31 protein-coding genes, 7 tRNA genes, 6 rRNA genes, 8 pseudogenes and 1 riboswitch (2 of these 53 running past the window's edge) are annotated in these 57,671 nt (G+C 53.6%); of the genes and pseudogenes, 39 read left to right on the top strand and 13 right to left on the bottom strand.

Annotation, left to right across the window (positions count from 1 at the left end):
• A pseudogene (rfaH, locus tag O1V66_RS16005) lies at positions 1-343 on the bottom strand (transcription/translation regulatory transformer protein RfaH) (it extends 145 nt beyond the left edge of the window).
• Between the two features lie 148 nt (positions 344-491).
• Between rfaH and pepE the strand changes: the two are divergent.
• The 3 genes from pepE (at position 492) to fre (ending at position 3,628) form a co-directional block, all read left to right on the top strand.
• Positions 492-1,217, top strand: coding sequence for a dipeptidase PepE (gene pepE, locus O1V66_RS16000; RefSeq protein ID WP_045049724.1), 726 nt, complete (start codon positions 492-494; stop codon positions 1,215-1,217).
• A gap of 121 nt (positions 1,218-1,338) precedes the next feature.
• The gene (gene ubiD / locus O1V66_RS15995) at positions 1,339-2,841 is read left to right on the top strand and encodes a 4-hydroxy-3-polyprenylbenzoate decarboxylase (protein ID WP_045049723.1); all 1,503 of its coding nucleotides are present in this window, start codon (positions 1,339-1,341) and stop codon (positions 2,839-2,841) included.
• A gap of 85 nt (positions 2,842-2,926) precedes the next feature.
• A complete protein-coding gene (fre, locus tag O1V66_RS15990; RefSeq protein WP_045049722.1) occupies positions 2,927-3,628 on the top strand; it encodes an NAD(P)H-flavin reductase in 702 nt (233 codons plus the stop codon).
• A gap of 60 nt (positions 3,629-3,688) precedes the next feature.
• Here the strand turns inward: fre and fadA are convergent, their stop codons facing one another.
• Entirely contained in the window at positions 3,689-4,852 is a 1,164-nt protein-coding gene (gene fadA / locus O1V66_RS15985; protein ID WP_045049721.1) for an acetyl-CoA C-acyltransferase FadA, read from the bottom strand.
• 11 nt (positions 4,853-4,863) lie between these two features.
• Positions 4,864-7,050 (bottom strand): fatty acid oxidation complex subunit alpha FadB, encoded by a 2,187-nt coding sequence (gene fadB, locus O1V66_RS15980; RefSeq protein ID WP_045049720.1) that lies wholly within the window; start codon positions 7,048-7,050, stop codon positions 4,864-4,866.
• 200 nt (positions 7,051-7,250) lie between these two features.
• On the opposite strand from fadB, the gene pepQ reads away from it, so the two are divergent.
• The 10 genes from pepQ (at position 7,251) to birA (ending at position 19,045) form a co-directional block, all read left to right on the top strand.
• Positions 7,251-8,582 (top strand): Xaa-Pro dipeptidase, encoded by a 1,332-nt coding sequence (gene pepQ / locus O1V66_RS15975; protein WP_045049719.1) that lies wholly within the window; start codon positions 7,251-7,253, stop codon positions 8,580-8,582.
• Entirely contained in the window at positions 8,582-9,190 is a 609-nt protein-coding gene (locus O1V66_RS15970; RefSeq protein ID WP_045049718.1) for an IMPACT family protein, read from the top strand. The genes pepQ and O1V66_RS15970 overlap by 1 nt, the downstream gene beginning before the upstream one ends.
• Before the next feature lie 40 nt (positions 9,191-9,230).
• Positions 9,231-10,682: a Trk system potassium transporter TrkH gene (gene trkH / locus O1V66_RS15965; RefSeq protein ID WP_045049717.1), complete on the top strand. Its 1,452-nt coding sequence runs from the start codon at positions 9,231-9,233 to the stop codon at positions 10,680-10,682.
• A gap of 36 nt (positions 10,683-10,718) precedes the next feature.
• Positions 10,719-11,252 carry a menaquinone-dependent protoporphyrinogen IX dehydrogenase gene (hemG, locus tag O1V66_RS15960; RefSeq protein WP_045049716.1) on the top strand — a complete coding sequence of 178 codons (534 nt, stop codon included), beginning with the start codon at positions 10,719-10,721 and terminating at the stop codon, positions 11,250-11,252.
• A 423-nt stretch (positions 11,253-11,675) separates the two neighbouring features.
• Positions 11,676-13,217: ribosomal RNA gene (locus O1V66_RS15955) — 16S ribosomal RNA — on the top strand.
• Between the two features lie 173 nt (positions 13,218-13,390).
• Positions 13,391-13,466: transfer RNA gene (locus tag O1V66_RS15950), tRNA-Glu, on the top strand.
• A 236-nt stretch (positions 13,467-13,702) separates the two neighbouring features.
• Positions 13,703-16,607 (top strand): 23S ribosomal RNA (locus O1V66_RS15945).
• A gap of 112 nt (positions 16,608-16,719) precedes the next feature.
• A 5S ribosomal RNA gene (gene rrf, locus O1V66_RS15940) occupies positions 16,720-16,835 on the top strand.
• The 16S, 23S and 5S rRNA genes sit together here with 1 tRNA gene alongside, the layout of an rRNA operon.
• 216 nt (positions 16,836-17,051) lie before the next feature.
• Positions 17,052-18,089 (top strand): UDP-N-acetylmuramate dehydrogenase, encoded by a 1,038-nt coding sequence (murB, locus tag O1V66_RS15935; protein ID WP_045049873.1) that lies wholly within the window; start codon positions 17,052-17,054, stop codon positions 18,087-18,089.
• Positions 18,086-19,045 (top strand): bifunctional biotin--[acetyl-CoA-carboxylase] ligase/biotin operon repressor BirA, encoded by a 960-nt coding sequence (birA, locus tag O1V66_RS15930; RefSeq protein ID WP_045049874.1) that lies wholly within the window; start codon positions 18,086-18,088, stop codon positions 19,043-19,045. Before murB ends, birA begins: the two co-directional genes overlap by 4 nt.
• A gap of 61 nt (positions 19,046-19,106) precedes the next feature.
• On the opposite strand, the gene coaA is transcribed toward birA, so the two are convergent.
• Positions 19,107-20,057 carry a type I pantothenate kinase gene (gene coaA, locus O1V66_RS15925; RefSeq protein WP_045049875.1) on the bottom strand — a complete coding sequence of 317 codons (951 nt, stop codon included), beginning with the start codon at positions 20,055-20,057 and terminating at the stop codon, positions 19,107-19,109.
• Between the two features lie 454 nt (positions 20,058-20,511).
• Between coaA and O1V66_RS15920 the strand changes: the two genes are divergently transcribed.
• The 13 genes and pseudogenes from O1V66_RS15920 (at position 20,512) to rpoC (ending at position 34,969) form a co-directional block, all read left to right on the top strand.
• Positions 20,512-20,587, top strand: a tRNA-Thr gene (locus O1V66_RS15920).
• A gap of 23 nt (positions 20,588-20,610) precedes the next feature.
• Positions 20,611-20,695: transfer RNA gene (locus tag O1V66_RS15915), tRNA-Tyr, on the top strand.
• A gap of 203 nt (positions 20,696-20,898) precedes the next feature.
• Positions 20,899-20,973 (top strand) — tRNA-Gly (locus O1V66_RS15910).
• Positions 20,974-20,986: 13 nt separating this feature from the next.
• Positions 20,987-21,062, top strand: a tRNA-Thr gene (locus O1V66_RS15905).
• A 109-nt stretch (positions 21,063-21,171) separates the two neighbouring features.
• Positions 21,172-22,356, top strand: a complete 1,185-nt coding sequence (tuf, locus tag O1V66_RS15900) for an elongation factor Tu (protein WP_269127902.1) — start codon at positions 21,172-21,174, stop codon at positions 22,354-22,356.
• A gap of 249 nt (positions 22,357-22,605) precedes the next feature.
• A complete protein-coding gene (gene secE / locus O1V66_RS15895; protein ID WP_045049841.1) occupies positions 22,606-22,989 on the top strand; it encodes a preprotein translocase subunit SecE in 384 nt (127 codons plus the stop codon).
• Position 22,990: 1 nt separating this feature from the next.
• Entirely contained in the window at positions 22,991-23,536 is a 546-nt protein-coding gene (nusG, locus tag O1V66_RS15890; protein WP_045049840.1) for a transcription termination/antitermination protein NusG, read from the top strand.
• A 259-nt stretch (positions 23,537-23,795) separates the two neighbouring features.
• Positions 23,796-24,224, top strand: a complete 429-nt coding sequence (gene rplK, locus O1V66_RS15885) for a 50S ribosomal protein L11 (RefSeq protein WP_045049839.1) — start codon at positions 23,796-23,798, stop codon at positions 24,222-24,224.
• Between the two features lie 3 nt (positions 24,225-24,227).
• Complete coding sequence (gene rplA / locus O1V66_RS15880; RefSeq protein ID WP_045049838.1) at positions 24,228-24,932, top strand: 50S ribosomal protein L1; 705 nt, start codon at positions 24,228-24,230, stop codon at positions 24,930-24,932.
• 354 nt (positions 24,933-25,286) lie between these two features.
• A pseudogene (gene rplJ / locus O1V66_RS15875) lies at positions 25,287-25,794 on the top strand (50S ribosomal protein L10).
• Between the two features lie 70 nt (positions 25,795-25,864).
• Positions 25,865-26,230: a 50S ribosomal protein L7/L12 gene (rplL, locus tag O1V66_RS15870; RefSeq protein ID WP_012004743.1), complete on the top strand. Its 366-nt coding sequence runs from the start codon at positions 25,865-25,867 to the stop codon at positions 26,228-26,230.
• Between the two features lie 333 nt (positions 26,231-26,563).
• Positions 26,564-30,592 carry a DNA-directed RNA polymerase subunit beta gene (rpoB, locus tag O1V66_RS15865; RefSeq protein ID WP_045049836.1) on the top strand — a complete coding sequence of 1,343 codons (4,029 nt, stop codon included), beginning with the start codon at positions 26,564-26,566 and terminating at the stop codon, positions 30,590-30,592.
• Between the two features lie 157 nt (positions 30,593-30,749).
• Positions 30,750-34,969, top strand: a pseudogene (rpoC, locus tag O1V66_RS15860) (DNA-directed RNA polymerase subunit beta').
• Positions 34,970-35,130: 161 nt separating this feature from the next.
• Here the strand turns inward: rpoC and thiH are convergent.
• From thiH to O1V66_RS15825, 7 genes and pseudogenes are all read right to left on the bottom strand, one after another.
• Positions 35,131-36,274 (bottom strand): annotated as a pseudogene (gene thiH, locus O1V66_RS15855) (2-iminoacetate synthase ThiH).
• Positions 36,271-37,044, bottom strand: coding sequence for a thiazole synthase (locus O1V66_RS15850; protein ID WP_045049833.1), 774 nt, complete (start codon positions 37,042-37,044; stop codon positions 36,271-36,273). Before O1V66_RS15850 ends, thiH begins: the two are co-directional and overlap by 4 nt.
• 3 nt (positions 37,045-37,047) lie before the next feature.
• Positions 37,048-37,248, bottom strand: a complete 201-nt coding sequence (gene thiS / locus O1V66_RS15845; RefSeq protein ID WP_045049832.1) for a sulfur carrier protein ThiS — start codon at positions 37,246-37,248, stop codon at positions 37,048-37,050.
• A pseudogene (locus O1V66_RS15840) lies at positions 37,245-37,995 on the bottom strand (HesA/MoeB/ThiF family protein). Before O1V66_RS15840 ends, thiS begins: the two are co-directional and overlap by 4 nt.
• Entirely contained in the window at positions 37,985-38,641 is a 657-nt protein-coding gene (gene thiE / locus O1V66_RS15835; RefSeq protein ID WP_045049830.1) for a thiamine phosphate synthase, read from the bottom strand. Before thiE ends, O1V66_RS15840 begins: the two are co-directional and overlap by 11 nt.
• Entirely contained in the window at positions 38,638-40,521 is a 1,884-nt protein-coding gene (gene thiC, locus O1V66_RS15830; protein WP_187329844.1) for a phosphomethylpyrimidine synthase ThiC, read from the bottom strand. The genes thiE and thiC overlap by 4 nt, the downstream gene beginning before the upstream one ends.
• 206 nt (positions 40,522-40,727) lie before the next feature.
• Positions 40,728-40,855, bottom strand: a riboswitch (TPP riboswitch).
• A gap of 87 nt (positions 40,856-40,942) precedes the next feature.
• Positions 40,943-41,461: an Rsd/AlgQ family anti-sigma factor gene (locus O1V66_RS15825; protein WP_045049828.1), complete on the bottom strand. Its 519-nt coding sequence runs from the start codon at positions 41,459-41,461 to the stop codon at positions 40,943-40,945.
• A 104-nt stretch (positions 41,462-41,565) separates the two neighbouring features.
• Here O1V66_RS15825 and nudC point away from each other — a divergent pair, with 104 nt between their 5' ends.
• The 6 genes and pseudogenes from nudC (at position 41,566) to O1V66_RS15795 (ending at position 46,065) form a co-directional block, all read left to right on the top strand.
• Entirely contained in the window at positions 41,566-42,342 is a 777-nt protein-coding gene (gene nudC / locus O1V66_RS15820) for an NAD(+) diphosphatase (RefSeq protein ID WP_045049827.1), read from the top strand.
• A 124-nt stretch (positions 42,343-42,466) separates the two neighbouring features.
• Positions 42,467-43,534 carry a uroporphyrinogen decarboxylase gene (hemE, locus tag O1V66_RS15815; protein WP_045049826.1) on the top strand — a complete coding sequence of 356 codons (1,068 nt, stop codon included), beginning with the start codon at positions 42,467-42,469 and terminating at the stop codon, positions 43,532-43,534.
• A 17-nt stretch (positions 43,535-43,551) separates the two neighbouring features.
• Positions 43,552-44,233 (top strand): annotated as a pseudogene (nfi, locus tag O1V66_RS15810) (deoxyribonuclease V).
• Positions 44,234-44,302: 69 nt separating this feature from the next.
• A complete protein-coding gene (locus O1V66_RS15805; RefSeq protein ID WP_045049824.1) occupies positions 44,303-44,893 on the top strand; it encodes a YjaG family protein in 591 nt (196 codons plus the stop codon).
• Between the two features lie 191 nt (positions 44,894-45,084).
• Positions 45,085-45,357: a nucleoid-associated protein HU-alpha gene (hupA, locus tag O1V66_RS15800; protein WP_045049823.1), complete on the top strand. Its 273-nt coding sequence runs from the start codon at positions 45,085-45,087 to the stop codon at positions 45,355-45,357.
• Between the two features lie 18 nt (positions 45,358-45,375).
• Positions 45,376-46,065: a DUF1481 domain-containing protein gene (locus O1V66_RS15795; protein WP_414058486.1), complete on the top strand. Its 690-nt coding sequence runs from the start codon at positions 45,376-45,378 to the stop codon at positions 46,063-46,065.
• Between the two features lie 71 nt (positions 46,066-46,136).
• Here the strand turns inward: O1V66_RS15795 and purD are convergent, their stop codons facing one another.
• Both purD and purH read right to left on the bottom strand, forming a co-directional pair.
• Positions 46,137-47,426, bottom strand: a complete 1,290-nt coding sequence (purD, locus tag O1V66_RS15790; RefSeq protein ID WP_045049822.1) for a phosphoribosylamine--glycine ligase — start codon at positions 47,424-47,426, stop codon at positions 46,137-46,139.
• A gap of 62 nt (positions 47,427-47,488) precedes the next feature.
• Positions 47,489-49,079: pseudogene (purH, locus tag O1V66_RS15785) on the bottom strand (bifunctional phosphoribosylaminoimidazolecarboxamide formyltransferase/IMP cyclohydrolase).
• Positions 49,080-49,754: 675 nt separating this feature from the next.
• Between purH and O1V66_RS15780 the strand changes: the two are divergent.
• From O1V66_RS15780 to metH, 7 genes and pseudogenes are all read left to right on the top strand, one after another.
• A 16S ribosomal RNA gene (locus tag O1V66_RS15780) occupies positions 49,755-51,296 on the top strand.
• Between the two features lie 72 nt (positions 51,297-51,368).
• Positions 51,369-51,445 (top strand) — tRNA-Ile (locus tag O1V66_RS15775).
• A gap of 133 nt (positions 51,446-51,578) precedes the next feature.
• Positions 51,579-51,654 (top strand) — tRNA-Ala (locus tag O1V66_RS15770).
• Positions 51,655-51,867: 213 nt separating this feature from the next.
• Positions 51,868-54,773, top strand: a 23S ribosomal RNA gene (locus O1V66_RS15765).
• Positions 54,774-54,888: 115 nt separating this feature from the next.
• Positions 54,889-55,004, top strand: a 5S ribosomal RNA gene (gene rrf, locus O1V66_RS15760).
• 377 nt (positions 55,005-55,381) lie between these two features.
• On the top strand, positions 55,382-56,311 hold the full coding sequence (gene metA, locus O1V66_RS15755; protein WP_045048243.1) for a homoserine O-acetyltransferase MetA: 930 nt from the start codon (positions 55,382-55,384) through the stop codon (positions 56,309-56,311).
• Positions 56,312-56,534: 223 nt separating this feature from the next.
• Positions 56,535-57,671, top strand: a pseudogene (gene metH / locus O1V66_RS15750) (methionine synthase) (it continues 2,558 nt past the right edge of the window).

Here is a 57,671-nt window from a genome sequence, read left to right as displayed (position 1 = left end):
AGGTCTCCTTCGTGCGGCGTTTCAGGATCACGAACATCGGTAGGCGGTTGATGAATCAGTTGTTCGATGACATTGGCATTGACCGTGGCGAGCTGGTGTCCAAAACGGACAAAATGGCTAACGCCGCGGGTCGCGCTAATGGTGGTCGTGTGAATTTTTCTGGATCGAATGCGATAAACATATAATTTGGAAACAGAGGTTCATCCGCCATCGTGCGGCGGCCGCGGACCACTTTTTCCAGTTTGATCGTTGGAACCAGACATTGAACGTGTTGACGCTCAAGGTGCTCCTGGGCACGAAGATGTTGACCTCGTTTACAATAGAGTAGATACCAGCTTTCCATATTTTGTTTTCCTCGTGTCTAACTCATTGAGAATAACAAAAGCTTTAAGGGATAAATAGCCACCCGTGAAGCTCGGTCCCCCACTGGGAGGCAAGATTCGGATTAAGCGCTATCTTTCAGCCCGCTAATGTATCACGGAGATAAAGTCATGGAGTTGTTCTTACTGAGTAACGGCAAGCTTTCAAGCGACAGTCAACCACTGGGTTATGCTCACGAGCAGATCAAGGCAATGCTCAAGGCGCGTAACATCGACTCTGCGGTACTCATTCCCTATGCGCTGGTGCGCAGTGACTATGATGAAAAAGCGGCAGAGCTGGCGCAGTCTCTCGGCATCAAGGTCGGCAGCATTCATCATGCAGGCAATCCGGCGGAAGCGGTCGAACAGGCGCAATGCATTCTGGTCAGCGGCGGTAATACCTGGATGCTGAACCAGATGCTGCATGAGAAAAGCCTGATCGTACCGATTCAGCGCGCAGTACGCGAACGTGAAATTCCCTACATCGGCTGGAGCGCGGGCTGCAACGTGGCCACACCAAGCATTCGCACCACTAATGATATGCCGGTGCGCAATTCCGTCGTGCTGCCTGCGCTGGGTCTGTTTCCGGTGCAGATCAATCCGCACTACATCGACGCACACATCAGTGGCCATATGGGTGAGACACGCGACGAACGTATCGCCGAATTCTGTGCGGTGAATCCGAGCGAATCGGTTGTCGCGCTGCGTGAAGGCAGTCTGCTGCATGTTTCCGGCAACGATTTGCGCTATTTCAGCGCCCGAAATGAAGGCTTCAAGGTGTTTCGCCATGCGCATAAAACGCAGGAATATCTTGATACCCAAGCACTTTCTGACCTTGTTCCCTTTAACTGCCTTTAATAAAGTACAAAGTTCGCGCGGCCATTTGGGTTAACATTTTTGAAAAAAGCAGCCATGACGCGCGACAGGCTTTATACTGCCCCCTACATTTGGTGATAAAACTTATAATGACGTGCCTCGTATGAAATATCGTGACCTGCGTGACTTCCTTGCTCTTCTCGAAAAGCAGGGAGACCTCAAGCGTATCAGCCAGCCCGTTGATCCCTATCTTGAAATGACCGAGATTGCCGATCGGACCCTGCGTGCCGGAGGCCCGGCGCTGCTGTTTGAAAATCCGAAAGGCTATAACATGCCGGTGCTGTGCAATCTTTTCGGCACGCCGGAACGCGTGGCGATGGGCATGGGACAAGATGATGTCAGCGCATTGCGCGACGTCGGCGAGCTGCTGGCGTTTCTGAAAGAGCCTGAGCCACCGCGCGGGTTCCGCGATTTCTACGACAAGATGCCGAAGTTCAAGCAAGTCCTGAACATGCCGACCAAAGTGCTGAGCTCGGCGCCTTGTCAGGAGCAAATCTGGCAGGGCGACGACGTCGATCTGGGCCGCATTCCCGTGATGCATTGCTGGCCGGAAGACGCCGCACCGCTGATAACCTGGGGATTGACGGTCACCCGTGGACCGCACAAGCCACGTCAGAATCTCGGCATTTATCGTCAGCAGGTCCTGGGTAAAAACAAGCTCATCATGCGCTGGTTGTCGCATCGCGGCGGCGCGCTCGATTTCCAGGAGTGGTGCGAGAAGAATCCGGGCAAGCGTTTTCCGGTTTCCGTGGCGCTCGGCGCCGACCCTGCCACCATTCTTGGCGCGGTAACGCCCGTCCCTGACACGCTGTCCGAATATGCCTTCGCCGGTCTGCTGCGCGGCAACAAAACCGAGGTCGTCAAATGTATTTCCAATGACCTCGAAGTCCCCGCCAGCGCTGAAATCGTGCTCGAAGGCTATATCGAGCCGGGCGAGATGGCACCCGAAGGGCCTTACGGCGACCACACAGGCTACTATAATGAAATAGATAGCTTCCCGGTCTTCACCGTGACGCACATTACCCAGCGCAAAGATGCCATCTATCATTCGACCTTTACCGGTCGTCCGCCAGATGAACCGGCGGTGCTGGGTCTGGCATTGAATGAAGTCTTCGTTCCGATTCTGAAAAAGCAGTTTCCGGAAATTGTCGACTTCTATTTGCCGCCGGAGGGTTGCTCCTACCGTCTGGCTGTCGTTACCATGAAGAAGCAGTATGCCGGTCACGCCAAGCGCGTGATGATGGGCGTCTGGTCATTCCTGCGCCAGTTTATGTACACCAAGTTTGTTATTGTGTGTGACGACGATATCAACGCGCGCGACTGGAAGGACGTTATCTGGGCGATTACTACACGTATGGATCCGGCGCGTGACACCGTGTTGGTTGAAAATACGCCCATCGACTATCTCGATTTTGCTTCGCCGGTTTCAGGACTGGGTTCCAAGATGGGGATGGATGCCACCAACAAGTGGCCGGGTGAAACGCAACGCGAATGGGGACGTCCGATTGTCATGGATCCCAAAGTGAGCGACCGTATCGATACCATCTGGGATGAGCTAGACATCTTCAGTAACAGGAAGCCGGGCAACGTTAAGTCTGGCAGGTAAGCATTTCGCTTGGTAAGCGCGACGCGCCACCCGCTCGTCGCCCTTGCCATCAGTATGTAGAATTGATGACCCTCAGAGGGAACGCATGACAATAATGAGCTGTAAAGTGTCCTCAGTTGAGGCCATAACCGACACTGTATATCGGGTTCGCCTGCAACCTGAATCACCTTTTTCATTTCGTGCCGGTCAATATCTGATGGTCGTGATGGATGAGCGCGACAAGCGCCCTTTCTCCATCGCCTCTGTTCCATCGGAAAAAAACTATCTTGAGCTGCACATCGGCGCATCCGAGATGAACCTGTATGCGATGGCGGTGATGGATCGCATCCTGCAGGAACAAACCATTGATGTCGACCTGCCGCACGGTGACGCGTGGCTGCGCGAAGAGGGCGATCGTCCGCTGGTATTGATTGCGGGCGGCACCGGCTTCTCCTACGTGCGCTCCATTCTGATGACGGAGCTGGCGCAGCATCCTGACCGCGATATCTCAATCTACTGGGGCGGTCGCGAGCTGAAGCATCTTTATGATCTCGGCGAGCTTGAAGCCTTGAGCGTGGTGCATCCAAACCTGAAAGTTATTCCGGTGGTCGAGCAGGTTGAAGAAGACTGGCAGGGCAGAAGCGGTAACGTGCTGAGCGCGGTACTTCAGGACTTCGAGTCTTTGAGCGAGCACGATATCTATATCGCCGGTCGTTTCGAAATGGCGAAAGTGGCGCGCGAGCGTTTCTGCGCCGAGCGCGGTGCGCTGGAAGACCGGATGTTTGGCGATGCGTTCGCGTTCATCTGATTCACGGCGACACAACAAAAAGCGGGCCGCAAGCCCGCTTTTTTATGCCCGCGTGCGCGACTAGATTCGTTCGAAGACTGTGGCAATCCCCTGACCCAGGCCGATACACATGGTCGCCACGCCAAACTGCACGTCTTTGCGTTCCATGAGATTCAGCAAGGTTGTGGAGATACGCGCCCCTGAACAGCCCAGCGGGTGACCCAGCGCAATCGCGCCGCCGTTGAGATTCACTTTGTCATCCAGACTCTCCAGCAGGCCGAGATCCTTGATGCACGGCAGCGACTGCGCGGCGAAGGCTTCATTGAGCTCGAAAAGCCCGATGTCCTGCACGCTCAGACCCGCGCGTTTCAGTGCCAGCTGCGTTGCGGGCACCGGTCCATATCCCATAATCGACGGATCACAGCCGACCACCGCCATCGCCCGAATTCTGGCGCGCGGTTCAAGGCCCAACGACGCGGCGCGGGATTCGCTCATGATAAGCATCGCCGAGGCCCCGTCCGACAGAGCCGACGCGCTGCCTGCCGTCACCGTGCCGTTGACCGGATCAAACGCAGGTCGCAGAGCAGCCAGCGAGGACGCCGTGGTTTCCGGGCGGATCACTTCATCGTAATCGAGACTGAACAGCGCGCCGTCGGCGTTATGCCCATAAGTGGCTATGATTTCGTTGGCAAACGCACCTGCCACGGTTGCGGCATGGGCGCGCTGGTGGGAGCGGGCGGCGAACTCATCCTGCATATCGCGGCTGATATTGTGCATTTTGGCCAGCATTTCGGCAGTCAGCCCCATCATGCCCGCGGCTTTCGCCACGGTGCGGCTCAGGCCGGGATGAAAATCCACGCCGTGATTCATCGGTACGTGACCCATATGTTCCACGCCGCCAATCAGGCTGATGTGCGCATCGCCGACCATAATCATGCGCGCCGCATCATGCAGTGCCTGCATGGACGAACCGCAGAGCCGGTTGACGGTCACCGCCGGCACGCTGTGCGGGATTTCAGCCAGCAGCGCGGCGTTGCGGGCAACGTTGAAGCCTTGTTCCAGCGTCTGCTGCACGCAGCCCCAGTAGATGTCGTCGATCGCTTTGGCGTCGAGTGCCGGATTACGGGAAAGCACCGCCCGCATTAGATGCGCGGAGAGGTCTTCGGCACGCACGTTGCGAAAGGCACCGCCTTTGGAGCGGCCCATCGGAGTGCGGACCGCATCGATAATGACTACATTTTCCATGATTTCGGTCCTTATGCCTGACGGCCCATATTGATTTCGGCCAGCGGTTCGGCCTGAGGATAGTAGCGCGCGTTGCTTTCAGCCTTGCGACGCAGCCCCTCGGGTGCCTGATATAGCGGACCAAGGTGCGTATAGGTTTCAGTCAGCGCCAGATATTTCGCACTGCCCAGAGTGTCGAGATAGCGGAACACGCCGCCGTGGAATGGCGGGAAGCCCAAACCGTAAACCAGCGCCATATCCGCTTCGGCCGGACTGGCAATGATGTTTTCTTCCAGACAGCGCACCACTTCGTTGATCATCGGGATCATCATCCGCGCGATAATCTCCTCGCCGCTGAAATCACTGGTCGGCGCGGCGTTATCCAACAGCGTTGCCACGTCGGGATCCTGCTCTTTACGCGGTTTGCCTTTGCTGTCTTCACGATAACGATAGAAACCGAGCTGGTTTTTCTGTCCGAAGCGGTTGGCCTCGAACAGCACGTCGACCACGTCGCGATAGTCTTTCGCCATTCTTTCCGGGAAACCGTGCGCCATGACCGCCTGCGCATGGTGCGCCGTATCAATGCCGACCACGTCCAGCAGATAGGCCGGACCCATCGGCCAGCCAAACTGTTTTTCCATCACTTTATCAACTTGCGTGAAGTCCGCGCCGTCGCGCATCAGCAGGCTGAAGCCGGCAAAGTAGGGGAACAGCACGCGATTGACGAAGAACCCCGGGCAGTCGTTGACCACAATCGGTGTCTTGCCCATCGCCGAGGCATAGGCCACTACGCGAGACAGGGTCTGATCCGACGTTTTGCTGCCGCGAATGATTTCGACCAGCGGCATGCGGTGAACAGGATTAAAGAAATGCATGCCGCAGAAGTTTTCCGGCCGTTTCAGGGCCGCCGCCAGAGTATCGATAGGAATGGTGGAAGTATTGGAGGCCAGTATGGCCTCGTCATTGAGCAGCGCTTCGGCCTCGGCCAGCACGGCGGCCTTGATTTTCGGGTTTTCGACTACGGCTTCGACGACAATCTGCGCGCGCTCGAGCCCGCTGTAGCTTAACGTCGGCTGAATGGTCGAGAGAATCTTCGCCATTTTCTGACCGTCTATCTTGCCGCGCTCCAGCTGCTTGTTGAGCAATTTGCCTGCTTCGTTGATGCCGAGTTGCAGCGATTTTTCGTTGATATCCTTCATGATGACCGGCACGCCTTTCAGCGCGGACTGATAGGCGATACCGCCGCCCATGATCCCTGCGCCCAGCACCGCCGCCTGTTCGGGCTTGCCGTTGCCGCCTGCCCACTTTTTGGCCTTGCCTTTAATAAACTGATCGTTGAGGAAAATGCCGACCAGCGCGCGCGCCTCGGCCGACTGCGCCAACGGCACGAAGCTGCCGGTTTCCAGCGCCAGCGCCTCGTCGCGACCCAGCCTTGCCGCCGCCTCGATAGTTTTCACCGCCGTCATCGGCGCAGGATAGTGTTTGCCCGCCGTTTGCAGCACCATGCTCTTTGCTACACTGAAGCTCATCGTCGCCTCGATACGGCTGAGTTTGAGCGGCAGAAGTTTAGGCTGACGCGCCGCCTTCCAGTCGAGCTTGCCGGCAATGGCGTCGCGCAGCATGGCACGGGCGGCATCATGCAGCTTGTCGTTATTGACGACGGCATCGACCAGCCCGACCTTGAGCGCTTCGGCACCGCCAAGATCCTTGCCCGCAGCAATAATTTCCAGCGCACTGTCGGCACCCAGCAGGCGAGGCAGACGCACCGAACCGCCAAAGCCCGGCATAATGCCGAGTCTGGTTTCGGGTAATCCGATGCGCGTATCGGGCGTGGCGAGGCGAAAATCGGTCGCCAACACACATTCGCAGCCGCCGCCGAGCGCATAGCCGCTAATGGCGGAAAGGGTCGGGACCGGCAAATCTTCCAGCCGATTGAAAATGCCGTTGGCAAACGCCAGCCATTGATGAAGCTTTTCGGCCGGTGCCGTAAACAGGGATAAAAACTCGTTGATGTCTGCGCCGACAATAAACGCGGGTTTGGCGGAGCTTAACAGCAGTCCTTTGAGTTCGCGTTGTTGTTCGAGGACCGTTAGCGCTTCGCCTAGACTGGCCACCGTTTGGGTATCGAGTTTATTTACGGAGCCGGGCGCGTCGAACACCAGCTCGGCAATCCCGTCTTCGAGCCAGTGCAGGTGTAATGTTTCGCCTTGATAGAGCATGTGTGTCTCCTGAATCATCGGGGATCATCTGGTATGACCAGATGAATGGAGTGTGGTTTTTATGTTAATGAATTGCAAACTGGCCGCGCGATATTTGCTGACAAGATCACAAAGCAGGCGGGGCTACGACGCCTGTACGGCTGTGGTAAGATGCGGCATCGTTTTGCATTAATCGTATGAATCCGGTAAAGGACAGGTCGATGGAATCTCTCGCTTCACTCTATAAAGAACATATCGCCGTTTTACAGGCGCGTGCGCAGGAAATATTGCAACGCAATCAGCTGGATGCCTTGCTTATTCACTCCGGTGAACTGCAAATCTCCTTCCTGGACGACTACAGCTATCCGTTCAAGGTCAATCCCCAGTTCAAGGCGTGGGTGCCGGTCACGCAGGTGCCGAACTGCTGGCTGTGGGTAGATGGCGTCAACACGCCGAAGCTGTGGTTCTATTCACCGGTCGATTACTGGCATACCGTCGAGCCGCTGCCGGACGCTTTCTGGACGCAGGACGTCAACGTTCTGCCGCTGACGAAACCGGACGATATCAAGGGTCAACTGCCTGGCGATCTTTCCCGTGTCGCCTACATCGGTTATGGCAAGGAAAGCGCGTTGAAACTCGGCATCTCTGCCGACCATCTGAATCCGAAGGCCGTGCTGGATTACCTGCACTATCACCGCGCCTACAAGACGAAGTACGAAGTGGCCTGCATGCGTGAAGCGCAGAAGTTTGCCGTCAGCGGCCATCGCGCGGCGCACGAGGCGTTTTTGTCCGGCATGAGCGAGTTCGATATTAGCATGGCGTACCTGACGGCGACCGGGCATCGCGAGACGGAAGTGCCCTATGGCAATATTATCGCGCTTAACGAACACGCCGCCGTATTGCACTACACGACCTTGCAGCATCAGCCACCGGCCGAAATGCGCAGTTTCCTCATCGACGCCGGTGCCGAATACAACGGATATGCCGCCGACCTGACTCGTACCTATGCGGCCAATCCCGACAGCGATTTTGCCGCGCTGGTCGCCGACCTGAATAAAGAACAGCTGGCCTTGATTGAGACCATCAAGCCGGGTGTGCGTTATACCGACTATCATGTGCAGATGCATCAGCGTATCGCACGCCTGCTCAAGCAGCATAAGCTGGTGGTCGATATCAGCGAAGAGGCGATGGTCGAGCAGAATCTGACCGGACCTTTCCTGCCGCACGGGCTGGGGCATCCCTTGGGCTTGCAGGTTCACGATGTGGGCGGCTTCATGCAGGACGAGCACGGCACGCATCTGGCCGCGCCGTCGAAATATCCTTATCTGCGCTGTACCCGTATCGTGCAGCCGGGCATGGTGCTGACAATCGAACCGGGGCTGTATTTTATCGAATCGCTGCTGGCGCCGTGGCGCGAAGGCGAATTCAGCCAGCATTTCGACTGGGATAAAATCGAGGCCATGAAACCGTTTGGCGGCATCCGCATCGAGGACAACATTGTTATCCACGATAATCGTGTCGAAAACATGACCCGTGATCTTAAGCTGGCCTGATGCAGCCTTATTCCGTACCCGCTGCACCCGTTGAAGTCAGCGAAGAGATAAAGAAGAGTCGTTTCATTACCTTGCTCGAACCTACGGCAGGCATCGAGGCGGCCAGGGCGTTTATCCAGCAGGTGAAGCAGCAGCATCCGGCTGCGCGACATCACTGCTGGGCCTTTGTGGCCGGTCCGCCTTCTGATTCGCAGCAACTGGGCTTTTCGGACGACGGCGAACCCGCAGGCACGGCGGGTAAACCCATTCTCGGGCAGTTGATGGGCAGCGGGGTCGGAGAAATCACCGCCGTCGTCGTTCGCTACTACGGCGGCATAAAGCTGGGCACCGGCGGACTGGTCAGCGCCTACGGCAACGGGGTCAGGCTGGCATTGGCCGAGTTGAAGGTTATCCAGAAGGTGCCGCAAAGCGAATTTTTATTGCAGTGCGACTATGCGCAGATAGCGATGGTGGAATCGTTATTGCAACAGGTCGGCGGCAGCATTTTACAGAGTGATTACGGTGCGGCGGTCAATCTTCGTCTGGCGTTGCCGACAGTGGACGCGACAGAGATTGCGGATCGGCTGTTCAATCTCAGTCGCGGTTCGCTAACCTTGCAGCCCGTCTGAATTCTTTTTTGTCTATTTATCTGCTGAGGAACGCGCCAGCATGCATTTCCGTGCCATAACCCGCATTGTCGGGGTTCTCGTTATCCTATTCTCCGGAACAATGATTATTCCGGGGATCGTGGCGTTAATTTATAGAGACGGGGCCGGGCGCGCGTTCAGTGAGACGTTTTTCGTTGCGCTGGCCATCGGCCTGCTGCTTTGGGTGCCTAACCGCAAACAGCGTAGCGAGCTCAAACCGCGCGAAGGCTTTCTTATTGTTGTACTGTTCTGGACCGTGCTTGGCAGCGTCGGGGCATTACCTTTCCTGTTTGCGGAGCATCCGCACCTCGGGCTGACCGATGCCTTTTTCGAATCCTTTTCCGGTCTGACGACCACGGGGGCGACAACGCTTGTGGGGCTGGACAGCCTGCCGCACGCCATCCTGTTCTACCGCCAGATGCTGCAATGGTTTGGTGGTATGGGGATCATCGTGTTGGCGGTTGCCATCCTGCCGATACTGGGCGTCGGGGGCATGCAGCTTTATCGTGCCGAAATGCCGGGGCCGCTCAAAGACAACAAGATGCGGCCGCGTATTGCCGAAACGGCAAAAACGCTGTGGTTCATCTATGTTCTGCTGACCGTTGCCTGTGCCTTTTCACTCTGGGGCGCGGGGATGTCGGCTTTCGACGCCATCGGCCACAGTTTCTCGACTATCGCCATCGGCGGCTTTTCGACGCATGATGCGAGCATCGGCTATTTCCACAGTTCGACCATCAACACGATTATTGCGATTTTCCTGCTTATCTCGGGCTGTAACTACGGGTTGCACTTTGCCCTGCTGAGCGGCCGCAACATCAAGGTCTACTGGCGCGACCCCGAATTTCGCATGTATATCGGCGTGCAGCTGACGCTGGTCCTGGTGTGTACGTCCGTGCTCTGGATGCATGACACTTACAGCTCCGGGCTTGAAACCTTGAATCAGGCATTCTTCCAGGTCGTGTCGATGGCAACAACGGCGGGTTACACCACGGACAGCATCTCGCGCTGGCCGCTGTTCCTTCCTCTTCTATTACTCTGTTCGGCATTTATTGGCGGCTGTGCCGGGTCGACGGGCGGCGGATTGAAGGTTATCCGTATCCTGCTGCTTTACCTGCAGGGCTCCCGTGAGTTGAAACGTCTCGTCCACCCGAATGCGGTTTATACCATCAAGCTTGGCAATCGCGCGCTGCCGGAACGTATTCTCGAAGCGGTATGGGGATTCTTCTCGGCCTATGCGCTGGTGTTTATTGTCAGCATGCTGGCTATTGTCGCGACGGGCGTGGATAACTTCTCGGCCTTTGCCGCCGTGACGGCCACGCTGAACAACCTTGGTCCCGGACTCGGCGTGGTGGCCGATAACTTCCAGTCGATGAATCACGTCGCCAAATGGATTCTTATCATGACGATGCTGTTTGGTCGTCTCGAAGTCTTCACCCTTTTAGTCCTGTTTACTCCCACATTCTGGAAAGAGTAGGCAGTAGATGGATTCATATTGAGAAAGGAGTTCGAAATGAAAGCTCTGGTACTTTATTCAAGCCGCGACGGGCAGACTCATGCCATCGCCTCTTATATAGGTAACGTGTTAAGAGAAGAAGGGGAGTGCGACGTCATCGATTTACAGGATGCGGACAAGCTGGACTTGGCGCGTTACGCAAAAGTGATGATTGGCGCTTCCATTCGCTATGGTCATTTCTCGCCACTCCTCGACAAGTTCGCCAAACGTCATGCCGACTTGTTGAATGCCATGCCTTCGGCGTTCTTTTCGGTCAACCTGACGGCACGCAAGCCGGAAAAGCGTACCCCACAGACGAATGCCTATACCCGCAAGTTCCTTTTAAGTACGCCGTGGCAGCCGGCAATGTGCAATGTGTTCGCCGGCGCGCTGCGTTATCCGCGATATGGCTGGCTGGATAAGGTCATGATCCAGTTAATTATGCGAATGACGGGCGGAGAAACGGATACGCGTAAGGAAGTCGAGTACACGGATTGGAATCAGGTAAAGCAGTTTGCCGCCGATTTTGGCAAATTAGCGGTTAAAAAATAGCGATTAAGCCGAGTAAATAGGCGTTTTGTAGAAAAAAGAGACGGTCGGAAAGTTTTTTAAAATAAAGGGTTGCGGCCTTTCGAGAACTCCCTATAATGCGCCTCCACTGACCGGGAACAACGACTCCTCTAACGAGAACCAAGTCGCCGGGTCGGGAAGAGAAAAAGAAAAGTTCGAAAGAAAATTCTTGACTCTTCAGCGGGAAAGCGTATTATGCACCTCCCGCGCCGCATAAGATTCATTGCGAACAGCGGCACTGCTCTTTAACAATTTATCAGACAATCTGTGTGGGCACTCACAAGACGATATCCGCCACCTCGGTGGCAAAAATATCAAGTCTTAGAGTGACCAAGCAGTAATTCATTATGAATGATGTGAAGTAACTTTGAGCATCGCTGCACTTGTTGCAGCAAATCGAACTTTTAATTGAAGAGTTTGATCATGGCTCAGATTGAACGCTGGCGGCAGGCCTAACACATGCAAGTCGAGCGGTAGCACGGGAGAGCTTGCTCTCTGGGTGACGAGCGGCGGACGGGTGAGTAATGTCTGGGAAACTGCCTGATGGAGGGGGATAACTACTGGAAACGGTAGCTAATACCGCATGATGTCGCAAGACCAAAGTGGGGGACCTTCGGGCCTCACGCCATCGGATGTGCCCAGATGGGATTAGCTAGTAGGTGGGGTAATGGCTCACCTAGGCGACGATCCCTAGCTGGTCTGAGAGGATGACCAGCCACACTGGAACTGAGACACGGTCCAGACTCCTACGGGAGGCAGCAGTGGGGAATATTGCACAATGGGCGCAAGCCTGATGCAGCCATGCCGCGTGTGTGAAGAAGGCCTTAGGGTTGTAAAGCACTTTCAGCGAGGAGGAAGGCGTTGTAGTTAATAGCTGCAGCGATTGACGTTACTCGCAGAAGAAGCACCGGCTAACTCCGTGCCAGCAGCCGCGGTAATACGGAGGGTGCAAGCGTTAATCGGAATTACTGGGCGTAAAGCGCACGCAGGCGGTTTGTTAAGTCAGATGTGAAATCCCCGAGCTTAACTTGGGAACTGCATTTGAAACTGGCAAGCTAGAGTCTTGTAGAGGGGGTAGAATTCCAGGTGTAGCGGTGAAATGCGTAGAGATCTGGAGGAATACCGGTGGCGAAGGCGGCCCCCTGGACAAAGACTGACGCTCAGGTGCGAAAGCGTGGGGAGCAAACAGGATTAGATACCCTGGTAGTCCACGCTGTAAACGATGTCGACTTGGAGGTTGTGCCCTTGAGGCGTGGCTTCCGGAGCTAACGCGTTAAGTCGACCGCCTGGGGAGTACGGCCGCAAGGTTAAAACTCAAATGAATTGACGGGGGCCCGCACAAGCGGTGGAGCATGTGGTTTAATTCGATGCAACGCGAAGAACCTTACCTACTCTTGACATCCAGAGAATTCGCTAGAGATAGCTTAGTGCCTTCGGGAACTCTGAGACAGGTGCTGCATGGCTGTCGTCAGCTCGTGTTGTGAAATGTTGGGTTAAGTCCCGCAACGAGCGCAACCCTTATCCTTTGTTGCCAGCGAGTAATGTCGGGAACTCAAAGGAGACTGCCGGTGATAAACCGGAGGAAGGTGGGGATGACGTCAAGTCATCATGGCCCTTACGAGTAGGGCTACACACGTGCTACAATGGCGCATACAAAGAGAAGCGAACTCGCGAGAGCAAGCGGACCTCATAAAGTGCGTCGTAGTCCGGATTGGAGTCTGCAACTCGACTCCATGAAGTCGGAATCGCTAGTAATCGTAGATCAGAATGCTACGGTGAATACGTTCCCGGGCCTTGTACACACCGCCCGTCACACCATGGGAGTGGGTTGCAAAAGAAGTAGGTAGCTTAACCTTCGGGAGGGCGCTTACCACTTTGTGATTCATGACTGGGGTGAAGTCGTAACAAGGTAACCGTAGGGGAACCTGCGGTTGGATCACCTCCTTACCTCAAGATACGCATTGTGCAGTGTCCACACAGATTGTCTGATAGATGTAAACGAGCAAGAGCATCACCATTCGGTGAGGGTAGCGACAAATAACATTGCCGCTCGATTTTTCATGGAAAAATCTCGCCCTTACCGAAATTATCGAATCGGTGATTCGATAGAAAAATTTCGGGTCCCCATCGTCTAGAGGCCTAGGACACTGCCCTTTCACGGCTGTAACAGGGGTTCGAATCCCCTTGGGGACGCCATCGACAACGCGTGAAAGACGTTGTCACCGAGTTTTTGCAAACTCATATCTTAAAGATGACTTCAACGAGTCGTGTTTGAGATATTGCTCTTTAACAATCTGGAACAAGCTGAAAAATTGAAACGCTGCAGCTGAAATCTGCCCCCGTAGAAGTATTGGGTGGAAAGTAACCTGCAGCAGAGTCTCTCAAATAATCACGGCTTCGAACGCGTCTGCAAAGACACCTTCGGGTTGTGAGGTTAAGCGACTAAGCGTACACGGTGGATGCCTAGGCAGTCAGAGGCGATGAAGGGCGTGCTAATCTGCGAAAAGCGTCGGTAAGGTGATATGAACCGTTATACCCGACGATACCCGAATGGGGAAACCCAGTGTGATACGTCACACTATCGCATGGTGAATACATAGCCATGCGAGGCGAACCGGGGGAACTGAAACATCTAAGTACCCCGAGGAAAAGAAATCAACCGAGATTCCCCCAGTAGCGGCGAGCGAACGGGGAACAGCCCAGAACCTGAATCAGTTTGTGCGTTAGTGGAAGCGTCTGGAAGGTCGCAGGGTACAGGGTGATACTCCCGTACACAAAAGCGCACAGATTGTGAGTTCGATGAGTAGGGCGGGACACGTGACATCCTGTCTGAATATGGGGGGACCATCCTCCAAGGCTAAATACTCCTGACTGACCGATAGTGAACCAGTACCGTGAGGGAAAGGCGAAAAGAACCCCGGCGAGGGGAGTGAAATAGAACCTGAAACCGTGTACGTACAAGCAGTGGGAGCACCTTCGTGGTGTGACTGCGTACCTTTTGTATAATGGGTCAGCGACTTATATTTTGTAGCAAGGTTAACCGTATAGGGGAGCCGTAGGGAAACCGAGTCTTAACTGGGCGTCAAGTTGCAAGGTATAGACCCGAAACCCGGTGATCTAGCCATGGGCAGGTTGAAGGTTGGGTAACACTAACTGGAGGACCGAACCGACTAATGTTGAAAAATTAGCGGATGACTTGTGGCTGGGGGTGAAAGGCCAATCAAACCGGGAGATAGCTGGTTCTCCCCGAAAGCTATTTAGGTAGCGCCTCGTGAACTCATCTTCGGGGGTAGAGCACTGTTTCGACTAGGGGGCCATCCCGGCTTACCAACTCGATGCAAACTGCGAATACCGAAGAATGTTATCACGGGAGACACACGGCGGGTGCTAACGTCCGTCGTGAAGAGGGAAACAACCCAGACCGCCAGCTAAGGTCCCAAAGTCATGGTTAAGTGGGAAACGATGTGGGAAGGCATAGACAGCCAGGATGTTGGCTTAGAAGCAGCCATCATTTAAAGAAAGCGTAATAGCTCACTGGTCGAGTCGGCCTGCGCGGAAGATGTAACGGGGCTAAACCATGCACCGAAGCTGCGGCAGCGACGCTTAGGCGTTGTTGGGTAGGGGAGCGTTCTGTAAGCCGTCGAAGGTGGACTGTGAGGTCTGCTGGAGGTATCAGAAGTGCGAATGCTGACATAAGTAACGATAATGCGGGTGAAAAACCCGCACGCCGGAAGACCAAGGGTTCCTGTCCAACGTTAATCGGGGCAGGGTGAGTCGACCCCTAAGGCGAGGCCGAAAGGCGTAGTCGATGGGAAACAGGTTAATATTCCTGTACTCGGTGTTACTGCGAAGGGGGGACGGAGAGGGCTAGGCTGGCCGGGCGACGGTTGTCCCGGTTTAAGCGTGTAGGGGGTGTTCCTGGTAAATCCGGTTCACCTTAACCCCGAGGCGTGATGACGAGTCACTACGGTGATGAAGCAGTTGATGCCGCACTTCCAGGAAAAGCCTCTAAGCATCAGGTAACATTGAATCGTACCCCAAACCGACACAGGTGGTCAGGTAGAGAATACTCAGGCGCTTGAGAGAACTCGGGTGAAGGAACTAGGCAAAATGGTGCCGTAACTTCGGGAGAAGGCACGCTGTCGCTAGGTGGAGGAACTTGCTTCCCGAGCCGAAGACAGTCGAAGATACCAGCTGGCTGCAACTGTTTAATAAAAACACAGCACTGTGCAAACACGAAAGTGGACGTATACGGTGTGACGCCTGCCCGGTGCCGGAAGGTTAATTGATGGGGTTATCCGCAAGGAGAAGCTCTTGATCGAAGCCCCGGTAAACGGCGGCCGTAACTATAACGGTCCTAAGGTAGCGAAATTCCTTGTCGGGTAAGTTCCGACCTGCACGAATGGCGTAATGATGGCCAGGCTGTCTCCACCCGAGACTCAGTGAAATTGAACTCGCTGTGAAGATGCAGTGTACCCGCGGCAAGACGGAAAGACCCCGTGAACCTTTACTATAGCTTGACACTGAACATTGAGCCTTGATGTGTAGGATAGGTGGGAGGCTTTGAAGCGTGGACGCCAGTCTGCGTGGAGCCAACCTTGAAATACCACCCTTTAATGTTTGATGTTCTAACTCGGCCCCGTAATCCGGGGTGAGGACAGTGTCTGGTGGGTAGTTTGACTGGGGCGGTCTCCTCCCAAAGAGTAACGGAGGAGCACGAAGGTTAGCTAATCACGGTCGGACATCGTGAGGTTAGTGCAATGGCATAAGCTAGCTTGACTGCGAGAGTGACGGCTCGAGCAGGTACGAAAGTAGGTCATAGTGATCCGGTGGTTCTGAATGGAAGGGCCATCGCTCAACGGATAAAAGGTACTCCGGGGATAACAGGCTGATACCGCCCAAGAGTTCATATCGACGGCGGTGTTTGGCACCTCGATGTCGGCTCATCACATCCTGGGGCTGAAGTAGGTCCCAAGGGTACGGCTGTTCGCCGTTTAAAGTGGTACGCGAGCTGGGTTTAGAACGTCGTGAGACAGTTCGGTCCCTATCTGCCGTGGGCGTTGGAAGATTGAGAGGGGCTGCTCCTAGTACGAGAGGACCGGAGTGGACGCATCACTGGTGTTCGGGTTGTCATGCCAATGGCATTGCCCGGTAGCTAAATGCGGAAAAGATAAGCGCTGAAAGCATCTAAGCGCGAAACTTGCCTCGAGATGAGTCTTCCCTGGGGCTATAAGCCCCCTGAAGGGACGTTTAAGACCAAGACGTTGATAGGCTGGGTGTGTAAGTGCAGCGATGCATTGAGCTAACCAGTACTAATGACCCGTGAGGCTTAACCTTACAACACCGAAGGTGTTTTGAAGAGACGCAGTTTTAACTATCAGCTTGTTCGAAGATTGGTTTTCATGGCCGGCCCGCAGTAGGGGAAGGCGGTGAAAATAAACAGAATTTGCCTGGCGGCAGTAGCGCGGTGGTCCCACCTGACCCCATGCCGAACTCAGAAGTGAAACGCCGTAGCGCCGATGGTAGTGTGGGGTCTCCCCATGCGAGAGTAGGGAACTGCCAGGCATCAAACAAACGGAAAAACCTCAGTCGAAAGACTGGGGTTTTTTTGTGTCTGTAAAGCATGAAAAACCCCAGGGAAAGGCCCCCGTCTCTCGACGCGGGCTTTTTATTGCGCAATATCATCTCTTTCCGAGCATAAGTCGCCAAAAACATTCGCGTCAGCCTGATCAGGATCGGGTAAACTAGAGTCAATTAAGCCACGAATGAGTAAAACGCGTTATGTCGAGCCCCGTCACATCATTAAAATCACTGAATACTTTTTCTATTGAGGCGCAGGCGTCACAAATTATCACCGCAACGCGTAGTGAGCACCTGACCAAAGCCTGGCAATTGGCCAAAGAAAATCAGCAACCTCTCCTCCTGCTGGGCGAGGGGAGCAATGTCTTGTTCCTTGAAGACTTTGCCGGTATCGTCGCCGTAAACCGGATAAAAGGCATAGAAATCACTCAAAATGACAGCGAATGGATGCTGCATGTGGGTGCAGGCGAAAACTGGCATCAACTGGTTTGCCACACCCTCGAGAACAATATCGGCGGGCTTGAAAATCTCGCGCTTATCCCTGGATGTGTGGGTTCCGCCCCTATTCAGAATATCGGTGCCTACGGCATTGAGCTGCAAAGCCTGTGTGATTATGTCGATCTCCTTAATCTCGATACAGGAGAAGTGCTGCGGTTAGCTGCCATCGATTGCCTGTTCGGCTATCGTGAAAGTATCTTCAAGCATGCATACCGTGAAGGTTTTGCGATTGTGGGCGTAGGTTTACGCCTGCCAAAACAGTGGCAACCCAAGCTGACCTACGGCGATTTGACGCGTCTGGACCCTGCAACGGTCACGCCACGCCAGATTTTCGACTCAGTCTGTGCCATGCGCCGCAGCAAACTGCCCGATCCTGCGAAAACCGGGAATGCGGGAAGTTTCTATAAAAATCCCCTTGTTGAGTCAGCCAGCGTCGACACCCTGCTGAAACAGTATCCTTCCATGCCGTTTTATCCGCAGGCTGACGGCAAAGCCAAGCTTGCGGCAGGCTGGCTGGTAGAGCAGGCCGGTTTAAAAGGCTTTCGTCTCGGCGGGGCGGCGGTGCATCAGCAACAGGCTCTGGTGTTGATAAATCAGGAAAACGCTACTAGTCAGGATGTGGTAAACCTTGCCCGCCATGTTAGAAACGCGGTCGCCGAGAAGTTTTCTATCTGGCTGGAGCCGGAAGTACGCTTCATCTCTGCCAAAGGTGAAGTGAACGCCGTTGAGGCGCTGTCATGAAAGACATCACCGTTCCGCTGCGCCTTGTAGCCATTTTGTCCGACGGCGAGTTTCACTCGGGTGAACAGCTGGGCACTGAATTGGGCATGAGCCGGGCGGCTATCAACAAACATATTCAGACCGCCCGTGAATGGGGTCTGGATATCTTCACCGTGCCCGGTAAAGGCTATAAGCTTCCCGCTGCCATTCAACTTCTGGATAAAGACAAGATTCTGGCCGCCTTGCCGGAAGGCAATGTCGACGTGTTACCCGTGATCGACTCCACCAACCAGTATTTGCAGGACCGCATTAGTCAGCTTCGCTCGGGCGATGCCTGTGTCGCCGAGTATCAGCAGGCGGGAAGGGGACGTCGCGGCCGTCAGTGGTTTTCTCCTTTTGGCTCTAATCTCTATCTTTCCATGTACTGGAAGCTGGATCAGGGACCCGCCGCGGCAATGGGTCTGAGTCTGGTTATCGGGATTGTCACGGCCGAAGTTATGCAGCAGCTCGGTGCACGCGATGTTCGCGTTAAATGGCCGAACGACTTGTATCTCAAGGATCGCAAGCTGGCCGGTATTCTGGTTGAATTAACGGGTAAAACCGGTGATGCGGCACATCTGGTGATTGGCGCCGGTATTAATCTGCGAATGCGCGAACCCGCGCCCGATGTGATTAACCAGGGCTGGATTAACTTGCAGGAAGCCGGTATCGACATCGATCGCAATGAACTGACGGTGACGCTATTGCGCGAATTACGGGCTGCGTTGCGTAAATTCGAGCAGGAAGGGCTGGCATCCTTTGTTCCGCGTTGGCGTAATCTGGATAACTTTATCGATCGCCCGGTAAAACTGCTGATTGGCGATAAAGAAATACACGGCATCGAACGTGGGATAGACCCGCAGGGCGCGCTGTTATTAGAGTTGGACGGAGAAATAAAAACTTTTATCGGCGGCGAAATATCGCTGCGCGGCAGATAATAAACCGCTAAATAATTTGCCAAAAAATAAGGGGCAATATAGCCCCTTAATAATACCTGATTTATTTCCGCAGTCTGACGTTTTCTACCGCGTGATTGGCGCTCTTCGTCATTATCAAACTGGCTCTTTCACGAGTAGGTAAGATATTTTCTTTTAAATTCAATCCATTAATTTCATTCCACAGACCGGTTGCGATCTGAATCGCCTCTTGTTCAGGCAACTTGGAATAATGGTGGAAATAAGAATCGGGATCGGAAAACGCGCCTTGTCGGAATTTCAGGAAGCGGTTGATATACCAGCTTTGTAATAGATCTTCGGGCGCATCGACATAAATAGAGAAATCAACAAAGTCTGAAACAAATACACGATGCGGATCATGGGGATAATCCATTCCGCTCTGCAAGACGTTCAAACCTTCAAGAATCAGAATGTCAGGCTGGTTAATCACTTTATTGCCGTCGGGGATGACATCGTAGGTCAGGTGCGAATAGACCGGAACGCTGACATTTTTGGCCCCCGATTTAACTTCGGAGACAAACTTGACCAGCTGATGAATGTCATAGGACTGCGGGAACCCCTTCTTCTTCATGATCCCGCGCTCCTGGAGCGTCTGATTGGGATACAGGAAGCCGTCAGTCGTGACCAGTTCCACACTGCGATGTTCCGGCCAGCGGCTTAACAGGGCCTGCAACACGCGCGCTGTCGTACTCTTGCCTACCGCCACGCTGCCGGCGATGCCGATAATATAGGGGATCTTCTGTCCGTTGGTGCCGAGAAACTGCTCGAGCACAGCCTGGCGACGAAGATTGGAACTGATATAGAAATTAAGTAGACGTGAAAGCGGCAGGTAAATCTGCGCCACTTCTTCAAGAGACAGGTCCTCGTTGATACCCTTCAGTTTCATGATTTCCGCTTCTTTGAGCGTTAATGGCACTGAATCGCGTAGGGCTGCCCATTGCTTCCTGTCGAACTGTAGGTAAGGGGTTGCCAAAGATAAGTCTCTTTTCTTCATAAGTTAAAGTCTGCCTGTTAGCGCAGGTCAGGAAAGGCGCTCACGCCAACTCCAGACAGTAAACCAGCTGGCTATTATAGACAGCTTGCTATAAGCCGTAGACCTTTTTCTTATTTAGTTAGCGAATTCTTTGATTGAAGTAGAGCATTTGTGAAAATGCTTGAAAGATGGCGTTTTTTTGAACAAAAGCACAGCGCGGCAGCGAGATGGAGTCAGTTTTCCCGATATTTTTTCTGTTCTTTTAAGAAAGAGCAGGGCATTTTCACGTTCGCGACAATCAGTAGATGATAAATAATGCCTGTCTGCTGTCTAAAAAATCGTCCCGGTTGATTGCTCTTTAAACGATATTCAACCTAAAAACACCATTTTGAATAAAACGTGAGCTAACGAACAATTTTCTTTATTTTTTTATTGCATACCCCGCCAAGTCCCCATAGAATGCGCAGCACTTGATGCCGGCTTAGCTCAGTTGGTAGAGCAACTGACTTGTAATCAGTAGGTCACCAGTTCGATTCCGGTAGCCGGCACCATCAAGTACTTAGCAAAAAAATTAGGTGGGGTTCCCGAGCGGCCAAAGGGAGCAGACTGTAAATCTGCCGTCATCGACTTCGAAGGTTCGAATCCTTCCCCCACCACCATCTTCCTCTGCGAGGTCGAAACAGCGAAAGCTGAATCAACCAGCCAGCAGAGTGAAAGATGAAAAATTATTAACCTTGAGTTCCAAGCATTCGTTCTGACGAAACTGCAAGGGTCTTGAGGTGAAGGTGCGGAATTAAGTGTTTCATCGCCTTGTCCCCACCTTGATGTTCTTCAGAAAAATCAGGTAGCCGGGTTCTAGGATGCGGGCATCGTATAATGGCTATTACCTCAGCCTTCCAAGCTGATGATGTGGGTTCGATTCCCACTGCCCGCTCCAACTAACTAGATGTGCTGATATAGCTCAGTTGGTAGAGCGCACCCTTGGTAAGGGTGAGGTCGGCAGTTCGAATCTGCCTATCAGCACCACTTCTAAATTCCTCTCCCCTGATTTTCTTCTGAAACTTGATTCAAACAAGCATTTGCTTGGTTGATGTGGTGATACCACCGATCTAACCGTGTCTCAGAGGGACAATCGATGTCTAAAGAAAAGTTTGAACGTTCTAAACCGCACGTCAACGTTGGTACTATCGGCCACGTTGACCACGGTAAAACTACCCTGACTGCTGCTATCACCACCGTACTGGCTAAAACCTACGGCGGTTCTGCGCGCGCATTCGACCAGATCGATAACGCACCAGAAGAAAAAGCACGTGGTATCACCATCAACACTTCCCACGTTGAGTATGACACCCCGACTCGTCACTACGCGCACGTTGACTGCCCAGGGCACGCCGACTACGTGAAAAACATGATCACCGGTGCTGCTCAGATGGACGGCGCTATCCTGGTTGTTGCTGCAACTGATGGCCCTATGCCACAGACTCGCGAGCACATCCTGCTGGGTCGTCAGGTTGGCGTTCCTTTCATCATCGTATTCATGAACAAATGTGACATGGTTGATGACGAAGAGCTGCTGGAACTGGTAGAAATGGAAGTGCGTGAACTTCTGTCTGCCTACGACTTCCCTGGTGATGATCTGCCGGTTGTTCGTGGTTCAGCGCTGAAAGCACTGGAAGGCGACGCTGAGTGGGAAGCTAAAATCATCGAGCTGGCCGGTCACCTGGATTCTTACATCCCGGAACCAGAGCGCGCGATCGACAAGCCATTCCTGCTGCCAATCGAAGACGTATTCTCCATCTCCGGCCGTGGTACCGTTGTTACCGGTCGTGTAGAGCGCGGTATCGTTAAAGTTGGCGAAGAAGTTGAAATCGTTGGTATCAAAGACACCGTCAAGTCTACCTGTACCGGTGTTGAAATGTTCCGTAAACTGCTTGACGAAGGTCGTGCAGGCGAGAACGTAGGTGTTCTGCTGCGTGGTATCAAGCGTGAAGACATCGAACGTGGTCAGGTACTGGCTAAACCAGGTTCCATCAAGCCACACACCAAATTTGACTCGGAAGTGTATATCCTGAGCAAAGACGAAGGCGGCCGTCATACTCCGTTCTTCAAAGGCTACCGTCCACAGTTCTACTTCCGTACTACTGACGTGACCGGTACCATCGAACTGCCAGAAGGCGTCGAGATGGTTATGCCTGGTGACAACGTGAACATGGTTGTTACCCTGATCCACCCAATCGCAATGGACGACGGTCTGCGTTTCGCAATCCGTGAAGGCGGCCGTACCGTTGGTGCAGGTGTTGTTGCTAAAGTTATCGCTTAATCGCTGATAGTTTTTTGTCACTTTACGTTGACGCAACACACACTAAAAGGGCATCATTCGATGCCCTTTTTTCTACGCTATAACGCCAGAACCTATCTCATCAGCGATTTATGCGTCATAATCATTGGTGAGATAGGCTCTCAGAAATAGCGTAAACACCGAGTGTACGTTCTCGCCTACAATCGGTTTGGTTTGCCTCGCAATGCGAGGCAAAGTTGTTTGTTCTGATTCATTGTGACGGGTTGGTTTATGAGTGCGAATACCGAGGCTCAAGGGAGCGGGCGCGGCCTGGAAGCGGTTAAGTGGATTGTCGTTGCCGTTTTACTGGTCGTAGCTATTGTCGGTAACTATTATTACCGTGCATACAGCCTGCCGTTACGTGCGTTGGCCGTTGTCGTGGTTATTGCTATTGCAGGTGCAGTGGCTCTGATGACCATGAAAGGCAAGTCAACCGTCGCGTTTGCGCGCGAAGCACGTACAGAAGTACGTAAAGTTATTTGGCCTACACGCCAGGAAACATTGCATACCACACTGATCGTGGCTGCTGTTACGGCAGTAATGTCACTGATTCTTTGGGGCCTGGATGGTATACTGGTCCGTCTGGTATCCTTCATCACTGGCTTGAGGTTCTAAAATGTCTGAAGCACCTAAAAAACGTTGGTACGTCGTTCAGGCGTTTTCTGGCTTTGAAGGCCGCGTAGCGAAATCGCTGGCCGAGCACATCAAACTGCACGACATGGAAGAGCTGTTTGGCGAAGTCATGGTTCCTACCGAGGAAGTCGTTGAAATCCGCGGTGGCCAGCGTCGTAAAAGCGAACGTAAATTCTTCCCGGGCTACGTGCTGGTTCAGATGGTGATGAACGACGCCAGCTGGCACCTTGTTCGCAGCGTCCCGCGTGTGATGGGCTTCATTGGCGGTACTTCGGATCGTCCAGCGCCTATCAGCGACAAAGAAGTTGATGCGATCATGAACCGTTTGCAGCAGGTTGGCGATAAGCCGCGTCCTAAAACGCTGTTCGAACCGGGCGAACTGGTCCGTGTCAACGATGGTCCTTTTGCAGACTTCAACGGCGTTGTCGAAGAAGTGGATTATGAAAAAAGCCGCCTGAAAGTGTCTGTTTCCATCTTTGGCCGTGCTACTCCGGTCGAGCTGGACTTCGGTCAGGTCGAGAAGGGCTAAACCCCTTGCCCACGCTTTCGAGCACTGGGTAAAAAATCTCCGGTTTCAGGTGTTGTATGAGGCGCGAAATTAAACTATAATTTCGCGCCTTTTGTTTTTATGGCTAACAAAAATGTTGAACGTCGGTCCTTGAGATTGACGACGATGTGGCTGTCGGGCGTAAAACAGATGCTTAAACAAAGTATCGACAGCGAAAGCTATCAAATATCACGGGGAGCCTCTTCAAACAGGCGCTAACACCCAACTGAGGAAGATTAACATGGCAAAGAAAGTACAAGCCTACGTCAAGCTGCAAGTTGCAGCCGGCGCTGCTAACCCAAGTCCACCGGTAGGTCCGGCACTGGGTCAGCAAGGTGTTAACATCATGGAATTCTGTAAGGCGTTCAATGCTAAGACTGAAAGCATTGAGAAAGGTCTGCCGATCCCTGTTGTTATTACCGTTTACTCTGACCGTTCTTTCACCTTCGTTACCAAAACCCCTCCTGCAGCAGTTCTGCTGAAGAAAGCGGCTGGTATCAAGTCTGGTTCCGGCAAGCCGAACAAAGACAAAGTAGGTAAAGTAACGACTGCTCAGGTTCGTGAAATCGCAGAAACCAAAGCTGCGGACATGACTGGTTCTGACGTGGAAGCAATGGTTCGCTCCATCGAAGGTACCGCTCGTTCCATGGGCCTGGTAGTAGAGGGATAAGAAATGGCTAAGCTGACCAAGCGCATGCGCGTGATCCGTGACAAAGTTGAGTCTACCAAACAGTACGACATCAACGAAGCTGTTGCCCTGCTCAAAGAGCTGGCTACTGCTAAATTCGTAGAAAGCGTTGACGTTGCCGTAAACCTCGGCATCGACGCTCGTAAATCAGACCAAAACGTTCGTGGCGCTACCGTTCTGCCACACGGCACCGGTCGTTCCGTTCGCGTTGCCGTATTTGCCCAGGGCGCAAACGCCGAAGCTGCTAAAGCTGCAGGCGCAGAGCTGGTAGGTATGGAAGATCTGGCTGACCAGATCAAGAAAGGCGAAATGAACTTCGACGTTGTTATCGCATCTCCAGATGCAATGCGCGTTGTCGGTCAACTGGGCCAGGTTCTGGGTCCACGCGGTCTGATGCCAAACCCTAAAGTTGGTACTGTAACTCCTAACGTTGCCGAAGCAGTCAAGAACGCCAAAGCAGGTCAGGTTCGTTATCGTAACGACAAAAACGGCATCATTCACACCACCATCGGTAAGGTTGACTTCGACGCTGACAAGCTGAAAGAAAACCTGGAAGCCCTGCTGGTTGCATTGAAGAAAGCCAAGCCTTCACAGGCAAAAGGCGTGTTCATCAAGAAAGTAAGCCTGTCCACCACCATGGGCGCTGGCGTTGCTGTTGATCAGAGCGGCCTGTCAGCATCTGTTGCCTAACTTTTAGTTAGATTAAGCACAGCTGCTATTATCGCTTTACGTGGGCGATAGATTTGTCTAAAATCTATCCCCCGTTCGTTTTGTAAAAAGCGATAGCGTTTCGGTGACACGAAACCAAGAATTTTTCGGTTGGAGCCTGGCCTATCCAGGCCTCCGTCCAAGACCGCAGGAGTCTTGCAAAAGACTTAATACTTCCTGCGTAGACGGTGACAGAGCCTGAATAAAAATTTTTCTTTTTAAGAATAGTTTTGCTGGATTCTCTGCTCACCGTGTTTGAACGCTTATTTCCGATCCCGGTTATAAGTGATGTGAGTTCCGGGGATTTTCCCCGGCTAAATCCAGGAGCTAAAGCTAATGGCATTAAATCTTCAAGACAAACAAGCGATTGTTGCTGAAGTCAACGAAGTAGCCAAAGGCGCGCTGTCTGCGGTTGTTGCGGATTCCCGTGGCGTTACTGTAGATAAAATGACTGAACTGCGTAAAGCAGGTCGTGAAGCTGGCGTTTACATGCGTGTTGGTTCGTAACACCCTGATGCGCCGCGTCGTTGAAGGTACTCCATTCGAGTGCCTGAAAGACACGTTTGTTGGTCCAACCTTGATCGCGTTTTCTCATGAACACCCAGGCGCTGCTGCCCGTTTGTTCAAAGATTTCGCGAAAGCGAACGCTAAGTTCGAGGTTAAAGCTGCGGCCTTTGAAGGTGAGTTAATCCCAGCTGGTCAAATCGATCGCCTGGCAACTCTGCCTACTTACGATGAAGCAGTTGCACGCCTGATGGCAACCATGAAAGAAGCCGCTGCTGGCAAATTGGTTCGCACACTGGCTGCTGTTCGCGATCAGAAAGAAGAAGCTACTGCTGCTTAATCAGCAACTTCCTTTCTTGTCACGTTTCGCTTACGTATAAACTATTTCTGTTTTCTAGGAACAAATCTAAATGTCTATCACTAAAGACCAAATCATTGAAGGCGTTGCAGCTCTGTCTGTAATGGAAATCGTAGAACTGATCGCTGCGATGGAAGAGAAATTCGGCGTTTCTGCTGCTGCTGTTGCTGCTGGCCCTGCTGCCGCTGCTGAAGCTGTAGAAGAAAAAACCGAGTTTGACGTTGTACTGAAAGGTATCGGCGCAAACAAAGTTGCAGTAATCAAAGCTGTACGTGGCGCAACTGGCCTGGGCTTGAAAGAAGCTAAAGACCTGGTTGAATCTGCACCAGCAGCTCTGAAAGAAGGCATCAGCAAAGACGACGCCGAAGCACTGAAAAAAGCTCTGGAAGAAGCTGGCGCTGAAGTTGAAGTTAAATAAGCCACTGCTTTCTGAGTGCAGTCAGTTTTAATTAACTGACTGATGGCTGGTGACTTTTTAGTCACCAGCCTTTTTGCGCTATAGAGTGTCAGTGGTGTTTCACACTGTTTGACCACTGAACCACTCCAATATTTATTTCTATCTACCTACTTAATATATTGCCGCCGCTTGCTCTGGCTCATCCAGGGATAATGCGCAACGAAATGATTTAAGAGCGATAGAAACGAGTATTGCGGAAAGTATTTCGCTTTCCGATCGACAGAAATGGTGTTGCATGAACTGTCCATCCGGGCAGACAAGATTGGGTCACTGATCAGCGAGCTGAGGAACCCTATGGTTTACTCCTATACCGAAAAGAAACGCATCCGTAAGGATTTTGGGAAACGTCCACAAGTTCTGGATATTCCTTATCTCCTTTCTATCCAGCTTGACTCGTTCCAGAAGTTTATCGAGCAAGACTCGGAAGGCCAGCACGGTCTGGAAGCAGCATTCCGTTCCGTATTTCCTATCAAGAGCTACAGCGGAAACTCTGAGCTGCAATACGTTAGCTACCGTCTCGGTGAGCCGGTGTTCGACGTTAAAGAATGCCAGATCCGCGGTGTAACGTATTCCGCGCCACTGCGCGTGAAACTGCGTCTGGTTATCTACGAACGCGAAGCACCAGAAGGTACGGTCAAAGACATCAAGGAACAAGAAGTCTATATGGGCGAAATTCCGCTCATGACCGAAAATGGTACCTTTGTGATTAACGGTACTGAGAGGGTTATCGTATCTCAGCTTCACCGTAGTCCAGGTGTGTTCTTCGACAGCGATAAGGGTAAAACCCACTCGTCGGGTAAAGTGCTGTATAACGCACGTATCATTCCTTACCGCGGTTCCTGGCTGGATTTCGAGTTCGACCCGAAAGACAACCTGTTTGTACGTATCGACCGTCGCCGCAAATTGCCAGCGACCATCATTCTGCGTGCACTGAACTACACCACAGAACAGATCCTTGACCTGTTCTTTGACAAGGTTATCTATCAGATCCGCGACAACAAGTTGCAGATGGAACTGATACCTGAGCGCCTGCGCGGTGAAACAGCTTCCTTCGATATCGAAGCTGAAGGCAAAGTCTATGTTGAAAAAGGCCGCCGCATCACTGCACGTCATATTCGTCAGCTTGAAAAAGATGACATTCAGCGCATCGAAGTTCCTGTCGAGTACATCGCAGGGAAAGTCGTTTCCAAAGACTACATCGATACCAATACCGGTGAGCTGATTGTCCCTGCGAACATGGAATTGTCTCTGGATCTGCTGGCGAAACTGAGCCAGGCCGGTCACAAGACCATCGAAACGCTGTTCACCAACGACCTCGACCATGGCGCCTACATGTCCGAGACCGTGCGTGTCGACCCAACCAACGATCGCCTGAGCGCGTTGGTCGAGATCTACCGCATGATGCGTCCTGGTGAGCCGCCAACGCGCGAAGCTGCCGAAAGCCTGTTCGAGAACCTGTTCTTCTCCGAAGATCGCTACGACCTGTCTGCTGTTGGTCGTATGAAGTTCAACCGTTCTCTGCTGCGTGATGAAATCGAAGGTTCAGGCATCCTGAGCAAAGACGACATCATTCAGGTAATGAAAAAGCTGATCGGCATTCGTAACGGCATCGGCGAAGTGGATGACATCGACCACCTCGGCAACCGTCGTATTCGTTCCGTTGGCGAAATGGCTGAAAACCAGTTCCGCGTAGGTCTGGTTCGTGTCGAGCGTGCAGTTAAAGAGCGTCTGTCTCTTGGCGACCTTGACACCCTGATGCCTCAGGACATGATCAACGCCAAGCCGATTTCGGCGGCGGTGAAAGAGTTCTTCGGCTCAAGCCAGCTTTCACAGTTTATGGACCAGAACAACCCGTTGTCCGAAATCACGCACAAGCGTCGTATTTCTGCATTGGGCCCGGGCGGTCTGACCCGTGAACGTGCCGGCTTTGAAGTTCGAGACGTACACCCGACCCACTACGGTCGCGTATGTCCAATCGAAACACCGGAAGGTCCAAACATCGGTCTGATCAACTCCTTGTCCGTGTACGCACAGACCAACGAGTATGGTTTCCTTGAAACACCTTACCGCCGTGTGCGCGATGGTGTGGTGACCGATGAGATTAACTACCTGTCTGCAATTGAAGAGGGTAACTTCGTTATCGCCCAGGCGAACACCAACCTGGACGAAGAAGGCCACTTTGTTGAAGACCTGGTCACCTGTCGTAGCAAAGGCGAATCAAGCCTGTTTAGCCGCGACCAGGTTGACTATATGGACGTATCTACCCAGCAGATCGTATCCGTTGGTGCTTCACTGATTCCATTCCTGGAACACGATGACGCCAACCGTGCATTGATGGGTGCGAACATGCAACGTCAGGCTGTACCTACTCTGCGCGCCGACAAGCCGCTGGTTGGTACTGGTATGGAACGTGCTGTAGCGGTTGACTCCGGTGTTACTGCCGTTGCCAAACGTGGCGGTACCGTTCAGTACGTGGATGCCTCCCGTATCGTTATCCGTGTCAACGAAGACGAGATGTACCCGGGCGAAGCAGGGATCGACATTTACAACCTGACCAAGTACACCCGTTCCAACCAGAACACCTGCATCAACCAGATGCCTTGTGTGAATCTGGGTGAGCCAATCGAGCGCGGCGACGTGCTGGCAGATGGCCCATCAACGGATCTGGGCGAACTGGCACTGGGCCAAAACATGCGCGTCGCGTTCATGCCTTGGAACGGTTACAACTTCGAAGACTCCATCCTGGTGTCCGAGCGTGTTGTTCAGGAAGACCGATTCACGACTATCCACATCCAGGAACTGGCCTGTGTGTCCCGCGACACCAAGCTGGGGCCGGAAGAGATCACGGCCGACATCCCGAACGTGGGTGAAGCGGCACTGTCCAAGCTGGATGAGTCAGGTATCGTTTATATCGGTGCAGAAGTGACCGGTGGCGACATTCTGGTTGGTAAGGTAACGCCGAAAGGTGAAACCCAGCTGACCCCGGAAGAGAAGCTGCTGCGCGCCATCTTCGGTGAGAAAGCGTCTGATGTTAAAGACTCTTCTCTGCGTGTGCCAAACGGCGTTTCCGGTACGATTATCGACGTGCAGGTCTTCACCCGCGATGGCGTGGAAAAAGACAAGCGTGCGCTTGAAATCGAAGACATGCAGCTGAAGCAGGCGAAGAAAGACCTGACTGAAGAGCTGCAGATTCTGGAAGCCGGTTTGTTCTCGCGTATCCATTCCGCGCTGGTTGCCGGTGGTATTGAAGCCGAGAAGCTTGCAAAACTGCCACGCGATCGCTGGTTGGAACTGTCTCTGACCGACGAAGAGAAACAAAACCAGCTGGAACAGCTGGCCGAACAGTACGACGAACTGAAGTCAGAGTTTGAGAAAAAACTCGAAGCCAAGCGTCGTAAGATTACCCAGGGCGATGATCTGGCACCAGGCGTGCTGAAAATCGTCAAAGTGTATCTGGCCGTTAAACGTCAGATTCAACCGGGTGACAAAATGGCCGGCCGTCACGGTAACAAAGGTGTTATCTCCAAGATCAACCCGATCGAAGATATGCCTTACGATGCAGACGGCACGCCTGTCGACATCGTACTGAACCCGCTGGGTGTACCGTCACGTATGAACATCGGTCAGATTCTCGAAACCCACCTGGGTATGGCTGCGAAAGGTATTGGTGAAAAAATCAATGCTATGCTGAAGAAACAGGAAGAAGTTTCCAAGCTGCGCGAGTTCATCCAGCGTGCGTACGATCTGGGCGACGATGTCCGTCAGAAAGTGGATCTGAGCACCTTCTCCGACGACGAAGTGCTGCGTCTGGCAGAAAACCTGAAAAAAGGTATGCCAATCGCGACACCTGTCTTCGACGGTGCCAAAGAGACTGAAATCAAGCAACTGCTTGAGATGGGCGGAATTCCGTCTTCAGGCCAGATCACACTGTTTGACGGCCGTACCGGCGAGCAGTTCGAGCGCCAGGTTACTGTCGGCTACATGTACATGCTGAAACTGAACCACCTTGTTGATGACAAGATGCACGCGCGTTCTACCGGTTCCTACAGCCTCGTTACTCAGCAGCCGCTGGGTGGTAAGGCGCAGTTCGGTGGTCAGCGCTTCGGTGAGATGGAAGTGTGGGCACTTGAAGCATATGGTGCCGCGTATACCCTGCAGGAAATGCTGACCGTGAAGTCCGATGACGTTAACGGCCGTACCAAGATGTATAAAAACATCGTGGATGGCGATCATCGTATGGAACCGGGCATGCCGGAATCCTTCAACGTATTGTTGAAAGAGATCCGTTCCCTGGGTATCAACATCGAGCTGGAAGACGAGTAAGTTTGCACCCAATATTTCGAGTTGCAGGAAGGCGACCAGCGCGCCTGCAACTTGAAGTATGCAAAGCATACTCGCATTCACACTGGTCACAGGGGCACCTGCCTGTATACCATTCAGACCAGGTGCCTAACAGGTCTAACCCGACGGGAGCCAATCCGTGAAAGACTTACTAAAGTTTCTGAAAGCGCAAACTAAGACCGAAGAGTTTGATGCGATCAAAATTGCTCTGGCATCGCCAGACATGATCCGTTCTTGGTCTTTTGGTGAAGTTAAGAAGCCAGAAACCATCAACTACCGTACGTTCAAGCCAGAACGTGACGGCCTTTTCTGTGCCCGTATTTTCGGACCGGTAAAAGATTACGAATGCCTGTGCGGTAAGTACAAGCGTTTGAAACATCGCGGTGTTATCTGCGAGAAGTGCGGCGTTGAAGTCACGCAGACCAAGGTACGCCGTGAGCGTATGGGTCACATCGAGCTGGCCTCACCGACTGCGCACATCTGGTTCCTGAAATCCTTGCCATCGCGCATCGGTTTGCTGCTGGATATGCCACTGCGTGACATCGAACGTGTTCTGTACTTCGAATCCTATGTGGTTATCGAAGGCGGCATGACCAACCTCGAAAAACGCCAGATCCTGACTGAAGAGCAGTATCTTGACGCGTTGGAAGAGTTTGGTGACGAGTTCGACGCCAAGATGGGTGCGGAAGCTATTCAGGCCCTGTTGAAAAACATGGATCTGGAAGCCGAGTGCGAGCAGCTGCGTGAAGAGCTGAACGAAACCAATTCCGAAACCAAGCGCAAGAAGCTGACCAAGCGTATCAAGCTGCTGGAAGCGTTCGTACAGTCTGGCAACAAGCCAGAGTGGATGATCCTGACCGTGCTGCCTGTACTGCCGCCAGACTTGCGTCCATTGGTTCCGTTGGACGGTGGCCGTTTCGCAACGTCTGATCTGAACGATCTTTATCGTCGCGTGATCAACCGTAACAACCGTTTGAAACGCCTGCTTGATCTGGCTGCGCCAGACATCATCGTGCGTAACGAAAAACGTATGCTGCAAGAAGCGGTAGATGCCTTGCTGGACAACGGTCGTCGCGGTCGTGCGATCACCGGTTCCAACAAGCGTCCGCTGAAATCTCTGGCAGACATGATTAAAGGTAAACAGGGTCGTTTCCGTCAGAACCTGCTGGGTAAACGTGTCGACTATTCAGGTCGTTCCGTTATCACCGTAGGTCCATACCTGCGTCTGCACCAGTGTGGTCTGCCGAAGAAAATGGCTCTGGAACTGTTCAAACCGTTCATCTACGGCAAGCTTGAGCTGCGTGGTCTTGCTACCACCATCAAAGCCGCCAAGAAGATGGTCGAGCGCGAAGAAGCGGTTGTCTGGGATATCCTGGACGAAGTGATCCGCGAACACCCGGTACTGCTGAACCGTGCACCAACCCTGCACCGTTTGGGTATCCAGGCGTTTGAACCTGTTCTGATCGAAGGTAAGGCAATCCAGCTTCACCCGCTGGTTTGTGCGGCATACAACGCCGACTTCGATGGTGACCAGATGGCAGTACACGTTCCGCTGACGCTTGAAGCCCAGCTGGAAGCGCGTGCCCTGATGATGTCTACCAACAACATCCTGTCACCTGCGAACGGCGAGCCAATCATCGTTCCTTCACAGGACGTTGTATTGGGTCTGTACTACATGACCCGTGACTGTGTTAACGCCAAAGGCGAAGGCATGGTGTTGACCGGACCTAAAGAAGCCGAGCGCGTTTACCGTGCCGGTCTTGCCTCTCTGCATGCTCGCGTAAAAGTGCGTATTACAGAAGAGATCAAGAACACTGAAGGCGAAGTGACTCACCGTACCTCGATTATCGATACGACTATCGGCCGCGCCATCCTCTGGATGATCGTTCCTACGGGTCTGCCGTACTCTATCGTTAACCAGCCGCTGGGTAAAAAGCTATCTCCAAAATGCTGAACACCTGTTACCGCATTTTGGGCCTGAAGCCGACCGTTATCTTTGCTGACCAGACCATGTACACCGGTTTTGCCTACGCTGCCCGTTCAGGCGCATCGGTAGGTATCGATGACATGGTTATCCCTGCCAAGAAAGCAGAGATCATCGAAGAAGCGGAAACCGAAGTTGCCGAGATTCAGGAGCAGTTCCAGTCCGGTCTCGTAACCGCAGGCGAACGTTACAACAAAGTGATCGATATCTGGGCCGCCGCCAACGAACGTGTTGCGAAGGCCATGATGGAAAACCTGTCCGTAGAAGACGTTGTCAACCGTGACGGCGTAGTCGAGCAGCAGGTTTCCTTCAACAGTATCTTCATGATGGCCGACTCCGGTGCGCGTGGTTCAGCCGCACAGATTCGTCAGCTTGCCGGTATGCGTGGTCTGATGGCCAAGCCGGACGGCTCCATCATCGAAACGCCGATCACCGCGAACTTCCGTGAAGGTCTGAACGTACTCCAGTACTTCATCTCCACGCACGGTGCGCGTAAAGGCCTTGCGGATACCGCATTGAAAACGGCTAACTCCGGTTATCTGACTCGTCGTCTGGTTGACGTCGCGCAGGACCTGGTAGTTACCGAAGACGACTGTGGTACGCACGAAGGCATTCTGATGACTCCGGTCATCGAAGGCGGCGACGTTAAAGAACCACTGCGCGAGCGTGTACTGGGCCGTGTTACGGCTGAAGACATCCTCAAGCCGGGTACGGCGGACATTCTTGTTCCACGTAACACACTGCTTCACGAGAAGACGTGTGACCTGCTGGAAGAGAACTCTGTCGACTCCGTGAAAGTGCGTTCAGTTGTAAGCTGTGAAACCGATTTTGGTGTGTGTGCAAACTGCTACGGTCGCGACCTGGCACGTGGTCACATCATCAACAAAGGTGAAGCGATTGGTGTTATTGCAGCACAGTCAATCGGTGAACCAGGTACACAGCTGACGATGCGTACGTTCCACATCGGTGGTGCGGCATCTCGTGCGGCGGCAGAATCGAGCATTCAGGTCAAGAACACCGGTACTATCAAGCTGAGCAACCACAAGCACGTTACCAACGCTAACGGCAAACTGGTTATCACGTCTCGTAATACCGAGCTGAAACTGATCGACGAATTCGGTCGTACCAAAGAAAGCTATAAAGTGCCTTACGGCTCTGTAATGGGTAAAGGTGACGGTCAGGCAGTTAACGGCGGCGAAACCGTTGCCAACTGGGATCCGCACACCATGCCAGTCATCAGTGAAGTTGGCGGTTTCATCCGCTTCACCGACATGGTAGATACCCTGACCATTACCCGTCAGACAGACGACCTTACCGGTTTGTCTTCTCTGGTGGTTCTGGATTCAGCAGAACGTAGCGCCGGTGGTAAAGACCTGCGTCCAGCACTGAAAATCGTTGATGCCAAAGGCGACGACGTATTGATCCCGGGTACCGATATGCCTGCTCAATACTTCCTGCCGGGTAAAGCGATTGTTCAGCTGGAAGACGGGACTCAGATCCACCCGGGTGACACCCTTGCGCGTATTCCACAGGAATCCAGCGGTACCAAGGACATCACCGGTGGTCTGCCACGCGTAGCCGACCTGTTCGAAGCGCGTCGTCCGAAAGAGCCTGCTATCCTTGCTGAAATCAGCGGGATCATCTCGTTCGGTAAAGAGACCAAAGGCAAGCGTCGTCTGGTAATTTCTCCGTTGGATGGCAGCGATGCCTACGAAGAGATGATTCCTAAATGGCGTCAGCTGAACGTGTTCGAGGGTGAGGTTGTGGAACGTGGTGACGTCGTATCCGACGGCCCTGAGTCTCCACACGACATTCTGCGTCTTCGTGGTGTGCATGCGGTTACCCGTTACATCACCAACGAAGTGCAGGAAGTTTACCGTCTGCAAGGCGTTAAGATTAACGATAAACACATCGAAGTTATCGTTCGTCAGATGCTGCGTAAAGGTACCATCGTCAGCGCAGGCGGCACCGACTTCCTGGAAGGCGAGCAGGCAGAAATGTCTCGCGTTAAAATCGCCAACCGCAAGCTGGAAGCTGAAGGCAAAATCACGGCAACCTATAGCCGCGATCTGCTGGGTATCACCAAGGCATCCTTGGCGACCGAGTCCTTCATCTCCGCGGCATCGTTCCAGGAAACGACGCGTGTTCTTACCGAAGCTGCGGTTGCAGGTAAACGTGATGAACTGCGCGGCCTGAAAGAGAACGTCATCGTCGGTCGTCTGATCCCGGCCGGTACCGGTTACGCGTATCACCAGGATCGTGCCCGTCGTAAAGCTCTGGGCGAAGTGCCAGTTGTACCGCAGGTTAGCGCGGACGAAGCAACGGCAAACCTGGCCGAGCTGCTGAACGCCGGTTTTGGTAACAGCGAAGATTAATTCTTCCCGTTAACCAGCCAATAAAAAACCGCCTCTCGGGGCGGTTTTTTTACCTTTTATCTTGCACACTGCCACTCCGTTGGCCGTCCTCATTTCACCCGTCACTTACCGGAGAAAACCTCAGGGAGCCGCCTGACGGATGGATATCTGGCAATATGGGGTTAGAGCCTTCTGCCTAAATGCCGATCCCAATCTTTCCACACCGGTTGTAATCCTGCCTGAGTCAGCGCTTCGGCGACCCGTGCTGGTGGACGGTTGTCGTGCGGTTCAAACTGTTCCAGCTCTGGTTTATCATCCTCGGCATAGCCGCCGGGCTGCGTTTTGGAACCGGCGCTCACGGTCGTTATCGCTACAGGGATCACGTGATCACGGAAATAGGGCGATTCACGGGTCGATAAAGAGAGTTCAACATCAGGCGCAAATAGTCTGAAGGCGCAAATCAGCTGCACCAGCTGTTTTTCATCGAGTATCGATGCCGGTTCGATACCGCCCGCACAAGGACGTAAACGCGGAAACGCCACCGAATAGCGGCTTTGCCAATAGGTGTTTCTGCAAATAAAACAGATGCTCGGCCACCATGTAACTGTCGGTCCGCCAGTTATTCGACAAACCAAACAGCGCGCCCAGACCAATCTTGTCGATTCCGGCGCGTCCTAGACGATCGGGCGTTTCAAGCCGCCACAGGAAATCCTGCTTTTGCCCACGCAGATGATGCAGCGCGTAGGTGGGGGCATGATAGGTTTCCTGATAAACCAGCACCCCATCAAGACCCAGCGTTTTCAGCTCGGCATACTCATCCTGCTCCAGGGGTTGGACTTCAATCATCAACGAACTGAAATGACGACGGATCGCCGGGAAATGTCGTCTGAAATAATCCATGCCGACTTTGGTCTTGTGCTCACCCGTCACCAGCAGCAGATGTTTAAACCCCAGCGCATTCAGCGCCTCGCACTCTTTTTCGATCTCAATCTCGTCCAGCGTCTTGCGCTTTATCTTGTTGCTCATCGAAAACCCGCAATAGGTGCATTCGTTGGCACAAAGATTGGAAAGATAAAGCGGCGCAAAGAAACTGACCGTATTGCCGAAACGCTGGCGGGTAAGCTGCTGCGCCTTTTGCGCCATAGGCTCGAGATACGACAGGGCGGCAGGCGAGATAAGCGCCATAAAATCTTCACGGCTCACACGCGGGCTGTTCAGCGCCCGCTCGACATCCGCCGCCGTTTTGCTGTTGATGCGCAGCGAAATGTCATCCCAGTCCAGCGTTTTCCAGTGATCCTGAAAACCGGAGCCTTGATAATTTTTCATACCTGCACATTCTCCAGAAACTGGGTCAACGGGCTTGATGCATAGGCCTGTGCCGATTTACCTCCCAAGCCGCTGACCCGTGCCAGATGCCCCGCCTCCACGGCCAGTTTAAAGGCCTGCGCCATGGCGACCGGATTTCCTGCCACGGCAATCGCCGTATTGACCAGCACCGCATCGGCGCCGAGTTCCAGCGCTTCGGCGGCCTGACTGGGCGCGCCGATACCTGCATCGATAACCACCGGAACCTTGGCCTGCTCAATGATAATGCGCAGAAATTCGCGCGTTTGCAGACCCTGATTGGAACCGATAGGCGCACCGAGCGGCATGACCGCCGCACAGCCGACTTCCTCGAGGCGTTTGCACAGCACCGGATCCGCGCTGCAATAGGGTAAGACGACAAAGCCTTGTTTAACCAGCGCCTCGGCGGCTTTCAACGTTTCCACGGCATCGGGCAGCAGATATTTCAGGTCGGGATGGATCTCGAGTTTTACCCAGTGCGTGCCCAGCGCTTCACGCGCCAGTCGGGCGGCGAAAATCGCCTCTTCCGCCGTTTTCGCGCCGGAAGTATTGGGCAGCAGCCGTAAACCCAACTCCTCTAACGGGCGCAGTATATCGTCACCGCCGCGCTGCAAATCCACGCGTTTCATGGCCATGGTGACTAGCTGCGTCCCGGAAGCCACAATCGCCTGCTGCATCAATGCTGCGCTCGAGAATTTTCCGGTGCCGGTGAAAAGGCGTGAGGTAAAGGTGGTATCAGCAATCTTGAGCATGGGTCATCCTCCTGCAATGGCTTGAAATATCACGACGTTGTCGCCGTCTTCCAGTCGATGTTCCGCCCACTGCGGGCGGGGAACGATGACCTGATTGACCGCAAGCGCACTGCCGGACTGAGAGTGTTCGAGAAACGCCAGTAATCCGTCCAGCGTAATGGGAGCCTCGAACTGGTAATCACTGTCATTGACGGTAATGTTCATTGCGTGCCCCCGCACACCGGACAACCTGCCGATGGCGCAAGCTGCAAGGTGCGCCAGCTCTGCTGTTTGCCGTCGAAACAGCCGCAGTTTGCCGGAAAGCGGGCTGGCGCAACCCGCCAGCATCTTGATGGCTTCCAGCGCCTGAAGTGTGCCGATGACGCCGACCACCGGCCCCAATACGCCGGCAGTGCGGCAGTTGCGGGTCGGTGTATCGAGGTCAGGATAAAGACAGCGATAGCAGCCGTGCGCATAGGGCGGTTCAATCACCAGAAGCTGACCGCTAAAGCCCACGGCGCTGCCGCTTATCAGGGTTTTTCCGGCTTCGACACAGGCTTTGTTGACCGCATGACGAGTCGCCATGTTGTCGCTACAGTCCAGAACCAGATCCGCCTGTGCGACAATGGCCTGTAAATTGCCTTCGTCGAGTCGCGAGGTAAACACCTCGGTCCGACACAGCGGGTTCAGCTTGCCCAGCTCGCGCTGGGCAACTTTCGCCTTGTAGTCATCGGTATCGGCAGTACGATACAGAATCTGCCGCTGGAGGTTGGAGACGTGCAGGGTATCGTCGTCGGCCAGAAACAGCGTGCCGACGCCCGCCGCCGCCAGATAAAGCGCCGCCGGCGAGCCAAGACCGCCGAGTCCGACAATCAGCACCTTGCCCGCACGGATTTTTTCCTGCCCATCCATACCGATGTCTTCCAGCAGCAACTGGCGGCTGTAGCGCATAAATTCGTTGTCATTGAGCATGAGGATCATCCCGATAAGGGCAGAGTGCCAGTAACTGCCGCGTGGCCGCCTGCCAATCCGAAGCCTGAGTGATCGCGCTGACGACCGCGACGCTGCCGACGCCGCAGTCCATGACCGACTGAACGCGATCCAGACTGATGCCCCCAATCGCCACCGTTGGGAAACGGCCGCCAAGCTGGTGGACATGGTGTGCCAACTCCTGCAGGCCCTGCGGTGAAGACGGCATCTGCTTGGTTTGCGTCGGGAATACGTGTCCGAGGGCAATATAGGAAGGGCGCACGCTGACCGCCCGCGCGAGTTCCGATTCATCGTGGGTCGACACGCCGAGACGCAGCCCGGCGTCATGAATCGCCAGCAGATCGGTGTCATCGAGATCTTCCTGACCCAGATGAATACCGTAAGCACGATGTTTTACCGCCAGTCGCCAGTAATCGTTGATAAACAGCCGTGCGTCGGCCTCGCGGCCCAGTCTGATAGCCTCGATAATGGCGGGTTCAACCTCGGCGTCGGGCAAATCCTTGATTCGCAGTTGCAGCGTTTTCACGCCGACTTGCAGCAGACGACGCACCCATTCAAGGCTGTCGACGACCGGATAAAGGCCAAGATAGTAGGGAACTTTCGGGAATGCGGAGGCGGGGATCTTCATTTACCCACCTCGGCTTCGACGTTGTCCGCGGGATGGTAAAGTTCACTGCCCCGCGCGCGGAAGGTTTTCGACATTTCCAGCATGCCCGTTTCGACCACGTCGATAGGAATTGCCTTGGCTTCAAGCGCAGCGGCGTAATCGCGCACTTCCTGGGTAATTTTCATCGAACAGAATTTCGGCCCGCACATTGAACAGAAATGCGCGACCTTGCCCGACTCCTGCGGCAGGGTTTCATCGTGGTAGGCGCGGGCGGTGCCCGGATCCAGCGCCAGATTGAACTGATCTTCCCAGCGGAATTCGAAGCGCGCCTTCGACATGGCGTTATCGCGGATCTGCGCGCCCGGATGGCCTTTCGCCAGATCCGCCGCGTGCGCCGCTATCTTGTAGGTGATCAAACCCTGTTTGACATCTTCCTTGTTCGGCAGGCCGAGGTGCTCTTTCGGCGTGACATAGCAAAGCATCGCGCAGCCGAACCAGCCTATCATCGCCGCACCAATGCCGGAGGTGAAGTGATCGTAACCGGGGGCGATATCCGTGGTGAGCGGCCCGAGGGTATAGAACGGCGCTTCGTGGCACTTGTCCAGCTCTTCGGTCATGTTGCGGCGGATCATCTGCATCGGCACATGGCCCGGCCCTTCAATCATCACCTGCACGTCATATTCCCAGGCGATTTTGGTCAACTCGCCCAGCGTTTTCAGCTCGGCAAACTGCGCTTCGTCATTGGCATCCTGAATGGAGCCGGGACGCAAGCCGTCGCCCAGCGACAGCGAAACATCGTAGGCGGCGCAGATTTCACAGATTTCACGAAAATGCAGATACAGGAAACTCTCTTTGTGGTGCGACAAACACCATTTCGCCATGATTGAGCCGCCGCGCGACACGATGCCGGTTAATCGTTTGGCGGTCATTGGCACATAGCGCAGTAAAACGCCCGCGTGAATGGTGAAATAGTCGACGCCTTGCTCGGCCTGCTCCAGCAGCGTATCGCGGAACATCTCCCAGTTCAGGTCTTCCGCCACGCCGTTCACTTTTTCCAGCGCCTGATAAATCGGCACCGTGCCGATAGGCACCGGACTGTTGCGCATAATCCATTCACGGGTTTCGTGAATATAGCGACCCGTTGACAGATCCATTACGGTATCTGCGCCCCAGCGCGTTGACCACACCAGTTTTTCCACTTCCTCCTCGATGGACGAGGTCACGGCGGAGTTCCCGATATTGGCATTGATCTTCACCAGAAAGTTGCGGCCAATGATCATCGGCTCGGATTCGGGGTGATTGATATTGGCAGGAATAATCGCCCGGCCGGCGGCCACTTCGTCACGAACAAATTCGGGGGTGATATTTTGCGGCAGGTTGGCACCAAAGCTTTCGCCCGGATGTTGCTGTAGCAGCACTTCGCCACGGATACGCTCGCGGCCCATGTTTTCGCGCAGCGCAATATATTCCATCTCTGGCGTCACAATACCCTGACGCGCGTAGTGCAGCTGGGTCACGCATTTCCCGGCCTTGGCCTTGCGCGGTCTTGGCAGATGTTCGAACCGCAGATGGTCTAGACCTTCATCGGCCATGCGCTGCTGGGTAAAACCGGAGCTGACCTGCGGCAGTTCTTCCGTATCCTGACGGGCGGCTATCCAGCTGGCGCGTACCTTGTCGAGACCGCGATGCACATCGATTTTTGAATCAGGATCGCCGTAGGGGCCTGCGGTGTCATAAACCGGGATCGCTTCATTGTCTTCAAATTTGGGATCCTCCTTGCTGCCGCCGATCATGGTCGGGCTGAGCTGGATCTCGCGCATCGGCACCTGAATATCGGCGCGGCTGCCCTGAAGATAAATACGTTTGGAGTTCGGGAAGGCGACACCTTGCAGGCTGTCGATAAAAGCCTGCGCTTCGGCGCGTTGCTGACGGCGGTTGCTGGTTTTTTTACCGACGGGGTCGGCTGTTCAGGGGTGTTCGACATAGCAAATTCCTCGTGATTAGCGAAAGGGAAAATTGCTTGTCAGGAGGTTTACGGCGGGAGTAAGCGTGTATCTGAATCTTGTCGCGCTTCGTATAAAGAGAAAGCGGCGAGAAAAGCCAAACGCAATTAATTACTCTTGTTCCCTTCGCGGGTACTAACCCGATCAGGTTCCGCGGATCCCGAATTAACGGTCTCAGCCTGGTAAATTCCCGATAAATCAGGGTTTACGCTAGGCACTCCGACAAGAATGGGCCTGCATGTGCAGGCCGTTTAAGAAACCTCAATATACGAGGCTGATTCTAAAACACAACCCTTTGCAGGGTTTTTCGGCAAAACTGTTAAGCAGGTCGTACTATGGCTTCGTCGTTTGCAACAGGCGGCAAGGATTCGAATTTAGAGGCCATCGCCACCATAATGAGTTGATCTTCAAGCTCGAAACGGGCATCGAGCGCTTCGCCGATATCAGACAGGGCGTAGTTGAAGGCAAAGATGTCTTCGTCTTTGAATTCGGTTTCGGTATAGCTGTCGTGGAATGCCATGATGGTTTCCGTATTGGCTTCCAGCGCAGGGAAAATTCTTGCGGCGGCCTGCTGGGCAATCACGGCTTGGGTGCCATCGACTTCTTCAACTATCCTGTGATAGAGGTGGAAGTGACCGGCAGAAAGGTAATCAACCAGATGGTGACAAAAACTGTCCAGGGCCTTTTCGTTAAGCGGGATATGAGTTTCTTTATTTGGTTTCAGCCCAACAAGCGTAAGGTAGGAAACCAGAAGTTCTTTACGTGCGTGTAGCCATTGATCGACTAGCTCATTACTGCCGCCAACGCGTTGGGTCAGCCTTTCGAGACGAGTTAACATGGTTGACTCCGTGAGTATGTTTTTAAATTCATCAAAGGTTAAAGCTTACTAAAGTAACTTTTTCTTCCAGACTGTCAGTGTAGTCGAGGTTAGGCAACAACAACATGGAAATCCAGATAACAGATCAACACAGCGGCTGGTGGATAGTCAGCTATGAAGGCAAATTGTGGTTACCGGAAGGATCTTTGCCGAACGGATCCGCCAGCGCATTTTCGCTCGCGGGCAACATTGGCCGACAGATTGGCGAGTGGCAGGGTGAACCTGTCTGGATGATCCGCAAAAGCATGAAGGATCATATGCTTTCTGCGCGACAATTACTGGATCAGGATCGCGAATTATTCCAATTGGTCGGCCGTGGCGTGCAACTTTCCGAGTTCTATCGGTCACATAAGTTCTGCGGGTATTGCGGGCATGAAATGCACGTCAGCAAAACCGAATGGGCCGCACTTTGCGGACATTGTAAAGAACGGTATTACCCGCAAATTGCCCCGTGCATCATCGTCGCCATTCGGCGCGGCGACGAAATTCTGCTCGCGCAGCACGTCCGTCATCGCGGAGGTGTTCACACCGTGCTGGCCGGTTTTGCCGAAGTGGGTGAAACGCTGGAAGAGACCGTCGCCCGCGAAGTGATGGAAGAGAGCAATATCAAGGTTAAAAACGTCCGCTACGTCAGCTCCCAGCCGTGGCCGTTCCCGAATTCGCTGATGATGGCATTTATGGCCGATTACGACAGCGGCGAAATACGGCATGATCCCAAGGAGTTGCTCAATGCCGGCTGGTATCGCTTCGATGCCTTGCCGCTGCTGCCCGCCGTCGGCACCATCGCCCGTCGTTTGATAGAAGACACGGTGGTTCTGTGCCGCGCAGAGGGAGATTCCTAGGCCCGACGTGCTACAATGTCCGCCTTATTTTTAGGCACCTGACCTTTGTCGAAAGAGGTCAGGTCGCCGTTATGGGCTCGATATGCCCACAAAGATCAGCAGATTATTAAGGATCTTGCCTAGAATGAACGAGTTAAAGAACGATCGCTACCTGCGCGCGCTGTTACGCCAGCCCGTTGATGTCACCCCGGTCTGGATGATGCGTCAGGCAGGCCGCTATTTGCCGGAGTATAAAGCGACGCGTGCCCAGGCGGGCGATTTCATGTCACTGTGCAAAAATGCCGAGTTGGCCTGTGAAGTCACGCTGCAACCTTTGCGCCGCTATCCGCTGGATGCCGCGATCCTGTTCTCGGATATTCTGACCATCCCCGACGCAATGGGTCTGGGTCTCTATTTCGAAGCGGGCGAAGGTCCGCGTTTCGCTTCGCCGCTGACCTGCCATGCCGACGTAGCCAAACTGCCCATTCCCGATCCGGAAGGCGAGCTGGGTTATGTGATGAACGCGGTGCGCACCATCCGTAAAAACCTCAAGGGCGAAGTGCCGCTGATCGGTTTTTCGGGCAGTCCGTGGACGCTTGCGACCTACATGATTGAAGGCGGCAGCAGCAAGGCCTTTACCAAAATCAAGAAGATGATGTATGCCGAACCGGCTACGCTTCATCTGCTGCTCGACAAACTGGCCGACAGCGTCATTCTGTATCTGAATGCGCAGATCAGGGCCGGTGCCCAGTCGGTGATGGTGTTTGACTCGTGGGGCGGCGTATTGACGGGCCGCGACTATCTCGAGTTCTCCCTGAACTACATGCACAAGATTGTCGATGGGTTAATCCGTGAAAACGACGGTCGTCGCGTACCGGTTACGCTGTTCACCAAAGGCGGCGGTCAGTGGCTGGAGGCGATTGCGGCCACCGGTTGTGACGCGCTGGGGCTGGACTGGACCACCGATATCGGCGAAGCCCGTCGTCGCGTAGGTGACAAAGTGGCTCTGCAGGGCAACATGGATCCGTCTATGCTCTATGCTTCACCGGCGCGCATCGAAAGTGAAGTCGAGACGATTCTGGCCAGCTACGGTCAGGGTAACGGACACGTCTTCAACCTCGGTCACGGCATCCATCAGGATGTTCCGCCAGAAAACGCCGGTGCCTTTGTCGAGGCAGTGCATTCGCTGTCTCGTCAGTACCACGAAGCTTGATAAAGACAGGAGTCAGCATGATTGATACCGGAGCAATGCGCGAAGAACCAGCGAGTCAAGGCCCAGCAACTGGTGCTCGAAGACCCCGTTTCCGGCATCAATCCGGTGTATATTGCTGGCGCCGATATCGGCTTTGAAGAGGGCGGCGATGTTACCCGCGCCGCCGTTGCCGTGCTGCATTATCCGTCGATGACGCTGGTGGAGCACAAGATTGCCCGTATCCCCACGCAAATCCCGTATATTCCCGGCTTTCTGTCCTTTCGCGAATGCCCGGCACTGACCGAAGTGTGGCAGCTGCTGGAGCATACGCCCGATTTGCTGCTGGTTGATGGGCAGGGCATCGCCCATCCACGGCGTCTTGGCGTAGCCAGCCATTTTGGTTTGACCATTGACGTGCCGACTATTGGTGTGGCGAAAAGCCGTCTGTGCGGCAAGTTTTTGCCCGTCGGCGATGAAGCGGGCGCCAGGCAGGCGCTGTGGGACCGCGACGAGCAGATTGGCTGGGTATGGCGCAGCAAGTTGCGCTGCAATCCGCTGTTTATCTCTCCCGGCAATAATATCGGCATGGAATCGGCCCTTTACTGGGTTGAACAATGCACCCGAGGATACCGCCTGCCCGAACCCACTCGCTGGGCTGACGCCGTCGCCTCCAATCGCACCGCTTTTCAGCGCTGGCAACGGCTGAGCGGCCTGCTTTAAGAATCCAGGCGTAGGAGGCTGTCATAATTTCAGGTAAACTCCCGCCCAGAAAAGTTAACGAGAAAAAACATGTTACGTAACCCGATTCATTTACGTCTGGAAAAGCTGGAAAGCTGGCAACATCTGACGTTTATGGCGAGCCTTTGCGAGCGTATGTATCCCAATTATCAGATGTTTTGCCTGCAATCCGGGTTCGGTGAACCCCAGATTTATCGCAAAATTCTGGATCTGGTGTGGGAAACGCTTGTAATAAAAGATGCAAAGGTTAACTTTGACTCCCAGCTCGAAAAGCTTGAGGAAGCGATTCCTTCGGCAGAAGACTACGATCTTTACGGCGTTTATCCGGCAATCGATGCCTGTATCGCTTTGGGTGAGCTGATTCACTCGCGTTTGAGCGGTGAAACACTGGCACATGCCATCGCTATCAGCGAAACATCAATCCGAACCGTTGCCATGCTGGAGATGACTCAGGCGGGCAGGGAAATGACCGATGAAGAGCTGAAAGTCATACCGGCTGTTGAAGAAGAATGGGACATCCAATGGGAGATTTTCCGCCTGTTGGCTGACTGTGAAGAACGTGACCTCGAATTGATAAAAGGGTTACGTTCTGACCTGCGTGAAGCCGCTGTGAGTAACATTGGGATAAATTTAACGCAATAAGGCACTAAAACGTGATTTAACGCCTTATTTGTCGTGTCTCAAGGCTTCACATCCGTACCCTGTCTGGTCTACATTTGGGGTGCGAAACAAAAAGTGGCTATCGGTGCGTGTATGCAGGAGGGTGCTGTCAATCGGCATATCCGTCGCACTCGATGCTTTGCAAACGATAAACACACTGTAAAGGATAACTTATGAACAAGACTCAACTGATTGATGTAATTGCTGACAAAGCTGATCTTTCTAAAGCACAGGCTAAACTTGCTCTTGAATCTACTCTGTCCGCTATTACCGAGTCTCTGAAAGAGGGTGAAGCTGTACAATTAGTTGGTTTCGGGACTTTTAAGGTCAATCAACGTAACGAGCGCACTGGTCGTAACCCGCAGACAGGCAAAGAAATCAAAATCGCTGCTGCTACCGTTCCAGCGTTCGTTTCAGGCAAAGCTTTGAAAGAAGCTGTTAAGTAATTGCTTGCAGTGAAAAGAATAAGCGAGGGGCCGGCGCGGTCCCTTTCGTTTATTACCCCCAGACTGGCGGCTGCGTTACTGGCCCTCAGTCTGGTCGGATGTAGTTCCAGTCAGAATCCCCCTCTTTTCAGCGCAAGCGGCTACGTCGCCGACCAAGGCATATATCGCCTGTGGCGTGAAGATGACGAACATCATCAACCCCAAACCCTGATCAACGTCTACAGCCCGTATTACGGCAAGGACACGGTGATCACCCGCTATGAATACGTCGACAACCATCTGCACCTGATCAAGGAAAGTCATGCCGCCACCAAAGAGCTGGGCGTGACATTAAGATTCGATCAGGAAGGCAACGTGAGCTTTATGCAGCGTCAGCTGATGGACTCGCGCGAAAAACTGTCCACGGATGAAATCGAGCGCTTCAAATATCAGGCCGACAAAGTCCTGAACCTCAGTAAAACGCTGCGTGCCGGAAATGTCCAGCTGGTGCAGGGCCGCTGGCGACAGGGCGTGATAACCACCTGTGCCGGTACGCCGGTGACCTTGAGCCTCAATGTGCGCTCTCAGGTCTGGCTGGCCAAACGCGCCGCCAAAGCGAATGACAAGCTAGGTCTTGCCTGGCTGACCGCGCCGGAAGGCAATGAACTGCTGCTGGTGGCGAACGAAGATTTCTGCCGCTGGGAACCCAAGGCCGGCGAGCTTAATTAATCAGCCTTTCTTATCGAATTCCGGCCATAAAAAAACCCGCACGCGGCGGGTTTTGAGAAGCGCAGGGGAAATTATTTACCCTGCTCGCGGGCAATCGCGCGATAGCCGATATCTTTACGACAGAAACTGCCTTCCCACGTAATGTCCTTCGCCAGTTCATACGCACGCTGCTGCGCGGCGGCAACGGTGTTACCCAGCGCCGTAACACAAAGCACACGTCCGCCGTTGGTCACGACCCGTTCATCCTGCAAACGCGTTCCGGCCTGGAAAACCTTGCCGTCCGGCACTTCTTCCAGCGGCAGCCCGTGGATAACCTCACCGTTGGCATAATCGCCCGGATAACCGCCCGCCGCCAGTACCACGCCCAGTGAAGGACGAGGATCCCACTCGGAGGTAACTTCGTTCAGACGGCCTTCAGCACCGGCAAGGCACAGCTCGACCAGATCGGAGCGCAGACGCAGCATGATAGGCTGCGTCTCCGGGTCGCCAAAGCGGCAGTTGAATTCGATAACTTTAGGCTGACCGTCGGCAGAAATCATCAGTCCGGCGTACAGGAAACCGGTGTAGACGTTGCCTTCGGCCGCCATGCCGCGCACGGTGGGCCAGATAACCTGATCCATGACGCGCTGGTGAATTTCATCGGTCACGACCGGTGCAGGAGAATAGGCCCCCATGCCGCCGGTGTTCGGGCCGGTATCGCCATCGCCTACGCGCTTGTGATCCTGGCTTGTGGCCATTGGCACCACGTTTTCGCCATCAACCATCACGATAAAGCTGGCTTCTTCGCCATCAAGAAACTCTTCGATAACAATGCGGTGGCCCGCGTCGCCAAAGGCGTTGCCTGCCAGCATGTCATGCACGGCGGCTTCGGCTTCTTCCATCGTCATGGCCACAATCACGCCTTTACCGGCAGCAAGACCGTCGGCCTTGATAACAATCGGCGCGCCTTTGGTACGCAGATAGGCAAGGGCAAGTTCAATGTCGGTGAAGTTCTGGTAGTCGGCGCTTGGAATGGCGTGACGCGCCAGGAAATCTTTAGTGAAGGCTTTGGACCCTTCAAGCTGTGCGGCAGCCTGCGTCGGGCCAAAGATTTTCAGACCGGCAGCACGGAAGGCATCGACCACGCCGATAACCAGCGGGGCTTCGGGACCGACAATGGTCAGGCCGATATCGTGGCTCTGGGCAAAGGCCAGCAGACCCGCAACGTCGGTCGCGGCGATGTTCACGTTTTCCAGCAGCGGCTCAAGCGCAGTACCGGCATTGCCGGGCGCGACGTAGATTTTGTCTGCCAGAGGAGACTGGGACGCTTTCCAGGACAGCGCGTGTTCACGTCCGCCGTTACCGATAATTAAAATATTCATTCGAAGACTCCGGATAAGCAGGCACCGGCGGTGCCTGCTGCAATAATTATGACCGCGATGGATTAATGACGGAAGTGACGCATGTCGGTGAACAGCATCGCAATTCCGTGTTCGTTGGCGGCTTCGATCACTTCGTTGTCACGCATTGAACCACCCGGCTGAATAACACAGGTGATGCCCACTGCGGCGGCGGCATCGATGCCATCGCGGAACGGGAAGAAGGCGTCGGAAGCCATAACGGAACCGGCCACTTCCAGACCTTCGTCGGCGGCTTTGATCCCGGCGATTTTCGCGGAGTAAACGCGGCTCATCTGGCCCGCGCCGATACCGATAGTCATTTTATCGCGTGCATAGACAATGGCGTTGGATTTAACGAACTTGGCCACTTTCCAGCAGAACAGCGCGTCGGTCAGCTCCTGTTCGGTCGGCTGACGGGTTGTCACAACGCGCAGGTCTGAAGCTTCGACCATACCCAGGTCGCGATCCTGAACCAGCAGGCCGCCGTTGACGCGCTTGAAGTCCAGCGCGGTCTGGCGATCCTGCCACTGGCCGCAGGTCAGAACGCGCACGTTTTGCTTGGTCGCGGTCAGCGCCAGCGCTTCTTCACTCACGGAAGGGGCGATGATCACTTCAACGAACTGACGGCTGATGATGGCTTTGGCCGTGGTCGCATCCAGTTCGCGGTTAAAGGCGATAATGCCGCCGAACCGCGGAAGTCGGGTCAGTCTTGTAGGCACGCTCGTAGGCTTCAAGAATGTTGCCACCTACCGCAACGCCGCACGGGTTGGCATGCTTGACGATAACGCAGGCCGGTTCGGCGAACTCTTTCACGCATTCCAGCGCGGCATCGGTGTCGGCAATGTTGTTATAGGAGAGTGCCTTGCCTTGCAGCTGCTGCGCGGTGGCAACAGAGGCTTCGGAAACATTCTCTTCTATATAGAAGGCAGCTTGCTGGTGGCTGTTTTCACCGTAGCGCATATCCTGCTTCTTGATGTAGCTCATGTTCAAGGTACGCGGGAACTGGCCGGAAGCCGATTCGGTGTCGCCGTGGTAGGCAGGCACCAGAGTACCAAAGTAGTTGGCAATCATGCCGTCGTAGGAAGCCGTGTGCTCGAAAGCCTTGATAGCCAGGTTGAAGCGGGTCGCCAGCAGAAGGGAACCGTCGTTGGCATCCATCTCTTCAATAATAGAGGAGTAGTCGCTGCTCTTGACTACAATCGCCACGTCATTGTGGTTCTTGGCCGCGGAGCGAACCATGGTTGGACCGCCGATATCGATATTCTCGACCGCATCTTCAAGCGAACAGTCAGGACGCGAAACGGTTGCCGCGAACGGATAGAGGTTGACGACAACCATATCGATGGGCGCGATGTCGTGCTGACCCATAATCTCGTCGTCCTTGCCGCGACGGCCGAGGATACCACCGTGCACTTTAGGGTGCAGTGTCTTGACGCGTCCATCCATCATTTCCGGGAAGCCGGTGTAGTCCGAGACCTCCGTCACTGGCAAACCTGCATCAGCAAGCAGGCGGGCGGTGCCACCGGTGGAAAGTAAATCCACTCCACGCTGAGAGAGGGCTTGTGCAAATTCTACGATACCGGCTTTGTCAGAAACACTGAGCAGCGCGCGGCGGATTGGACGACGTTGTGACATGGTGGTTTTATCCCTTGGCTTTGGAGTCGCAATAAGAGAGCGTTACGTGAATTCAATTCGCGTTCTTCTCTTCTATATAGACGTATATAAAGAAGAAAAACGCCGGATTGGATTCAGATAAGGTTCCGCAGGCGCTGTAGACGCCATTATTGCAGAGAGTGTCGGTATATTCAGACGCGCGATATTGTAGCGAAAACGATTGCGCGATGCGCGTCAAATTTGAGTTTCAATATGCATTGTGGATAACTTTGTGCACAAATCGGTATAAACCCCGCTTTTGCTGTGTATTGCAGCAAACGGTATTTTTTATTGAAATTAGGGGTTGCGGGCTTTTGAGAACTCCCTATAATGCCGCTCCAACGACAGGGAACAACGCAGCAGCAACGCGGTGTGAACGAGTCGGGAAGAATTAAAAATGATGGTGACCGCGAAAATAAACGGTTGACATCAAATGAGGAAAGCGTAATATACGCCACCTCGAGTTAGCAAGCGAAAGCGCGTAACTCACTGCTCTTTAACAATTTATCAGACAATCTGTGTGGGCACTCACAAGACGATATCCGCCACCTCGGTGGCAAAAAATATCAAGTCTTAGAGTGACCAAGCAGTAATTCATTATGAATGATGTGAAGTAACTTTGAGCATCGCTGAACTGGTTTCAGCAAATCGAACTTTTAATTGAAGAGTTTGATCATGGCTCAGATTGAACGCTGGCGGCAGGCCTAACACATGCAAGTCGAGCGGTAGCACGGGAGAGCTTGCTCTCTGGGTGACGAGCGGCGGACGGGTGAGTAATGTCTGGGAAACTGCCTGATGGAGGGGGATAACTACTGGAAACGGTAGCTAATACCGCATGATGTCGCAAGACCAAAGTGGGGGACCTTCGGGCCTCACGCCATCGGATGTGCCCAGATGGGATTAGCTAGTAGGTGGGGTAATGGCTCACCTAGGCGACGATCCCTAGCTGGTCTGAGAGGATGACCAGCCACACTGGAACTGAGACACGGTCCAGACTCCTACGGGAGGCAGCAGTGGGGAATATTGCACAATGGGCGCAAGCCTGATGCAGCCATGCCGCGTGTGTGAAGAAGGCCTTAGGGTTGTAAAGCACTTTCAGCGAGGAGGAAGGCGTTGTAGTTAATAGCTGCAGCGATTGACGTTACTCGCAGAAGAAGCACCGGCTAACTCCGTGCCAGCAGCCGCGGTAATACGGAGGGTGCAAGCGTTAATCGGAATTACTGGGCGTAAAGCGCACGCAGGCGGTTTGTTAAGTCAGATGTGAAATCCCCGAGCTTAACTTGGGAACTGCATTTGAAACTGGCAAGCTAGAGTCTTGTAGAGGGGGTAGAATTCCAGGTGTAGCGGTGAAATGCGTAGAGATCTGGAGGAATACCGGTGGCGAAGGCGGCCCCCTGGACAAAGACTGACGCTCAGGTGCGAAAGCGTGGGGAGCAAACAGGATTAGATACCCTGGTAGTCCACGCTGTAAACGATGTCGACTTGGAGGTTGTGCCCTTGAGGCGTGGCTTCCGGAGCTAACGCGTTAAGTCGACCGCCTGGGGAGTACGGCCGCAAGGTTAAAACTCAAATGAATTGACGGGGGCCCGCACAAGCGGTGGAGCATGTGGTTTAATTCGATGCAACGCGAAGAACCTTACCTACTCTTGACATCCAGAGAATTCGCTAGAGATAGCTTAGTGCCTTCGGGAACTCTGAGACAGGTGCTGCATGGCTGTCGTCAGCTCGTGTTGTGAAATGTTGGGTTAAGTCCCGCAACGAGCGCAACCCTTATCCTTTGTTGCCAGCGAGTAATGTCGGGAACTCAAAGGAGACTGCCGGTGATAAACCGGAGGAAGGTGGGGATGACGTCAAGTCATCATGGCCCTTACGAGTAGGGCTACACACGTGCTACAATGGCGCATACAAAGAGAAGCGAACTCGCGAGAGCAAGCGGACCTCATAAAGTGCGTCGTAGTCCGGATTGGAGTCTGCAACTCGACTCCATGAAGTCGGAATCGCTAGTAATCGTAGATCAGAATGCTACGGTGAATACGTTCCCGGGCCTTGTACACACCGCCCGTCACACCATGGGAGTGGGTTGCAAAAGAAGTAGGTAGCTTAACCTTCGGGAGGGCGCTTACCACTTTGTGATTCATGACTGGGGTGAAGTCGTAACAAGGTAACCGTAGGGGAACCTGCGGTTGGATCACCTCCTTACCTCAAGATACGCATTGTGCAGTGTCCACACAGATTGTCTGATGAAATAGTAACGAGCAGAAATACCTTTATAGGCTTGTAGCTCAGGTGGTTAGAGCGCACCCCTGATAAGGGTGAGGTCGGTGGTTCAAGTCCACTCAGGCCTACCAATCCTTTCCTACTCCGCGTTGTCGCCCCACATCGTTTGCACAGGCAAACGTCGTGAGACTCCGCCTTGATTAGAAAAGCATTGGCTGACTCATCTGAAGGATGAGTGATAAAGGTATCTGTTAGTGACTGTATGGGGCTATAGCTCAGCTGGGAGAGCGCCTGCCTTGCACGCAGGAGGTCAGCGGTTCGATCCCGCTTAGCTCCACCATATCCATACGGTTCACGTAATACTTCAGAGTATACTGGCAACAGTGTGCTGCGAAGTATTTTGCTCTTTAACAATCTGGAACAAGCTGAAAAATTGAAACGCTGCAGCTGAAATCTGCCCCCGTAGAAGTATTGGGCAGTGAGTAACCTGCAGCAGAGTCTCTCAAATAATCACGGCTTCGAACGCGTCTGCAAAGACACCTTCGGGTTGTGAGGTTAAGCGACTAAGCGTACACGGTGGATGCCTAGGCAGTCAGAGGCGATGAAGGGCGTGCTAATCTGCGAAAAGCGTCGGTAAGGTGATATGAACCGTTATACCCGACGATACCCGAATGGGGAAACCCAGTGTGATACGTCACACTATCGCATGGTGAATACATAGCCATGCGAGGCGAACCGGGGGAACTGAAACATCTAAGTACCCCGAGGAAAAGAAATCAACCGAGATTCCCCCAGTAGCGGCGAGCGAACGGGGAACAGCCCAGAACCTGAATCAGTTTGTGCGTTAGTGGAAGCGTCTGGAAGGTCGCAGGGTACAGGGTGATACTCCCGTACACAAAAACGCACAGGCTGTGAGTTCGATGAGTAGGGCGGGACACGTGACATCCTGTCTGAATATGGGGGGACCATCCTCCAAGGCTAAATACTCCTGACTGACCGATAGTGAACCAGTACCGTGAGGGAAAGGCGAAAAGAACCCCGGCGAGGGGAGTGAAATAGAACCTGAAACCGTGTACGTACAAGCAGTGGGAGCACCTTCGTGGTGTGACTGCGTACCTTTTGTATAATGGGTCAGCGACTTATATTTTGTAGCAAGGTTAACCGCATAGGGGAGCCGTAGGGAAACCGAGTCTTAACTGGGCGTCAAGTTGCAAGGTATAGACCCGAAACCCGGTGATCTAGCCATGGGCAGGTTGAAGGTTGGGTAACACTAACTGGAGGACCGAACCGACTAATGTTGAAAAATTAGCGGATGACTTGTGGCTGGGGGTGAAAGGCCAATCAAACCGGGAGATAGCTGGTTCTCCCCGAAAGCTATTTAGGTAGCGCCTCGTGAACTCATCTTCGGGGGTAGAGCACTGTTTCGACTAGGGGGCCATCCCGGCTTACCAACTCGATGCAAACTGCGAATACCGAAGAATGTTATCACGGGAGACACACGGCGGGTGCTAACGTCCGTCGTGAAGAGGGAAACAACCCAGACCGCCAGCTAAGGTCCCAAAGTCATGGTTAAGTGGGAAACGATGTGGGAAGGCATAGACAGCCAGGATGTTGGCTTAGAAGCAGCCATCATTTAAAGAAAGCGTAATAGCTCACTGGTCGAGTCGGCCTGCGCGGAAGATGTAACGGGGCTAAACCATGCACCGAAGCTGCGGCAGCGACGCTTAGGCGTTGTTGGGTAGGGGAGCGTTCTGTAAGCCGTCGAAGGTGGACTGTGAGGTCTGCTGGAGGTATCAGAAGTGCGAATGCTGACATAAGTAACGATAATGCGGGTGAAAAACCCGCACGCCGGAAGACCAAGGGTTCCTGTCCAACGTTAATCGGGGCAGGGTGAGTCGACCCCTAAGGCGAGGCCGAAAGGCGTAGTCGATGGGAAACAGGTTAATATTCCTGTACTCGGTGTTACTGCGAAGGGGGGACGGAGAGGGCTAGGCTGGCCGGGCGACGGTTGTCCCGGTTTAAGCGTGTAGGGGGTGTTCCTGGTAAATCCGGTTCACCTTTAACCCCGAGGCGTGATGACGAGTCACTACGGTGATGAAGCAGTTGATGCCGCACTTCCAGGAAAAGCCTCTAAGCATCAGGTAACATTGAATCGTACCCCAAACCGACACAGGTGGTCAGGTAGAGAATACTCAGGCGCTTGAGAGAACTCGGGTGAAGGAACTAGGCAAAATGGTGCCGTAACTTCGGGAGAAGGCACGCTGTCACCAGGTGGAGGAACTTGCTTCCCGAGCCGAAGACAGTCGAAGATACCAGCTGGCTGCAACTGTTTAATAAAAACACAGCACTGTGCAAACACGAAAGTGGACGTATACGGTGTGACGCCTGCCCGGTGCCGGAAGGTTAATTGATGGGGTTATCCGCAAGGAGAAGCTCTTGATCGAAGCCCCGGTAAACGGCGGCCGTAACTATAACGGTCCTAAGGTAGCGAAATTCCTTGTCGGGTAAGTTCCGACCTGCACGAATGGCGTAATGATGGCCAGGCTGTCTCCACCCGAGACTCAGTGAAATTGAACTCGCTGTGAAGATGCAGTGTACCCGCGGCAAGACGGAAAGACCCCGTGAACCTTTACTATAGCTTGACACTGAACATTGAGCCTTGATGTGTAGGATAGGTGGGAGGCTTTGAAGCGTGGACGCCAGTCTGCGTGGAGCCAACCTTGAAATACCACCCTTTAATGTTTGATGTTCTAACTCGGCCCCATAATCTGGGGTGAGGACAGTGTCTGGTGGGTAGTTTGACTGGGGCGGTCTCCTCCCAAAGAGTAACGGAGGAGCACGAAGGTTAGCTAATCACGGTCGGACATCGTGAGGTTAGTGCAATGGCATAAGCTAGCTTGACTGCGAGAGTGACGGCTCGAGCAGGTACGAAAGTAGGTCATAGTGATCCGGTGGTTCTGAATGGAAGGGCCATCGCTCAACGGATAAAAGGTACTCCGGGGATAACAGGCTGATACCGCCCAAGAGTTCATATCGACGGCGGTGTTTGGCACCTCGATGTCGGCTCATCACATCCTGGGGCTGAAGTAGGTCCCAAGGGTACGGCTGTTCGCCGTTTAAAGTGGTACGCGAGCTGGGTTTAGAACGTCGTGAGACAGTTCGGTCCCTATCTGCCGTGGGCGTTGGAAGATTGAGAGGGGCTGCTCCTAGTACGAGAGGACCGGAGTGGACGCATCACTGGTGTTCGGGTTGTCATGCCAATGGCATTGCCCGGTAGCTAAATGCGGAAAAGATAAGCGCTGAAAGCATCTAAGCGCGAAACTTGCCTCGAGATGAGTCTTCCCTGGGGCTATAAGCCCCCTGAAGGGACGTTTAAGACCAAGACGTTGATAGGCTGGGTGTGTAAGTGCAGCGATGCATTGAGCTAACCAGTACTAATGACCCGTGAGGCTTAACCTTACAACACCGAAGGTGTTTTGGAGAGACGCAGTTTTAACTATCAGCTTGTTCGAAGATTGGTTCCGATGGCTTACCCTGATTGATGGGGAAAGCGGTGGGAATAAAACAGAATTTGCCTGGCGGCAGTAGCGCGGTGGTCCCACCTGACCCCATGCCGAACTCAGAAGTGAAACGCCGTAGCGCCGATGGTAGTGTGGGGTCTCCCCATGCGAGAGTAGGGAACTGCCAGGCATCAAACAAACGGAAAAACCTCAGTCGAAAGACTGGGGTTTTTTTGTGTCTGCAAAGCATGAAAAACCCCCAGGGAAAGGCCCCCGTCTGTCGACGCGGGCCTTTTTATTTGCCTAATGCTTACCCAAATTCACATGTAGTTGATGAATATGTCGCTGTACGGGTGATTTTTCACACTAAAAACCCTCTCTACTTCCTCTTTCCTAATAGCTAAATTCACGTATTTCTGCTCGATAAATAACCCTTTGTTATGAAAATACTCTTAAAGCTGAATAATTTTCACCTAGCAGATGCAGGCTCGACATAGTCTCCAAAAACCGTTATCTTCGGGCATCTAGATGTCTAAACGTATAAGCGGATGCAGTGAGGAAGTTGTTATGCCGATTCGGGTTCCAGATGAGTTACCAGCCGTGAGTTTCCTGCGCAACGAGAATGTCTTTGTGATGACCTCGTCGCGTGCGAAAACTCAGGAAATTCGCCCCTTGAAAGTGCTGATACTCAATTTGATGCCGAAAAAGATTGAGACGGAGAACCAGTTTCTACGTCTGCTTTCCAATTCTCCGCTGCAGATTGATGTACAGCTGCTGCGGATCGACAGTCGTGAATCCAAGAATACGCCTGCCGAGCATTTGAATAACTTCTACTGTAATTTTGAAGATATTCAACATGATAATTATGATGGCCTGATTGTGACCGGTGCGCCATTGGGGCTGGTCGATTTCTGTGACGTCGCCTATTGGCCGCAGATAGAACGTATCGTTCACTGGGCAAAGGAGCACGTGACCTCAACCCTGTTCGTCTGTTGGGCGGTACAGGCCGCGTTGAACGTGCTTTATGGCACCCCCAAAATGACCCGCGAAACCAAGTTGTCAGGCGTTTACGGGCATCAAACATTGCAACCGCTGGCCTTGCTGACACGAGGTTTTGACGAGACGTTTCTGGCTCCTCATTCGCGTTATGCCGACTTCCCGATTGAGGAACTGCGCAAATATACCGATTTGGATATTCTGGCTGAATCAGAAGATGCGGGCGCTTATCTTTTTGCCACCAAGGACAAGCGCATGGCCTTTGTAACCGGGCATCCTGAATATGATGCCGGCACGCTGGCCGGAGAATATCTGCGCGACCTGGAAGCGGGTTTGTCGCCTGACATGCCGTACAACTATTTCCCTAAAGACAATCCCGAGTTGGCTCCCAAGGCAAGCTGGCGTAGTCACGGCCATTTGCTCTTTACCAACTGGTTGAATTATTACGTTTATCAGATAACACCGTTCGACCTTCGTCATATGAATCCTACGCTGGAATGAACTCTTTTCTGATTTAATGTTAGCGGCCATTAAGTTGGCCGTTAATGTTTCTTCAAGTTACACCCGTCATGGAATAGACCTCGAAGATTTGAGAATGATGTCGGACATTGTCGTCAGCTCGGCGCAGAGACAAGGTATGCTAGGATGATTGTCGGTTTTTAATACAAAGGCCGCACAGACAGGCCGGTTGATGGCAGCAGCAATACATTGCACGCGATGAGTGATGAGGTTAACAGTGACAAATCGAGTTGAGGCACTAAAGGCACAGCTGGCGAAGCGTATTCTGGTACTGGACGGTGGCATGGGCACCATGATCCAGAGCTATCGGCTGGCCGAAGAAGACTATCGCGGCGAACGCTTTGCCGACTGGGCAAGCGATCTCAAGGGCAACAACGACCTGTTGGTACTGTCTAAGCCTGAGGTGATTACCGCCATTCATTACGGCTATCTCGAGGCCGGCGCCGATATTCTCGAAACCAACACCTTTAACGCCACACCCATCGCCATGGCCGACTATCATATGGCGTCGCTTTCGGCCGAAATTAACTACGAGGCGGCACGCCTTGCCCGAATTTGTGCCGATGAATGGACCGCACGCACGCCCGACAAACCGCGATACGTGGCCGGTGTGTTAGGCCCCACCAACCGCACCGCCTCGATCTCTCCCGACGTCAACGATCCTTCCTATCGCAATATCTCATTCGATCAACTGGTCGAAGCCTATTGCGAATCCACTCGCGCCTTGATCGAAGGCGGGGTGGATCTCATCATGGTCGAAACGATCTTCGATACGCTTAATGCGAAGGCCGCGACTTTCGCAGTCGAAACGGTTTTCGAAGAGATGGGCGTTTTACTGCCGGTCATGATTTCCGGCACTATTACCGATGCTTCGGGGCGAACCCTGTCCGGACAAACCACCGAAGCCTTTTACAACTCGCTGCGTCACGTCAAGCCGTTAACCTTCGGACTTAACTGCGCCCTGGGTCCAGACGAGTTACGCCAGTATGTCGCCGAGCTGTCGCGCATTTCAGAATGCTATGTCACGGCGCACCCCAACGCCGGGCTGCCCAACGCTTTCGGCGAGTACGATCTTGAACCCGGAGAAATGGCTGCACATATCGGCGAATGGGCACGGTCGGGCTTTCTGAACATCGTCGGCGGCTGCTGTGGCACTACGCCACAGCATATCGCCGAGTTCGTGAAAGTGCTGGAAGGCGTAGCGCCACGCAAGCTCCCCGAAATCCCTGTGGCGTGTCGTCTCGCGGGGCTAGAACCTCTGAACATCGACGCATCGACCCTGTTCGTCAACGTCGGTGAGCGTACCAACGTTACCGGTTCGGCGCGCTTCAAGAAACTTATC

The organism is Rouxiella chamberiensis (assembly GCF_026967475.1).
Classification (GTDB): Bacteria; Pseudomonadota; Gammaproteobacteria; order Enterobacterales; family Enterobacteriaceae; genus Rouxiella; species Rouxiella chamberiensis.
The sequence above is the reverse complement of the archived record's forward strand: the minus strand, read 5'-3'. Positions and strand labels throughout refer to the sequence as shown.

What these genes read in the sequence shown, in the direction of transcription:
- O1V66_RS15970 (WP_045049718.1), top strand. Translation starts at nt 8,582, where the DNA reads ATGCAGCCTTATTCCGTACCCGCTGCACCCGTTGAAGTCAGCGAAGAG.
- birA (WP_045049874.1), top strand. Translation starts at nt 18,086, where the DNA reads ATGAAAGACATCACCGTTCCGCTGCGCCTTGTAGCCATTTTGTCCGAC.
- pepQ (WP_045049719.1), top strand. Translation starts at nt 7,251, where the DNA reads ATGGAATCTCTCGCTTCACTCTATAAAGAACATATCGCCGTTTTACAG.
- rplA (WP_045049838.1), top strand. Translation starts at nt 24,228, where the DNA reads ATGGCTAAGCTGACCAAGCGCATGCGCGTGATCCGTGACAAAGTTGAG.
- tuf (WP_269127902.1), top strand. Translation starts at nt 21,172, where the DNA reads ATGTCTAAAGAAAAGTTTGAACGTTCTAAACCGCACGTCAACGTTGGT.
- trkH (WP_045049717.1), top strand. Translation starts at nt 9,231, where the DNA reads ATGCATTTCCGTGCCATAACCCGCATTGTCGGGGTTCTCGTTATCCTA.
- nusG (WP_045049840.1), top strand. Translation starts at nt 22,991, where the DNA reads ATGTCTGAAGCACCTAAAAAACGTTGGTACGTCGTTCAGGCGTTTTCT.
- O1V66_RS15805 (WP_045049824.1), top strand. Translation starts at nt 44,303, where the DNA reads ATGTTACGTAACCCGATTCATTTACGTCTGGAAAAGCTGGAAAGCTGG.
- secE (WP_045049841.1), top strand. Translation starts at nt 22,606, where the DNA reads ATGAGTGCGAATACCGAGGCTCAAGGGAGCGGGCGCGGCCTGGAAGCG.
- nudC (WP_045049827.1), top strand. Translation starts at nt 41,566, where the DNA reads ATGGAAATCCAGATAACAGATCAACACAGCGGCTGGTGGATAGTCAGC.
- rpoB (WP_045049836.1), top strand. Translation starts at nt 26,564, where the DNA reads ATGGTTTACTCCTATACCGAAAAGAAACGCATCCGTAAGGATTTTGGG.
- rplK (WP_045049839.1), top strand. Translation starts at nt 23,796, where the DNA reads ATGGCAAAGAAAGTACAAGCCTACGTCAAGCTGCAAGTTGCAGCCGGC.
- fadB (WP_045049720.1), bottom strand. Translation starts at nt 7,050, where the DNA reads ATGCTCTATCAAGGCGAAACATTACACCTGCACTGGCTCGAAGACGGG.
- hemG (WP_045049716.1), top strand. Translation starts at nt 10,719, where the DNA reads ATGAAAGCTCTGGTACTTTATTCAAGCCGCGACGGGCAGACTCATGCC.
- coaA (WP_045049875.1), bottom strand. Translation starts at nt 20,057, where the DNA reads ATGAAGAAAAGAGACTTATCTTTGGCAACCCCTTACCTACAGTTCGAC.
- purD (WP_045049822.1), bottom strand. Translation starts at nt 47,426, where the DNA reads ATGAATATTTTAATTATCGGTAACGGCGGACGTGAACACGCGCTGTCC.
- O1V66_RS15825 (WP_045049828.1), bottom strand. Translation starts at nt 41,461, where the DNA reads ATGTTAACTCGTCTCGAAAGGCTGACCCAACGCGTTGGCGGCAGTAAT.
- metA (WP_045048243.1), top strand. Translation starts at nt 55,382, where the DNA reads ATGCCGATTCGGGTTCCAGATGAGTTACCAGCCGTGAGTTTCCTGCGC.
- fadA (WP_045049721.1), bottom strand. Translation starts at nt 4,852, where the DNA reads ATGGAAAATGTAGTCATTATCGATGCGGTCCGCACTCCGATGGGCCGC.
- murB (WP_045049873.1), top strand. Translation starts at nt 17,052, where the DNA reads ATGTCGAGCCCCGTCACATCATTAAAATCACTGAATACTTTTTCTATT.
- pepE (WP_045049724.1), top strand. Translation starts at nt 492, where the DNA reads ATGGAGTTGTTCTTACTGAGTAACGGCAAGCTTTCAAGCGACAGTCAA.
- rplL (WP_012004743.1), top strand. Translation starts at nt 25,865, where the DNA reads ATGTCTATCACTAAAGACCAAATCATTGAAGGCGTTGCAGCTCTGTCT.
- fre (WP_045049722.1), top strand. Translation starts at nt 2,927, where the DNA reads ATGACAATAATGAGCTGTAAAGTGTCCTCAGTTGAGGCCATAACCGAC.
- ubiD (WP_045049723.1), top strand. Translation starts at nt 1,339, where the DNA reads ATGAAATATCGTGACCTGCGTGACTTCCTTGCTCTTCTCGAAAAGCAG.
- thiS (WP_045049832.1), bottom strand. Translation starts at nt 37,248, where the DNA reads ATGAACATTACCGTCAATGACAGTGATTACCAGTTCGAGGCTCCCATT.
- thiE (WP_045049830.1), bottom strand. Translation starts at nt 38,641, where the DNA reads ATGAAGATCCCCGCCTCCGCATTCCCGAAAGTTCCCTACTATCTTGGC.
- hupA (WP_045049823.1), top strand. Translation starts at nt 45,085, where the DNA reads ATGAACAAGACTCAACTGATTGATGTAATTGCTGACAAAGCTGATCTT.
- O1V66_RS15850 (WP_045049833.1), bottom strand. Translation starts at nt 37,044, where the DNA reads ATGCTCAAGATTGCTGATACCACCTTTACCTCACGCCTTTTCACCGGC.
- hemE (WP_045049826.1), top strand. Translation starts at nt 42,467, where the DNA reads ATGAACGAGTTAAAGAACGATCGCTACCTGCGCGCGCTGTTACGCCAG.